Source organism: Pseudomonas sp. PS01300 (assembly GCF_029960155.1).
Classification (GTDB): domain Bacteria; phylum Pseudomonadota; class Gammaproteobacteria; order Pseudomonadales; family Pseudomonadaceae; genus Aquipseudomonas; species Aquipseudomonas palmensis.
Map to the genome: position 1 here is coordinate 1 of NZ_JASCPN010000032.1, position 56,157 is coordinate 56,157.

51 protein-coding genes, 1 tRNA gene and 1 pseudogene are annotated in these 56,157 nt (G+C 63.1%); 30 read left to right on the top strand and 23 right to left on the bottom strand.

The window, feature by feature from the left end:
- Nucleotides 1-188: 188 nt before the first annotated feature.
- Entirely contained in the window at nt 189-1,388 is a 1,200-nt protein-coding gene (tyrS, locus tag QMX96_RS16035; protein WP_054915947.1) for a tyrosine--tRNA ligase, read from the bottom strand.
- A 210-nt stretch (nt 1,389-1,598) separates the two neighbouring features.
- On the opposite strand from tyrS, the gene QMX96_RS16040 reads away from it, so the two are divergent.
- Both QMX96_RS16040 and QMX96_RS16045 read left to right on the top strand, forming a co-directional pair.
- Nucleotides 1,599-3,011, top strand: coding sequence for a peptidoglycan DD-metalloendopeptidase family protein (locus tag QMX96_RS16040; protein ID WP_282362051.1), 1,413 nt, complete (start codon nt 1,599-1,601; stop codon nt 3,009-3,011).
- Nucleotides 3,012-3,014: 3 nt separating this feature from the next.
- Nucleotides 3,015-4,106 (top strand): anhydro-N-acetylmuramic acid kinase, encoded by a 1,092-nt coding sequence (locus tag QMX96_RS16045; RefSeq protein ID WP_282362052.1) that lies wholly within the window; start codon nt 3,015-3,017, stop codon nt 4,104-4,106.
- Between the two features lie 55 nt (nt 4,107-4,161).
- Here the strand turns inward: QMX96_RS16045 and erpA are convergent, their stop codons facing one another.
- Together erpA and argC are read right to left on the bottom strand one after the other, a co-directional pair.
- Nucleotides 4,162-4,512, bottom strand: a complete 351-nt coding sequence (gene erpA / locus QMX96_RS16050; RefSeq protein WP_043859834.1) for an iron-sulfur cluster insertion protein ErpA — start codon at nt 4,510-4,512, stop codon at nt 4,162-4,164.
- A gap of 156 nt (nt 4,513-4,668) precedes the next feature.
- On the bottom strand, nt 4,669-5,703 hold the full coding sequence (gene argC / locus QMX96_RS16055) for an N-acetyl-gamma-glutamyl-phosphate reductase (protein ID WP_043859833.1): 1,035 nt from the start codon (nt 5,701-5,703) through the stop codon (nt 4,669-4,671).
- A 139-nt stretch (nt 5,704-5,842) separates the two neighbouring features.
- Here argC and hemJ point away from each other — a divergent pair, with 139 nt between their 5' ends.
- The 8 genes from hemJ to QMX96_RS16095 all read left to right on the top strand — a co-directional run bounded on the left by hemJ (nt 5,843) and on the right by QMX96_RS16095 (nt 11,196).
- Nucleotides 5,843-6,268: a protoporphyrinogen oxidase HemJ gene (gene hemJ, locus QMX96_RS16060; RefSeq protein ID WP_043859832.1), complete on the top strand. Its 426-nt coding sequence runs from the start codon at nt 5,843-5,845 to the stop codon at nt 6,266-6,268.
- 22 nt (nt 6,269-6,290) lie between these two features.
- Complete coding sequence (locus QMX96_RS16065; protein ID WP_054915948.1) at nt 6,291-7,247, top strand: nitronate monooxygenase family protein; 957 nt, start codon at nt 6,291-6,293, stop codon at nt 7,245-7,247.
- Nucleotides 7,248-7,274: 27 nt separating this feature from the next.
- A complete protein-coding gene (locus QMX96_RS16070; RefSeq protein ID WP_058541845.1) occupies nt 7,275-7,736 on the top strand; it encodes a DUF805 domain-containing protein in 462 nt (153 codons plus the stop codon).
- Between the two features lie 72 nt (nt 7,737-7,808).
- Nucleotides 7,809-8,582, top strand: a complete 774-nt coding sequence (locus QMX96_RS16075) for an SDR family oxidoreductase (protein WP_043859830.1) — start codon at nt 7,809-7,811, stop codon at nt 8,580-8,582.
- A gap of 73 nt (nt 8,583-8,655) precedes the next feature.
- The gene (locus tag QMX96_RS16080; RefSeq protein ID WP_116052334.1) at nt 8,656-8,994 is read left to right on the top strand and encodes a histidine triad nucleotide-binding protein; all 339 of its coding nucleotides are present in this window, start codon (nt 8,656-8,658) and stop codon (nt 8,992-8,994) included.
- A gap of 65 nt (nt 8,995-9,059) precedes the next feature.
- Nucleotides 9,060-9,707, top strand: coding sequence for a 2-polyprenyl-3-methyl-6-methoxy-1,4-benzoquinone monooxygenase (coq7, locus tag QMX96_RS16085; RefSeq protein WP_054915949.1), 648 nt, complete (start codon nt 9,060-9,062; stop codon nt 9,705-9,707).
- Entirely contained in the window at nt 9,704-10,744 is a 1,041-nt protein-coding gene (locus QMX96_RS16090) for a DUF2157 domain-containing protein (RefSeq protein WP_058541843.1), read from the top strand. Before coq7 ends, QMX96_RS16090 begins: the two co-directional genes overlap by 4 nt.
- Nucleotides 10,741-11,196: a hypothetical protein gene (locus QMX96_RS16095; protein WP_088514308.1), complete on the top strand. Its 456-nt coding sequence runs from the start codon at nt 10,741-10,743 to the stop codon at nt 11,194-11,196. Before QMX96_RS16090 ends, QMX96_RS16095 begins: the two co-directional genes overlap by 4 nt.
- Before the next feature lie 34 nt (nt 11,197-11,230).
- Here the strand turns inward: QMX96_RS16095 and QMX96_RS16100 are convergent, their stop codons facing one another.
- Nucleotides 11,231-11,653 (bottom strand): OsmC family protein, encoded by a 423-nt coding sequence (locus tag QMX96_RS16100; RefSeq protein ID WP_043859826.1) that lies wholly within the window; start codon nt 11,651-11,653, stop codon nt 11,231-11,233.
- 190 nt (nt 11,654-11,843) lie between these two features.
- Here QMX96_RS16100 and crp point away from each other — a divergent pair, with 190 nt between their 5' ends.
- Nucleotides 11,844-12,488, top strand: a complete 645-nt coding sequence (gene crp / locus QMX96_RS16105) for a cAMP-activated global transcriptional regulator CRP (protein WP_043859825.1) — start codon at nt 11,844-11,846, stop codon at nt 12,486-12,488.
- On the opposite strand, the gene QMX96_RS16110 is transcribed toward crp, so the two are convergent.
- The 13 genes from QMX96_RS16110 to QMX96_RS16170 form a co-directional block, all read right to left on the bottom strand.
- Nucleotides 12,485-13,189, bottom strand: a complete 705-nt coding sequence (locus QMX96_RS16110; protein ID WP_058541841.1) for a lipoate--protein ligase family protein — start codon at nt 13,187-13,189, stop codon at nt 12,485-12,487. The two genes, crp and QMX96_RS16110, sit on opposite strands and share 4 nt — an antisense overlap.
- A 52-nt stretch (nt 13,190-13,241) precedes the next feature.
- Nucleotides 13,242-14,078 (bottom strand): indole-3-glycerol phosphate synthase TrpC, encoded by an 837-nt coding sequence (trpC, locus tag QMX96_RS16115; RefSeq protein ID WP_054915953.1) that lies wholly within the window; start codon nt 14,076-14,078, stop codon nt 13,242-13,244.
- A complete protein-coding gene (gene trpD, locus QMX96_RS16120) occupies nt 14,075-15,124 on the bottom strand; it encodes an anthranilate phosphoribosyltransferase (RefSeq protein WP_043863772.1) in 1,050 nt (349 codons plus the stop codon). The genes trpC and trpD overlap by 4 nt, the downstream gene beginning before the upstream one ends.
- Before the next feature lie 12 nt (nt 15,125-15,136).
- Nucleotides 15,137-15,730 carry an aminodeoxychorismate/anthranilate synthase component II gene (locus QMX96_RS16125; RefSeq protein ID WP_043863771.1) on the bottom strand — a complete coding sequence of 198 codons (594 nt, stop codon included), beginning with the start codon at nt 15,728-15,730 and terminating at the stop codon, nt 15,137-15,139.
- 62 nt (nt 15,731-15,792) lie between these two features.
- A complete protein-coding gene (gene trpE / locus QMX96_RS16130) occupies nt 15,793-17,274 on the bottom strand; it encodes an anthranilate synthase component I (RefSeq protein ID WP_116052335.1) in 1,482 nt (493 codons plus the stop codon).
- 70 nt (nt 17,275-17,344) lie between these two features.
- On the bottom strand, nt 17,345-18,160 hold the full coding sequence (locus QMX96_RS16135; RefSeq protein WP_043863769.1) for a phosphoglycolate phosphatase: 816 nt from the start codon (nt 18,158-18,160) through the stop codon (nt 17,345-17,347).
- Nucleotides 18,157-18,831 carry a ribulose-phosphate 3-epimerase gene (rpe, locus tag QMX96_RS16140; protein ID WP_043863783.1) on the bottom strand — a complete coding sequence of 225 codons (675 nt, stop codon included), beginning with the start codon at nt 18,829-18,831 and terminating at the stop codon, nt 18,157-18,159. The genes QMX96_RS16135 and rpe overlap by 4 nt, the downstream gene beginning before the upstream one ends.
- A gap of 160 nt (nt 18,832-18,991) precedes the next feature.
- On the bottom strand, nt 18,992-19,819 hold the full coding sequence (locus tag QMX96_RS16145) for an ABC transporter permease (protein ID WP_043863768.1): 828 nt from the start codon (nt 19,817-19,819) through the stop codon (nt 18,992-18,994).
- An 11-nt stretch (nt 19,820-19,830) separates the two neighbouring features.
- A complete protein-coding gene (locus QMX96_RS16150) occupies nt 19,831-21,078 on the bottom strand; it encodes an ABC transporter permease (RefSeq protein WP_043863767.1) in 1,248 nt (415 codons plus the stop codon).
- A gap of 65 nt (nt 21,079-21,143) precedes the next feature.
- On the bottom strand, nt 21,144-22,175 hold the full coding sequence (locus QMX96_RS16155; RefSeq protein ID WP_054915954.1) for an ABC transporter substrate-binding protein: 1,032 nt from the start codon (nt 22,173-22,175) through the stop codon (nt 21,144-21,146).
- A 40-nt stretch (nt 22,176-22,215) separates the two neighbouring features.
- The gene (locus tag QMX96_RS16160) at nt 22,216-23,340 is read right to left on the bottom strand and encodes an ABC transporter ATP-binding protein (RefSeq protein WP_043863765.1); all 1,125 of its coding nucleotides are present in this window, start codon (nt 23,338-23,340) and stop codon (nt 22,216-22,218) included.
- Between the two features lie 270 nt (nt 23,341-23,610).
- The gene (locus tag QMX96_RS16165; RefSeq protein ID WP_282362054.1) at nt 23,611-24,240 is read right to left on the bottom strand and encodes a response regulator transcription factor; all 630 of its coding nucleotides are present in this window, start codon (nt 24,238-24,240) and stop codon (nt 23,611-23,613) included.
- A gap of 2 nt (nt 24,241-24,242) precedes the next feature.
- A complete protein-coding gene (locus QMX96_RS16170; protein WP_043863763.1) occupies nt 24,243-26,645 on the bottom strand; it encodes a sensor histidine kinase in 2,403 nt (800 codons plus the stop codon).
- Nucleotides 26,646-26,739: 94 nt separating this feature from the next.
- Between QMX96_RS16170 and QMX96_RS16175 the strand changes: the two genes are divergently transcribed.
- Nucleotides 26,740-27,744, top strand: coding sequence for an alpha/beta hydrolase family protein (locus QMX96_RS16175; RefSeq protein WP_236177195.1), 1,005 nt, complete (start codon nt 26,740-26,742; stop codon nt 27,742-27,744).
- Here QMX96_RS16175 and QMX96_RS16180 read toward each other — a convergent pair.
- From QMX96_RS16180 to QMX96_RS16190, 3 genes are read right to left on the bottom strand one after another with little or no spacing between them, the layout of a single operon-like run.
- Nucleotides 27,741-28,505 carry a TerB family tellurite resistance protein gene (locus QMX96_RS16180; RefSeq protein WP_043863761.1) on the bottom strand — a complete coding sequence of 255 codons (765 nt, stop codon included), beginning with the start codon at nt 28,503-28,505 and terminating at the stop codon, nt 27,741-27,743. The genes QMX96_RS16175 and QMX96_RS16180 overlap by 4 nt on opposite strands.
- 1 nt (nt 28,506) lies before the next feature.
- A complete protein-coding gene (murU, locus tag QMX96_RS16185) occupies nt 28,507-29,178 on the bottom strand; it encodes an N-acetylmuramate alpha-1-phosphate uridylyltransferase MurU (protein WP_043863760.1) in 672 nt (223 codons plus the stop codon).
- Nucleotides 29,175-30,200 (bottom strand): phosphotransferase, encoded by a 1,026-nt coding sequence (locus QMX96_RS16190; RefSeq protein WP_054915958.1) that lies wholly within the window; start codon nt 30,198-30,200, stop codon nt 29,175-29,177. Before QMX96_RS16190 ends, murU begins: the two co-directional genes overlap by 4 nt.
- 130 nt (nt 30,201-30,330) lie before the next feature.
- Here QMX96_RS16190 and QMX96_RS16195 point away from each other — a divergent pair, with 130 nt between their 5' ends.
- From QMX96_RS16195 to QMX96_RS16245, 11 genes are all read left to right on the top strand, one after another.
- Nucleotides 30,331-33,111 (top strand): LPS-assembly protein LptD, encoded by a 2,781-nt coding sequence (locus QMX96_RS16195; protein WP_282362055.1) that lies wholly within the window; start codon nt 30,331-30,333, stop codon nt 33,109-33,111.
- Nucleotides 33,092-34,408 carry a peptidylprolyl isomerase gene (locus tag QMX96_RS16200; RefSeq protein WP_043863757.1) on the top strand — a complete coding sequence of 439 codons (1,317 nt, stop codon included), beginning with the start codon at nt 33,092-33,094 and terminating at the stop codon, nt 34,406-34,408. Before QMX96_RS16195 ends, QMX96_RS16200 begins: the two co-directional genes overlap by 20 nt.
- Nucleotides 34,405-35,394 carry a 4-hydroxythreonine-4-phosphate dehydrogenase PdxA gene (pdxA, locus tag QMX96_RS16205; RefSeq protein ID WP_116052337.1) on the top strand — a complete coding sequence of 330 codons (990 nt, stop codon included), beginning with the start codon at nt 34,405-34,407 and terminating at the stop codon, nt 35,392-35,394. Before QMX96_RS16200 ends, pdxA begins: the two co-directional genes overlap by 4 nt.
- A complete protein-coding gene (gene rsmA, locus QMX96_RS16210; RefSeq protein WP_282362056.1) occupies nt 35,391-36,191 on the top strand; it encodes a 16S rRNA (adenine(1518)-N(6)/adenine(1519)-N(6))-dimethyltransferase RsmA in 801 nt (266 codons plus the stop codon). Before pdxA ends, rsmA begins: the two co-directional genes overlap by 4 nt.
- Before the next feature lie 105 nt (nt 36,192-36,296).
- A complete protein-coding gene (gene apaG / locus QMX96_RS16215) occupies nt 36,297-36,677 on the top strand; it encodes a Co2+/Mg2+ efflux protein ApaG (RefSeq protein WP_043863754.1) in 381 nt (126 codons plus the stop codon).
- Nucleotides 36,677-37,552 (top strand): symmetrical bis(5'-nucleosyl)-tetraphosphatase, encoded by an 876-nt coding sequence (locus QMX96_RS16220; RefSeq protein ID WP_282362057.1) that lies wholly within the window; start codon nt 36,677-36,679, stop codon nt 37,550-37,552. The genes apaG and QMX96_RS16220 overlap by 1 nt, the downstream gene beginning before the upstream one ends.
- 11 nt (nt 37,553-37,563) lie before the next feature.
- Nucleotides 37,564-37,893, top strand: a complete 330-nt coding sequence (gene glpE / locus QMX96_RS16225) for a thiosulfate sulfurtransferase GlpE (RefSeq protein ID WP_282362058.1) — start codon at nt 37,564-37,566, stop codon at nt 37,891-37,893.
- 281 nt (nt 37,894-38,174) lie between these two features.
- A complete protein-coding gene (locus QMX96_RS16230) occupies nt 38,175-40,097 on the top strand; it encodes a PrkA family serine protein kinase (protein WP_043863751.1) in 1,923 nt (640 codons plus the stop codon).
- A gap of 123 nt (nt 40,098-40,220) precedes the next feature.
- On the top strand, nt 40,221-41,492 hold the full coding sequence (locus QMX96_RS16235; protein WP_043863750.1) for a YeaH/YhbH family protein: 1,272 nt from the start codon (nt 40,221-40,223) through the stop codon (nt 41,490-41,492).
- The gene (locus QMX96_RS16240; RefSeq protein WP_043863749.1) at nt 41,489-43,051 is read left to right on the top strand and encodes a SpoVR family protein; all 1,563 of its coding nucleotides are present in this window, start codon (nt 41,489-41,491) and stop codon (nt 43,049-43,051) included. Before QMX96_RS16235 ends, QMX96_RS16240 begins: the two co-directional genes overlap by 4 nt.
- A gap of 64 nt (nt 43,052-43,115) precedes the next feature.
- Nucleotides 43,116-44,345 (top strand): multifunctional CCA addition/repair protein, encoded by a 1,230-nt coding sequence (locus QMX96_RS16245; RefSeq protein ID WP_282362059.1) that lies wholly within the window; start codon nt 43,116-43,118, stop codon nt 44,343-44,345.
- 48 nt (nt 44,346-44,393) lie between these two features.
- Here the strand turns inward: QMX96_RS16245 and folK are convergent, their stop codons facing one another.
- Nucleotides 44,394-44,903, bottom strand: a complete 510-nt coding sequence (folK, locus tag QMX96_RS16250) for a 2-amino-4-hydroxy-6-hydroxymethyldihydropteridine diphosphokinase (RefSeq protein ID WP_282362060.1) — start codon at nt 44,901-44,903, stop codon at nt 44,394-44,396.
- Nucleotides 44,894-45,247 carry a dihydroneopterin aldolase gene (gene folB / locus QMX96_RS16255; RefSeq protein WP_043863746.1) on the bottom strand — a complete coding sequence of 118 codons (354 nt, stop codon included), beginning with the start codon at nt 45,245-45,247 and terminating at the stop codon, nt 44,894-44,896. The genes folK and folB overlap by 10 nt, the downstream gene beginning before the upstream one ends.
- A 74-nt stretch (nt 45,248-45,321) precedes the next feature.
- On the opposite strand from folB, the gene plsY reads away from it, so the two are divergent.
- Nucleotides 45,322-45,891 carry a glycerol-3-phosphate 1-O-acyltransferase PlsY gene (gene plsY / locus QMX96_RS16260; protein ID WP_043863745.1) on the top strand — a complete coding sequence of 190 codons (570 nt, stop codon included), beginning with the start codon at nt 45,322-45,324 and terminating at the stop codon, nt 45,889-45,891.
- 26 nt (nt 45,892-45,917) lie between these two features.
- Here plsY and tsaD read toward each other — a convergent pair whose 3' ends face one another.
- The gene (gene tsaD, locus QMX96_RS16265) at nt 45,918-46,943 is read right to left on the bottom strand and encodes a tRNA (adenosine(37)-N6)-threonylcarbamoyltransferase complex transferase subunit TsaD (RefSeq protein WP_054915962.1); all 1,026 of its coding nucleotides are present in this window, start codon (nt 46,941-46,943) and stop codon (nt 45,918-45,920) included.
- Between the two features lie 202 nt (nt 46,944-47,145).
- On the opposite strand from tsaD, the gene rpsU reads away from it, so the two are divergent.
- The 6 genes and pseudogenes from rpsU to QMX96_RS16295 all read left to right on the top strand — a co-directional run.
- The gene (gene rpsU / locus QMX96_RS16270) at nt 47,146-47,361 is read left to right on the top strand and encodes a 30S ribosomal protein S21 (RefSeq protein ID WP_002551877.1); all 216 of its coding nucleotides are present in this window, start codon (nt 47,146-47,148) and stop codon (nt 47,359-47,361) included.
- A 321-nt stretch (nt 47,362-47,682) separates the two neighbouring features.
- The gene (gene dnaG / locus QMX96_RS16275; protein ID WP_043863743.1) at nt 47,683-49,662 is read left to right on the top strand and encodes a DNA primase; all 1,980 of its coding nucleotides are present in this window, start codon (nt 47,683-47,685) and stop codon (nt 49,660-49,662) included.
- Between the two features lie 67 nt (nt 49,663-49,729).
- Nucleotides 49,730-51,583 (top strand): RNA polymerase sigma factor RpoD, encoded by a 1,854-nt coding sequence (gene rpoD, locus QMX96_RS16280; protein ID WP_043863742.1) that lies wholly within the window; start codon nt 49,730-49,732, stop codon nt 51,581-51,583.
- A gap of 127 nt (nt 51,584-51,710) precedes the next feature.
- Nucleotides 51,711-55,451, top strand: a complete 3,741-nt coding sequence (locus tag QMX96_RS16285) for a bifunctional diguanylate cyclase/phosphodiesterase (protein ID WP_043863741.1) — start codon at nt 51,711-51,713, stop codon at nt 55,449-55,451.
- Nucleotides 55,452-55,464: 13 nt separating this feature from the next.
- Nucleotides 55,465-55,541 (top strand) — tRNA-Ile (locus tag QMX96_RS16290).
- Nucleotides 55,542-55,667: 126 nt separating this feature from the next.
- Nucleotides 55,668-56,021, top strand: a pseudogene (locus tag QMX96_RS16295) (site-specific integrase); the annotation flags it as partial.
- Nucleotides 56,022-56,157: the final 136 nt, after the last annotated feature.

Here is a 56,157-nt window from a genome sequence, read left to right on the forward strand (position 1 = left end):
ACCTCCAGCCTGACCTGAAACGTCCAACTCGTTGATATTCAAGGAGTTTTTCGTTCCGACTGCGCCGGAAGTGGGGCGAATTATAGAGAGATTAAATCGTGCGTCAAGGGCTAATTTGAAACTTTCGCAAAACAAAGCAAACCCAGCCCTTCTCTAATATAGGAAGGGCGGCTTACGCCGCCCTCTCTTTATTCAGCCTTCAGACTGATACGTGCAAACGCCTTCTTGCCCGCCTGACACACATGGGTGGAGCCCAGCTCGAAGACGAAGCCACGATCAACGACCTCACCATCGACCTTCACGCTTCCTGCCGCCAGCAGATCACGGGCTGCCGCCGAGTTCTTGACCAGGCCCGCCTTGTTCAGCACAGCAGAAATCGGCATGGCCTCGGCAGCCAGCACGTCGATCTGCGGCAGGTCCTCCGGCAGCTCGCCATCCTTCATGCGATTACCCGCTGCGCGGTGGGCATTGGCCGCAGCCTCCTCACCATGGAAGCGTGCCACGATCTCTTCAGCCAGCTTGATCTTGATATCCCGCGGGTTGGCACCAGCAGCCACTTCAGCACGGAACCCATCGATCTCTTCCATGGAGCGAAAGCTCAGCAGCTCGAAGTAACGCCACATCAACGTATCAGGGATCGACACCAGCTTGCTGTACATCACCCCTGGTGCTTCCTGGATACCTACATAGTTACCCAGCGACTTGGACATCTTCTTCACGCCATCCAGCCCTTCGAGCAATGGCATGGTGACGATGTTCTGCGCCTCCTGGCCGTAGCCACGCTGCAGCTCGCGCCCCATCAGGAGGTTGAACTTCTGGTCGGTACCGCCCAGCTCGACATCGGCCTTCAGCGCCACCGAGTCATAGCCCTGCACAAGCGGATAGAGGAACTCGTGAATCGCGATCGGCTGGTTGCTGGTATAGCGCTTGTCGAAGTCGTCGCGCTCGAGCATGCGCGCCACGGTGTACTGTGAAGCCAGGCGAATGAAGTCGGCCGGGGTCAGCGCGTCCATCCAGGTAGAGTTGAACGCGACCTCGGTCTTGGCCGGATCAAGAATCTTGAACACCTGCTGCTTGTAGGTCTCGGCGTTCTCCAGCACCTGCTCGCGGGTCAGCGGCGGACGTGTGGCGCTCTTGCCGCTCGGGTCACCGATCATGCCGGTGAAGTCGCCGATCAGGAAGATCACCTGATGCCCCAGCTCCTGGAACTGGCGCAGCTTGTTAATAAGGACGGTGTGCCCCAGGTGCAGATCCGGCGCAGTCGGGTCGAAACCCGCCTTGATCCGCAGCGGTTGCCCGCGCTTGAGCTTCTCGACCAGTTCGGCCTCGACCAGTACCTCTTCCGCACCACGCTTGATCAGCGCTAGCTGCTCTTCAACCGACTTCATAACAGACCCGCAAGGCTCAGATTCAAAGGGCCCCAACCATACAAGATCAGCCATCAAATACAAGTTTTTGCCCCGGATGTGACCGCACACCCGACTGATGACGTCTGCGCGCTTGCGCTGAAGGGGATTTGGTTATATTTTATACAGTTATTTCATCTTCATCATGTCATTCATCTTTTCCAATCCATCTTTTTCAAAGTCAATCTACCTATGACCAACGAACCGACTAAAGCGCCTCCGCTTTATCCGAAGAGCCACCTGTTGGCCGCCAGCGGTATCGCCGCCCTGCTCAGCCTGGCCTTGCTGGTGTTCCCCTCCAGCGAGGTCGAAGCCAAGAAAACCACCCTTAACCTCGAGCTGGAATCCCCTGCCGAGCAGCTGAAGCAACAGGAAACCACCCAGGCCGACGTCCGCGAAGAAACCACCGCCTCGCCGTTCGCCCAGATTGACACTGCCCCCGCGCCCACCGAAGAAACCGCCAAGACCGAACCCACCCCAACTGCCGAACCCGCCAAGGATCCAAGCCACCGCGAAGTCACCGTGGCCCGTGGCGACACCCTGTCGACACTGTTCGCCAAGGTCGGCCTGCCGGCCAATGTGGTGCACGAGGTGCTTGCCAGCAACAAGCAGGCCAAGCAATTCAGCCAGCTCAAGCATGGCCAGGTACTGGAAATCGAACTGGACAAGGACGGCCAGCTGGCCAGCCTGCACAGCAAGGTCAGCGATCTCGAGACCATCCGCCTGACCAAGGGCGACAAGGGCTATGCCTTCAACCGTGAAATCACCAAGCCAGTGGTTCGCTCGGCCTACGTGCACGGCATCATCAAGAGTTCGCTGTCGGCTTCCGCGCAGCGTGCCGGCCTGAACCATTCGCTGACCATGGACATGGCCCGCATCTTCGGCTACGACATCGACTTCGCCCAGGACATCCGCCAGGGTGACGAATTCGACGTGATCTACGAACAGAAAGTGGTCAATGGCAAGGTGGTCGGCAACGGCAACATCCTGTCGGCACGCTTCACCAACCGCGGCAAGAGCTTCACTGCGGTGCGCTATACCAACAAGCAGGGCAATACCAGCTACTACACCGCCGACGGCAATAGCATGCGCAAGGCGTTCATTCGTACCCCGGTGGACTTCGCCCGTATCAGCTCGCGCTTCTCGGCAGGTCGCAAGCACCCTATCCTGAACAAGATCCGCGCCCACAAGGGCGTCGACTATGCAGCGCCGCGCGGCACGCCGATCAAGGCCGCCGGTGACGGCAAGGTACTGCTGGCCGGTCGTCGCGGAGGCTACGGCAACACCGTGATCATCAAGCACGGCAATACCTACCAGACCCTGTACGGGCACATGCAGGGCTTCGCCAAGGGCATCAAGACCGGCGGCACGGTCAAGCAGGGCCAGGTGATCGGCTACATCGGCACCACGGGGCTGTCCACCGGGCCGCACCTGCACTACGAGTTCCAGGTCAATGGCGTGCACGTCGACCCGCTCGGACAGAAGCTGCCAATGGCCGATCCGATCGCCAAGGCTGAACGCCAGCGCTTCCTGCAGCAAAGCCAGCCGCTGATGGCGCGCATGGAACAAGAGAAGGCCACCATGCTGGCCTCGGCCAAGCGCTAAGCCATGGCCCTGTATCTGGGAGTGATGTCCGGCACCAGCCTCGATGGCCTGGACATCGCCTTGATCAGACAGGAGCAGCGTCTCACGCTGCTCGCCACCCATTACATTCCGATGCCCCAGGCGCTGCGCGACGACTTGCTCGCGCTGTGCGCCAGCGGCCCCGACGAAATTGCCCGCGCCGCCCTGGCCGAGGCTGCCTGGGTGAAACTGGCCGCCGAGGGCATTCAGCAATTGCTGGCCGAACAGCACCTGCAGCCTGCAGATATCCGCGCTATTGGCAGCCACGGACAGACCATTCGCCACGAGCCTGCCCAGGGCTTCACCGTGCAGATCGGAAACCCGGCGCTGCTGGCAGAGCTGACCGGGATTACAGTGGTCAGCGATTTTCGCCGCCGCGACGTGGCTGCCGGCGGCCAGGGGGCCCCCTTGGTGCCGGCCTTTCACGAAGCGCTGTTCGACAATCAGGGCGAGCGCCTGGCAGTACTCAACGTCGGCGGCTTCAGCAACCTGAGCCTGATCGAGACCGGCAAGCCGGTCAGCGGCTTCGACTGTGGCCCGGGCAACGTACTGCTGGATGCCTGGATCAACGAGAAACAAGGTCACGGCTATGATGCCGACGGCGCCTGGGCGGCCACAGGCCACGTCATCCCCGGGCTGCTCGCCAGCCTGCTCAGCGATCCGTTCTTTGCCGGCACCGGTCCCAAGAGTACCGGCCGCGAGGTGTTCAACCTGACATGGCTGCGCAAGCACCTGGCCGGCCAGCCCCCCGGCAGCGATGCCGACGTGCAGGCCACCCTGCTCGAACTTACCGCCCATAGCATCGTCAGCTCGCTGCAGGCGGCGCAGACAGCCACCCAGGCGCTGCTGGTCTGTGGCGGCGGCGCCCACAACAGCACACTGATGAAGCGTCTGGCCTGCCTGCTGCCCAACGCCCGGGTCAGCAGCACTGCCATCAACGGCGTCGATCCAGACTGGGTGGAAGCCATGGCGTTCGCCTGGCTGGCACACTGCTGCCTGGAGGGCATCGCCGCCAACCGCCCCAGTGTCACTGGCGCCAAGGGCCTGCGCGTCTTGGGCGCGATCTACCCCGCCTGAACGCACACAGCAAAACGCCGCGCAGAGGCGCGGCGTCAGCAGTACTGCCTGTAACTCAGATCGAGAACGAAGAGCCGCAACCGCAGGTGGTGGTGGCGTTCGGGTTCTTGATGACGAAACGCGAACCTTCCAGACCTTCCTGGTAGTCCACTTCCGCGCCCGCCAGGTACTGGAAGCTCATCGGGTCGACCACCAGGGCAACACCCTCGCGCTCGACGATGGTGTCGTCTTCAGCCACATCTTCGTCGAAGGTGAAGCCGTACTGGAAGCCCGAGCAACCGCCACCGGTCACGAACACGCGCAATTTGAGGCGATCATTGCCCTCTTCATCGACCAGGGTCTTCACCTTGTGCGCGGCACCCTGCGTGAATTGCAAAATCGTGGGGGTGAAGGATTCGACGCTCATGCTGACTTTCTCCCGGCGCTGTTGCCGCCTTAATGCGTGATGACGCGCATTATCCGCTTCTCCGAGAAAATCGGTCAACAATAGAAGCAGCGGCAGGCCGCAAGCGACAAGCGGCAAATGCCGCCCTATGCCCGCTTGCAGCCCGCCAGTTGCGCCTTAAGGCAGCAGCCCGGCGTGGGACAGGCCCATACGCTCGTCCAGACCGAACAGAATGTTCAGGTTCTGTACCGCCTGGCCCGAGGCCCCCTTCACGAGGTTGTCGATTACCGACAACACCACTACCAGATCACCTCCTTGCGGGCGATGCACGGCAATGCGGCATACGTTGGCCCCGCGCACGCTGCGGGTTTCCGGGTGGCTGCCGGCTGGCATCACGTCGACGAACGGCTCATTGGCGTAGCGTTTTTCGAACAGCGCCTGCAGGTCGACCGAGGTGTCGGCGACGGTGGCATACAAGGTCGAATGAATACCGCGGATCATCGGCGTCAGGTGAGGCACGAACGTCAGGCCGACATCACCACCGGCTGCCCGGCGCAGGCCCTGACGGATCTCGGGCAGATGGCGGTGGCCTTTCACCGCGTAGGCCTTCATGCTTTCACCGGCTTCACAGAACAGCGAGCCAACGCTGGCACCGCGGCCCGCACCACTGACCCCAGACTTGCAGTCGGCAATCAGGCGCGAGGCATCAGCAATGCCCGCTTCCAGCAACGGCAGGAACCCCAGCTGGGTCGCGGTGGGGTAGCAACCCGGCACGGCGATCAGGCGGGCGCTGCGGATCTGCTCGCGGTTCACCTCCGGCAGGCCATACACCGCATCCTTGAGCAGCTCTGGCGCGCCGTGGGGCTGGCCGTACCACTGCGCCCACTCATCGGCGTCCTGCAGTCGGAAGTCGGCCGACAGGTCGATGACCTTGGTGCCGGCTGCCAGCAACTCGCCGGCCAGTGCATGGGCCACGCCGTGCGGGGTGGCGAAGAACACCACGTCACAGGCCGCCAGGGTCTTGGTGTCCGGCACGCTGAAAGCCAGGTTGTCGTAGTGGCCACGCAGGTTCGGGTACATCTCGGCCACCGGCAGGCCCGCTTCGGAACGCGAGGTGATGACTGCCACTTCAGCCTGTGGATGCTGTGCCAACAGACGCAGCAGCTCGACACCGGTGTAACCCGTGCCGCCGACGATACCGACCTTGACCATATACCTGCCCCTTTCAACGAACCGACTGGAAAACCACGGATAATATGGGCCCACAGCCTTGGTAACAACCGTTCGGGTGACGCCTGCACACACAAGCCACTACTATCTGACGACCGTGAACCTGAAGGACTACCTAAAAATGCTGTTTCTCTGGATCAAAGCCCTGCACATCGTCAGTGTCGTCTGCTGGTTTGCCGGCCTGTTCTACCTCCCTCGCCTGTTCGTCTATCACGCCCAGAGCCAGGACACCATCAGCCAGGAACGCTTCGTCACCATGGAGCGCAAGCTGTACCGCGGCATCATGGGCCCGGCAATGATCGCGACTTTCGTGTTCGGCATCTGGCTGCTCAGCCTCAACCCCGACTTCCTCAAGCAGGGCTGGATGCACGCCAAGCTGACCCTGATCATTCTGCTGACCGGCTACCATCACATGTGCGGCGCCAACGTGAAGCGCTTCGCGCGCGGCGAAAACACCCGCAGCCATGTGTACTTCCGCTGGTTCAATGAAGTGCCTGTGGTCATCCTGTTGCTCATCGTCATCCTGGTCGTGGTCAAACCGTTCTGATCCTCCACTCCGAGAGCCCGCCATGTCATTGCCCGCCCTGCTTGAACAACGCCTGCGCCTGCCCGTGGTGGTAGCGCCGATGTTCCTGATTTCCAATCCACAGCTGGTCCTGGCCTGCTGCAGCAATGGCGTGGTGGGCAGCTTCCCGGCGCTCAACCAGCGTGACAGTGCCGGCTTCAGGGCCTGGCTGGAGCAGATAGAGGCGGGCCTGGCCGGGCTCGACAACCCCGCGCCCTATGCGGTGAACCTCATCGTGCACCCCAGCAACCCGCGCCTGCAGGCCGATCTTGCGATCTGCATCGAGCACCGCGTGCCCATCGTCATCACCAGCCTGGGTGCGGCAAAGGAAGTGGTCGATGCCGTCCACGGCTATGGCGGCCTGGTGTTCCATGACGTCACCACCCGGCGCCATGCCGAGAAAGCCGCCGAGGCCGGCGTGGACGGCCTGATCGCCGTGGCAGCGGGCGCCGGTGGTCACGCCGGTACGTGGAGCCCTTTTGCCCTGATTGCCGAAATTCGCCAGTTCTTCGACAAGACGCTGCTGCTGGCAGGCTGCCTGAACCGCGGCCACGAAGTTCTGGCCGCGCAACTGCTGGGCGCAGATCTCGCGTACATGGGCACCCACTTCATTGGCAGTACCGAAAGCCAGGCGCCTGACGCCTACAAACAAATGCTGCTGGATGCCAAGGCAGCCGATATCATCCACACCGCCGCAGTGTCCGGGGTGCCGGCCAGCTTCATGCGTCAGAGCCTGGAAAACGCCGGGTTCGACCTCAACGCTCTGGGCAAGTCGGGCGAAAGCCGGCTCAAGCCACTGGATGACGAGGCCAAGGCCTGGAAGACCGTATGGTCCGCCGGCCAGGGCGTCGGCGCCATCGACAGCCTGGGCACGGTTGATCAACTGATCGCTCGACTCGACCACGAATACCGCCAGGCCCAGGCCGCGGCGATCCAGCTGGGCCAGCACAGGCCTGGCTGAACCACTCTCAACGGCAAAGGAAGCCCGATGCGCGACACCTACATCAACCCCCTTCAACTGAACAACGAAAAACTCAGGGTCATGAGCGTGCGCGGCCGCATTGGCAGGGTGCGGCTACTGGCCTGGAGCCTGGTGCTGATTGGCGCAGTGTTCGGGACGGTGCTGCTGGTCGCACTGATGTCCTCGCTCTCCAAAGACCTGGCCGCCGCCATCGTGCCGATGTTGCTGGCCGCCAAGATCTTCAGCCTGGTGTTCATCGCCCGGCGCCTGAACGACCTGGGCTTCAATGGCTGGTACAGCCTGTTGACCCTGATCCCCTACTACATCGGCAACCTGGTTTTCCTGGCCCTGCTGTTGATTCCCGGCAACCCCGCCAGCAATCGTTACGGGCCGCCACCGCCCCCCAACACCAAGGCGGTTATCGTGGTGGCCTCGCTGTGGATACCGTTCATGGCGTGGGGTATCTACATGACTGCCCTCAACGGCTGACCGCAGCCTTTACCCGCTCCAGTCTGTAAACTAGGCGCCAGCCGCACCGCCCCCTGCCGATTGGAGAACTGCATGACCCGTTACGCCATGATCACCGGCGCCTCCAGTGGCCTGGGCCTGGCATTGGCCGAGGCCCTCGCGCGCCGGGGGCGCAACCTGATACTGGTGGCCCGGCAGCGCGATCTGCTGGAAAGCATCGCCCTGGAACTGACCCAGCGCTTCGGCGTGGAAGTGCTACTGCGCGCCTGCGACCTGGGCGAGCCATTGCGCCTGTCCGGCTTTCTGCTGGAGCTCGAGGAAGGCGACAGACAGATCGACCTGCTGGTCAACTGCGCCGGCATCCGCACCTACGGGCACTTCCTGGCCCAGGAATGGGGCGACGAGCAGGACATCATCGAGGTCAACATCCTCGCCCTCACCCGCCTGTGCCATGCGCTGGGCAACGCGATGGCGGTGCAGGGTGGCGGGCAGATCCTCAATGTCGCGTCGCTGGCCGCCTTCGCTCCCGGCCCCTGGATGACCACCTATGCGGCGAGCAAGGCTTATGTGCTGCATTTTTCCGAAGGCCTGCGCGAGGAACTCAAGCAGACTGGTATCAAGGTTTCGGTGTTATGCCCCGGCCCGGTTCGATCGCCGCTGCGGCGCATCCCCCGGCTGGACAACGGCAACCGCTGCATGAGCCCCGAGGAAGTGGCCCTGTACACCGTGCGCGCACTGGAAAAGAACCGCGCACTGATCATCCCCGGTCGGCGCAACCGCTGGCTGGCCGCCAGCCCGCGTTGGCTGTCGCGCTGGCTTGCGCGCAAGCTGGCCGGCGCAATCAACCGGGCCTACTGCCCACGCTGAAGCGAATCGGCACTGGGCGAGCAAGCGGCGCCTGAGTACACTCAAGTCCGAACCCCACCATGGAGCAAGCGTTGTGGAAACTCTGTTCACCAAGATCATCAACCGGGAGATTCCGGCCAGGATCATCTACGAGGACGACCAGGTTCTGGCCTTCCACGATATCGCCCCCCAGGCGCCGGTGCACTTTCTGGTCATCCCGAAAAAGCCGATCCGCACCCTCAACGACCTCACCGAAGAAGACAAGGGTCTGGCCGGTCATATCCTGTTCACCGCCCAGCGACTGGCCCGGGAACTGGGTTGCGAGGAAGGTTTCCGCGTGGTGATGAACTGCAACGAGCAGGGTGGACAGACCGTCTACCACATCCACATGCACGTGCTCGGCCAGCGCCAGATGACCTGGCCGCCGGGCTGATCCAACGCAAGCCCTGTCATCTGGATTGGGTTAAACTGTCGGGCACATTCTTGCGGAGGTGCCCGATGGCTACCGAACGTCACTATTCGCCGCTCGACCGCTTGTTGCTGCAGGCCGATACCGCCATGCGCACCTTGCTCCCCTTCAGCGGCCAACCGTCCCGCCCGTCGCCTGCGATCATCCAGCCAGACGCCGACCTGAGCGACGACCAGACCCGCCACGTCGCCGGCCTGATGCGCATCAACCACACCGGTGAAGTCTGTGCCCAGGCGCTGTACCAGGGCCAGGCCCTGACTGCCAAGCTGCCGCAGGTACGCAAGGCGATGGAACATGCCGCCGAGGAAGAAATCGACCACCTGGCCTGGTGCGAGCAACGCATCCGCCAACTGGGCAGCCACCCGAGCGTTCTCAACCCGCTGTTCTATGGCATGTCGTTCGGCATCGGCGCTGTCGCCGGCCTGATCAGCGACAAGGTCAGCCTCGGTTTCGTCGCGGCCACCGAGCACCAGGTGTGCAAGCACCTGGACGAGCACCTGGAACAGATCCCGGCCGAGGACGAAAAGTCCCGCGCAATCCTCGAACAGATGCGCGTTGATGAAGAGCAGCACGCCGAGTCGGCACTGGATGCCGGCGGCTTTCGCTTCCCCGCACCGGTCAAGTTCGGCATGAGCCTGATGGCCAAGGTCATGACCAAGAGCACCTATCGAATCTGATGGAACACTTCGATGCCAGGGACCTGGCCCGCGCCGTCGATGCCGGCGTACTGAACCCGGGCCAGGACAAGGCCCTGCTTGAATTCCTCAAGCGCCAGCCCGCACAACGGCCCAGTTTCCAGCTGGCCCATGTCGCGTTCTACTTCGGCGCCCTGCTGATCATGGGGGCCATGGGCTGGCTGCTGAGCGAGGCCTGGATGCGCATCGGCGACAGCGCACTGTTGCTGATCGCGTTGGCCTACATGGCCGTGTTGACCGGCGGTGGCCTGGCACTTCAGCGCCGCGGCCAGCGTATTCCTGCCGGTCTGCTGGCAGCGGTGGCGGTCAGCATCGTACCGCTGGCGGTGTTCGCCCTCGAGCGCCTTACCGGCTTCTGGCCCCTGGACGATACCCAGACTCACTACCACAGCTACTACACCTACGTGCAGGGCGGCTGGCTGCTGATGGAAGCGGCCACCGTGATCGCCGGCCTGCTGATGCTGCGCCTGATCCCCTTCCCGTTCATCGTGATGCCCATCGCCGTGGCGCTGTGGTTCATGTCGATGGACCTGACCGAGTGGATCTACGGCGAGCCGTTCAACTGGGCGCAACGCCAGAAGGTTTCGCTTTGGTTCGGCCTCGGCCTGTTGCTGGTGTTCCTCGGCATCGATGGCCGAACCCGCGAGGACTATGCGTTCTGGGGTTATCTGGCCGGGCTGCTGGCCTTCTGGGGCGGGCTGACCTCGATGGACAGTGACAGCGAGGTCGGCAAGGCGCTGTACTGCCTGATCAACCTGGGGCTGATGGCGGTCGCCGTGCTGCTGCGCCGGCCATTGTTCATGGTGTTCGGGGCCATGGGCGTTTCGGCCTACCTTGGCTACCTGTCGTATGACGTATTCGCCGACTCGCTGCTGTTCCCGGTAGTGCTGAGCATGATCGGCCTGGGGGTCATCGGCCTTGGCCTGCTCTACCAGAAGCATCGCGAACGCCTGAGTACAAACCTTCGCGCACTGCTGCCGAACGGCCTGCTCGACCTGTTGCCGGGGCTTCGTCGATGAGGGTGCGCCTGCTGCTGATTCGAGCGCTGCAAAGCATGGGGTTGGTGCTGGTGGGCTACCTGTTCATCTTGGCGATGACCGCAAGCCTGCGCGAAACGCCCTTCAGCATGTCGTTGCCCTATCTCGGCGATTCCGACAACAGCGCGCTGGATCTGGCGCTGTTCTGTGTACCCGGAATGCTGCTGTTCGTGTTGCTGGGCAGTATCATCCGCCGGCGCCGCGTATTAGGCGGCGTGTTTGCTGCCATTGCGGCCGTCAGTGCCTGGCTGCTGTGCGAGTTGTTCTCCACCGCGTTCGGCAATACCTGGAGCACAAGCGAAGTACTCGGGCTGCTGGTGCTGAACCTGCACTGGTGGTTGCTGGCGCTGGTACCGGGGCTGATGCTGCTGTTTGCGCTGGAGCGCTTCGCCAGCAAGGCTGGCTCCTACAAGGGAAGCGGCATCCGCCTGTAGCAGCCCGCGTTACCGGCGAATGGCCACGCGACGATCAACCCAGCTCGACAATCTCGTAGGCGTGGGTGATCTCGACCCCGGCGCGCCCCAGCATGATCGATGCCGAGCAGTACTTCTCGGCCGACAACTCCACCGCGCGCTTGACCTGGGCCTCCTTCAGGCCGCGGCCCTTGACCACAAAGCGCAGATGAATCTTTGTGAACACCTTGGGGTCCTCGTCGGCCCGCTCGGCCTCGAGAAACGCCTCGCAGCTCTCTACCGCCTGGCGCGATTTCTTCAGAATGCTCACCACGTCGAAATTGCTGCAGCCACCCAGGCCCAGCAGGAGCATCTCCATCGGCCGCACGCCCAGGTTGCGCCCACCACTCTCGGGTGGACCATCCATGACCACTACATGGCCACTGCCCGATTCGCCAAGAAACATGGCTTCGCCTGCCCACTGGATACGCGCCTTCATCACCCGGATTCCCTTGCTTTGAAAAAAGGCTGTCAGCTTAGACCTTGCGCGCACGTGCGAAAAGGCTAAGCGTTCGAGTAAATATGCCGATACACCTACAGGCGTCTGATAAGCTGGCGCCAAACTGCTGGCACCCGCGCCCAGCGGTCGACAAGAATGCCCACGCGTCGCGTCTTTCCAGGATTCAGCCATGGTTGCAACAACCCTTCCAGCCAAGATCAAGAACATCGACAAGTTGCTCGCCCACTGCCAGCGTCGCCGCTTTGCAGCCAAGAACAACATCATCTGCGCTGGTGATCGGGCCGATACCCTGTCGTTCATCGTCAAGGGCTCGGTGACCATCCTGATCGAGGACGAGGAAGGCCGCGAGATGATCATCGCCTACCTCAACAGTGGCGATTTTTTCGGTGAGCTGGGCCTGTTCGAACCCATCGGCAAGGAACACCAGCGCAGCGCCTGGGTACGCGCCAAGACCGAATGCGAAGTGGCTGAAATCAGCTACGAGAAATTCCGTGAACTGGCCCGCCAGGACCAGGACATCCTTTACGCCCTGGGCAGCCAGATGGCCCAGCGCCTGCGCAACACCACGCAGAAGGTGGGCGACCTGGCGTTTTTCGACGTGACCGGTCGGGTGGCCCGCTGCCTGCTGGAGCTGTGCAAGCAGCCCGATGCCATGACCCACCCCGACGGCATGCAGATCAAGATCACCCGCCAGGAAATCGGCCGCATCGTCGGCTGCTCGCGAGAGATGGTCGGCCGCGTGCTCAAGGACCTCGAAGAACGTAACCTGGTGCATGTCAAAGGCAAGACCATGGTGGTCTTCGGCACCCGTTAATCGCGCTCGATCGCCGCGATCACCTGCGAGTAGGCCTGCTCCAGGCGCGCCAGCAGCGGTGCCTGGGGCACCACTTCATGCAGGGCGATATGACTGTCGGCGCGGCAGCGCTGCTCAAGCTCGCAGCATTCATTGAAGCGATTGACTGCCGCCACCATCGACTCCCGCTCGTTGTCCAGCAGCAAGGCGCCATGCACCAGCACCACCGGGCGCTTGCCGCCCAGGCCCTGACGCCAGCGCTGCGCCGTGCCGACCAGCTTGCGACCATTGAGGTTGACGTTGTAGCGCCCATCGCAGAACGCCCCCTCGATCTCCCCCACCGACGCCAGCCCGCCCCATTCGCGCAACACCTCGCATAGCGGCAGGCACAGGCGCTCGTAGGCCTTCTCGATACGACCGTGATCACCCTCGCTGCGCGGCGCCACATACACCAACGCGATATTGATTGTCGCAGCCGACTGCGGCACTGGCTCACCGCCGGTCTCGCGCAGCAGCACCGGCCAGCCGGCAACGGCCAATTCGGTGCAGGCGGCCTCGAAACCTTCCAGCCGGCTCATGCGCCGCGGCATCACCAGCGCGCGGTCCGTCGGCTGCCAGAACAGCAGGCCATGTTGCTTTTCGCCCTTGCACACAGCCGCCAGCAGGTCCTGCTCGGCCTGCAAGCCCGCCTCCACCGTCACCGCAACAGCTTGTTCAGTCATCACACCCACCTTGTCGATACAAAAAAGCCGGCAACGCCGGCTTCAGTGTGGATCAGTCCAGGCCTTGCGCCGGGTTGTGCACCACGCGCTCGGGGAAGAACAGGCGCTGCAGTTCCAACCCCGGGTGCTCGGCACGCATGAACGCTTCGCCCACCAGGAACGAGTAGACCTCGTTGATCTCCATCAGCTCGACGTCTGCCCGATTGAAAATGCCACTTTCGGTGATTGCCAGGCGATCACGCGGGATGCGCGGCAGCAGGTCGAGGGTGGTTTCCAGGCTCACCTCGAAGGTGTGCAGGTTGCGGTTGTTCACGCCCACCAGCGGTGTATCCAGGGTTTTCAGCGCACGCTCCAGCTCGTCGCCGTCGTGCACTTCGACCAATACATCCAGCCCTACGCTCTTCGCCGTGGCCGCCAGCTCGGCCATCTTCACGTCATCCAGCGCCGAGACGATCAGCAGCACGCAATCGGCACCCAGCGCACGGGCCTCGACGATCTGATAAGGATCGATCATGAAGTCCTTGCGGATCACCGGCAACGTGCACGCGGCGCGCGCCTGCTGCAGGTATGCATCGGCGCCCTGGAAGTAATCGATATCGGTAAGCACCGACAGGCAGGTGGCCCCGCCCTTTTCATAACTGACGGCAATGTCGGCCGGCACGAAGTCTTCGCGAATCACGCCCTTGCTCGGCGATGCCTTCTTGATCTCGGCGATCACTGCCGGCTGCTTGCGCTTTGCCTGCTCGATCAGCGCATTGGCGAACCCGCGCGGCGCATCGGCGACGGCCGCCAGGCGCTCGAGTTCAGCCAGGCTGACGCGGGCACTGCGCTCGGCCACTTCCTGAACCTTGCGCGCCAGGATGTTTTCCAGAACCGTCGGTACGCTCACTCTTCATTCTCCTGCTTGAATACCGCGGTAAAGGCGCCCAGCTCTTCGAGCTTTTCTCGCGCCAGCCCGGTGTGCAGTGCATCATGGGCCAGCTCGACGCCTTGCTTGAGGCTCATGGCATGGTCGGCGGCATACAGCGCAGCGCCGGCATTGAGCACGATCATTTCTGCCGCCTTCTGACCGTTTTCGGTCTTGCGGCGCCCCAGGGCATCGCGAATCAACTCCAGCGACGCGGCCGGGCTGTCTACCGCCAGGCCGTGCAGGCTCTGGCTCTTCATGCCCAGGTCTTCGGGCTCTACCCAGTACTCGGTGATTTCGCCGTTCTTCAGTTCCGCAACGAAGGTCGGCGCGGCCAGGCTGAATTCGTCCAGGCCGTCCTTGGAGTGCACCACCAGCACATGCTTGCTGCCCAGGCGTTGCAGCACCTCGGCCAGCGGCCGGCACAATGCCTGGGTGAACACGCCGACCACCTGGTGCCTGACCCCGGCCGGATTCGTAAGCGGGCCGAGCATGTTGAACAGCGTGCGCAGCCCCAGGTCACGACGCGGGGCGGCGGCATATTTCATCGCCTTGTGGTGGGTCTGGGCGAACATGAAGCCGATACCGACGCTGTCGATGCAACGCGCGACCTGCACCGGCGTCAGGTTCAGGTAGATACCGGCGGCCTCGAGCAGGTCGGCGCTGCCGCTCTTGCCCGATACCGCACGGTTGCCGTGCTTGGCCACGGTGCAGCCGGCAGCGGCCACGACAAATGCCGAGGCGGTGGAAACGTTGAAGATATTGGCGCCGTCGCCACCGGTACCGACCACATCGACCACCTGGTCCAGGGTCTGCAGTTGTACCTGGTCGGCCAGCTCGCGCATTACCGATACCGCACCGACGATCTCGTCGATGCTTTCGCTCTTCATGCGCATGCCCATCATGAAGGCGCCGATCTGCGCCTCGCTGCACTGGCCGGTCATGATCTCGCGCATCACATCGCGCATTTCCTCGGTGCTCAGGTCCAGGTGACCGACGATGCGGCCCAGCGCGCTCTTGATATCCATGGTGTCAAATCCTTAGCGGCGGCCGCCGGTCTGCTTGAGGAAGTTGGCGAACAGCTCGTGGCCCTGCTCGGTGAGGATCGACTCGGGGTGGAACTGCACCCCTTCGATGTTCAGTGTCTTGTGACGCAGGCCCATGATCTCGTCGACCGAGCCGTCGTCCAGGGTGGTCCAGGCAGTCACTTCCAGGCACTCGGGCAGCGTTTCGCGCTTGACCACCAGGGAATGGTAGCGGGTCACCGTCAACGGGTTGTTCAAGCCTGCGAACACACCCTGGTCGATGTGCGACACGGGGCTGGTCTTGCCGTGCATCACCTGGCGCGCCCGTACCACATCACCGCCAAAGGCCTGGCCGATGGACTGGTGGCCCAGGCACACGCCCAGGATCGGCAGCTTGCCGGCAAAGTGCAGGATGGCTTGGAGCGATACACCGGCCTCGGTCGGGGTGCACGGGCCAGGAGACACCACAATGCGCTCGGGTTGCAGTGCCTCGATCTGGGCGATGGTCAGTTCGTCATTGCGAATGACCTTGACCTCTGCACCCAGCTCGCCGAAGTACTGCACGACGTTGTAGGTGAAGGAGTCGTAGTTGTCGATCATCAGTAACATCTGGGTCAACCTCTTGAGTCTGGCGACTCTGAATTCTGTGTTGCGCCGCAGCGGCGCCCTTCTCAGCTGAGCGGTGTCTGTTCAGCCAAGGCTACCGCGCGGAACATCGCCCGACGCTTGTTGATGGTTTCTTCCCACTCCAGCGCCGGCACCGAGTCGGCGACGATGCCGCCACCAGCCTGCACATGCAGCTCACCGTCCTTGATCACGGCGGTGCGGATGGCAATGGCGGTGTCCATGTTGCCGTTCCAGGCCAGGTAGCCGACGGCGCCGCCGTACACGCCACGCTTGACCGGCTCCAGCTCGTCGATGATTTCCATGGCGCGGATCTTCGGCGCCCCCGACAGGGTACCGGCGGGCAGAATGGCGCGCAGCGCGTCCATCGCGCTCAGGCCCTGCTTGAGCTGGCCGGTGACGTTGGACACGATGTGCATCACGTTGGAGTAACGCTCGATCACCATCTTCTCGGTGACCTTGACCGAGCCGGTCTCGGAAACGCGACCGGTGTCGTTGCGGCCCAGGTCGATCAGCATCAGGTGCTCGGCGATCTCCTTGGCGTCCGACAGCAGGTCCTGCTCCAGCGCTCGGTCGGCCTCCTCGTTGGCACCACGCGGCCGGGTGCCGGCGATCGGGCGCACGGTGACCAGGTTGTCTTCGACCCGCACCAGCACTTCCGGCGAGCTGCCCACCACATGGAAGTCGCCGAAGTTGAAGAAGTACATGTACGGCGTGGGGTTGAAGCAGCGCAACGCGCGGTACAGGTCGATGGGCGCGGCCTTGAAGTCGATGGACATGCGCTGCGAGGGCACCACCTGCATGCAGTCGCCGGCCAGGATGTACTCCTTGACGGTATCGACGGCGCGTTCGTAGTCGGCCTGGGTGAAGCTTGAACGAAACTCCGGCTCAGCAGCCAGAGGGCCGCCCAGGGCCAGGCCGCGACGCGGGGCGATCGGCTGGCGCAGTTGTTCGAGCAGTTCTTCAAGACGCGCCAGGCCATTTTCGTAGGCGTTGTCCTGAGCGGGGTCGGCCAGCACGATGGCGTGCATCTTGCCGGCCAGGTTGTCGAACACCACCACGGCGTCCGACACCATCAGCAGGATGTCCGGCACGCCCAGCGGATCGGGATTAGGGCACTTGCCCAGGCGCTTCTCTACATAGCGCACGCAGTCGTAGCCGAAATACCCCACCAGGCCACCGTTGAAGCGCGGCAGGCCGTCGATGGTCGGTACGTTGTAGCGTTCCTTGAACGTCTCGACGAAGGCCAGCGGGTCTTCGACTTCATGCTGTTCGATCTCGACACCGTCATGGGTGATGCGCACCTGATGGTCATGCACGCGCAACACGGTGCGACATGGCAGGCCGATGATCGAATAACGCCCCCACTTCTCGCCGCCCTGCACCGATTCGAGCAGGTAGGAGTTGGGCTGGTCGGCCAGTTTCAGGTAGATCGACAGCGGCGTGTCGAAGTCGGCCAGGGTTTCGCAGGCCAGGGGAATGCGGTTGTAGCCGGCAGTGGCCAGGCGCAGGAATTCTTCGCGGGTCATGATAGCCTCGTGGCAATGGGGCAATAAGTCGTACAGGCAAACGCGCCGGATCAGGCCGGCCAGAAAAAAGTCAGGCGCGCCAACGCCAACGGGCCAGGGCCTTGATGACTTTCATCCAGAGTTTGCCGGGTGCCACCACGATGGAATCTCTATCAGGGGGGGATTGATCGTCCGACATTAGCTCAGTGGCCGAATCTAAGCAACCAGGCAGCAGCGCGCGCAGGTCATCGATCACCAGCGCGGGCGACTCCTCGCTGATCGGGCGGCCATGGTTGTAGCCGTAGCTGAGCGCCACGCATTGCACCCCTGCCGCCCGGGACGCCAGCACATCACTGCGCGAGTCGCCCACGAACAGCGCCTGGGCCGGCGCCACGTTGGCCATCTGCATCACGAACAGCAATGCGGCGGGGTCGGGTTTCTTCTGCGGCAGGGTGTCGCCGCCGATGATCCAGCGAAAGTATCGCCCGATCTTCATCTGGTCCAGCAAGGGAGCGACGAAGCGCTCCGGCTTGTTGGTGATCAGGGCCATTTCCACGCCCTGCTTGTGCAGCCACTTGAGGGTGTCACGCACGCCGGGGTAGACCACCGTCAATTCATGGTTGTCGGCATAGGCCTGCATGAACAGCTCGAGCCCGCGCGCGGCCTCATCGTCGTCCACCCCGGCATGCTCGATGCTGCCGGCCAGGGCGCGGCGCACCAGCACCTGCACGCCATTACCGACCCATTCGCGCACGGCGGCGACACCGGCGGGCTGGCGCCCCATTTCGAGCAGCATGTGATCCACGGCGGCCGCCAGGTCCGGCACCGAATCGATCAGGGTGCCATCCAGGTCGAACATCACCAGCTTGGGCAGGCCCCCGGGGAACAGCTGCTCGAAGCCGCTCATGGGCGGGCCAGGGCCAGTTCGGCGTGCATCCTGGCGATCACCTCTTTGTAGTCCGGGGCATTGAAGATCGCCGAGCCGGCCACGAAGGTGTCGGCGCCAGCAGCGGCGATTTCCCGGATATTGTTGACGTTGACCCCACCGTCGATCTCCAGGCGGATATCACGTCCGCTGGCATCGATCAGTGCGCGGGCTTCGCGCAGCTTGTCGAGGGTGGCCGGAATGAACTTCTGGCCGCCAAAGCCCGGGTTGACGCTCATGAGCAGGATCATGTCGACCTTGTCCATCACGTACTTGAGCGCATCCAGCGAGGCAGCCGGGTTGAACACAAGGCCCGCCTTGCAGCCGCCGTCACGGATCAGCTGCAGCGAGCGATCGACGTGCAGGGTGGCGTCGGGGTGGAAGGTGATGTAGGTGGCGCCGGCTTCGATGAAGTCGCCGATGATGCGGTCCACCGGGGTGACCATCAGGTGTGCGTCGATCGGCGCGGTCACGCCGTACTTGCGCAGGGCGCTGCACACCATCGGACCGATGGTCAGGTTGGGAACGTAGTGGTTGTCCATCACGTCGAAGTGGACGATGTCGGCGCCGGCTTCGAGCACCTTGTCGACTTCTTCGCCCAGGCGGGCAAAGTCGGCTGAGAGGATGGAGGGGGCAATAGCGTAGGGCTGCATGGCGCACCTGTTGGGCAGAATCACGGTGGCGCGCATTGTACCTCAGGCAAACCGTCAGGGGCTGACTGGCATCAAGCCTGGATCAGGATCGGTGGTGCCCACTTCGCCGACAAGGCCGGCTCCTACAGGAGCCAGCCCTGCCGGCGAAGGGTCGTCTGTTTCAGCCCGGCTGTTGGGTACGCAGCTTCTCGCCACGCCCGCGCAGCCATTCCAGGGTCAGCAACAGTACCACCGAGAACGCGATCAGCAAGGTCGCCGCTGCAGCAATGGTCGGGCTCAGGTTCTCGCGGATACCGCTGAACATCTGGCGTGGCAGCGTGGCCTGCTCCGGCCCGGCGAGGAACAGCGTCACCACCACCTCGTCGAACGATGTCGCGAAGGCGAACAGGGCCCCCGAGATCACACCCGGGGCGATCAGCGGCAGGGTCACCCGGCGGAACGTGGTGACCGGCGAGGCGCCCAGGCTGGCCGCAGCCCGTACCAGGTTGTGGTTGAAGCCCTGCAGGGTGGCCGACACCGTGATGATCACGAACGGTACACCCAGCACCGCATGCACCAGAATCAGCGAGGTGAAGCTGTTGCCCAGGCCCAGCGGGGCGAAGAACAGGTAGCTGGCCACACCGATGATCACCACCGGTACTACCATCGGCGAGATCACCAGCGCCATCACCAGCGATTTGCCGGGGAAGTCGCCACGGGTCAAGCCGATCGAGGCCAGGGTGCCGAACACCATCGCCAGCAGCGTCGCGGCCGGGGCCACGATGATGCTGTTCTTGAGGGCGCGCATCCACTCGGCCGAACCGAAGAAGTCTTGGTACCACTGCAGCGAGAAGCCTTGCAGCGGATACACCAGGAAGCTCCCCGAGTTGAACGACAACGGGATGATCACCAGTACCGGCAACACCAGGAACAGCAGCACCAGCCCGCAAAGGATGCGCAAACTGTAGTACCAGACCCGTTCGACGGGCGACATGTAAGGGCTCAGCATGACAACGCTCCTCAGCTCAGACGCAGGCGGCTTGCGCCAACCAGCCAGCTATAGATCAGGTACAACAGCACGGTGGCCAGCAACAGCAACCCGCCCAGCGCGGTGGCCATGCCCCAGTTGATGCTGGTGTTGGTGTAGAAGGCGACAAAGTAGCTGACCATCTGGTCGTTCGGGCTGCCCAGCAGTGCCGGGGTGATGTAGTAGCCGATCGCCAGGATGAACACCAGCAGGCAACCTGCGCCGACGCCGGCATAGGTCTGCGGCAGGTACACCCGCCAGAAGCTGGCGAACGGATGGCAACCCAGGGAGATCGCCGCACGCATGTAGGTCGGGGAAATGCCCTTCATCACGCTGTAGATCGGCAAAATCATGAACGGCAGCAGAATGTGGACCATCGAGATGTACACGCCGGTACGGTTGAACACCAGTTCCATCGGCTTGTCGATCAGCCCCAGCGCCATCAGGCCGCTGTTGATCAGCCCCCCGGACTGGAGCAGCACGATCCACGCCGCCACCCGCACCAGGATCGAGGTCCAGAACGGCAGCAACACCAGGATCATCAGCAGGTTGCTCTGCCGGGTCGGCAGGTTGGCCAGCAGGTAGGCCAGCGGGTACGCCAACGCCAGGCAGATGACGGTGATCACCAGGCCCATCCACAGGGTGCGGGCAAAGATGTCGAGGTAGATGGCCTGGTCCGGTGTGGTCGGCGCCAGCTCGCCCAGGTCATCGATACGGTGGTCCACCGAGGCCAGCAGGTAGAACGGCGTCACGCTGCTGGTGTTGCGGCGGATCGCCTGCCAGTAGGCCGGGTCGCCCCAACGCTCGTCCAGCTCCTGCAACGCATCCTTGTAGGATTGCGGCTCGGTCTTGAACGGCAGGGCCCTGGCAGTCTTGGCCAGCAGGCTGCGGTAGCCGGCCAGCTCCATGTTCAGACGCTTGGAAACATCGCCCAGGGTCTGGTTCTTGCGCGATTCGGCGAGGTCTTCGCTGAGGGCCTTGTACACGTCCTCGCCAGGCAGGCTCTTGCCGTCCCATTCAGCCACCGCGGCGACGGTGCGCGGCAAGCCGCCAACCACCTCGGGGTTGCCGACGCTCTTGTACAGCAGCGCGGCGATCGGCACGATGAAAACCAGCAGCAGAAACACTGCCAGCGGTGCGATCAATGCTTTTGCCTTCCAGCGGTTGACGCGTTCAGCACGCGCCAGGCGCTTCTTGAGGTTGGAACCTGCGCCTTCGTTCAGGGGCACTGCGATGGCCATAGCGAACTCCGAAAATCTTGGAAACAAGAGGCGTCAGCACGATGCCGACGCCCCATTGGCACGGCTTACTTGGCCGCCCAGGCGTTGAAGCGTTGTTCCAGCTGCTCGCTGTTGTCAGCCCAGAACACCACGTCGATCTGCACCTGATTGGCGATGTTCTCCGGCGTGGTCGGCATGTCCTTCTTGACCTCGTCCGTCAGCAACGCCACGGCCTTGCTGTTGGCCGGACCGTAGGCGATGTTCGAGGAGAACACCTTCTGCTGCTCGGGCTGGATCGAGAAGGCGATGAACTTCTTGGCGTCCTCGAGGTTTTTCGCGCCCTTCGGAATGGCCCAGGCATCGAAGTCGTAGATACCGCCGTTCCATACCACCTTCAGGTTGCTTTCCTTCTGCACCGCAGCGATGCGACCGTTGTAGGCCGAGCTCATCACCACGTCGCCCGAGGCCAGGTACTGCGGCGGCTGTGCACCTGCTTCCCACCACTGGATGTTTGGCTTGAGGGCGTCGAGCTTCTTGAAGGCGCGGTCCTGGCCTTCCTTGGTGCCCAGCACCTTGTAGACGTCTTTAGGTGCCACACCGTCGGCCATCAGCGCGAATTCCAGGGTGTACTTGGCACCCTTGCGCAGGCCGCGCTTGCCCGGGAATTTCTGGGTATCCCAGAAATCCGCCCAGCTGGTGGGCGCAGTCTTGAGTTTGTCGGCGTTGTAGGCCATGACGGTCGACCACACGAAGAAGCCCACGCCACACGGCTGGATGGCGCCGGCCACATAGTCGGACTCATCGCCGAACAGGGCCGGGTCGAGCTGCTCGAACATGCCTTCGTCACAACCGCGGGCCAGTTCCGGCGACTCCACCTCCACCAGGTTCCAGCTCACGCTCTTGGTGTCGACCATGGCCTTGACCTTGGCCATTTCACCGTTGTAGTCGGCGGGGATGATCTTGCCGTTGCCGGCCTTTTCCCACGGCTCGTAGAACGCCTTGACCTGGGCGGCCTTGTTGGCCCCCCCGAATGCGACCACGGTCAGGTCGGCGGCGATGGCCTGGCTTGCTGCAAACAGGCCCAGGGTCAGAGCGGTCAGCTTCAAGTGTTTGTTCATTATTGTTCTCTCCGCGTTGCTGGGATGGGTGAGGCGATCCTCACTGGGCTTCCAGAATAGGATCGAGTGCGCGACCGTGCTCGACCTCCCAGCCCAGTGGCACCACATCGCCCACGGCCAGGGCCGGGTCGAGCTCGGCGATGGGTTGCTTCACGAAGAAGTCCGCCTTGCCGCACACTTCCAGACGCACCCGCACGTGGTCGCCCAGGTAGATGAATTCGGCCACCCGCCCAGAGAAGCGGTTGACGCAGCTTTCGCTGTGACCGTTCAGGCGCACGCGCTCCGGACGGATCGACAGGGTGACCGGCTCGCCCGGCTGGCCGACGTTGACGGCCAGTGCCTCGACCTTCTCGCCACGGGGCAGCGCCACCAGGCAGCGATCGCCGGTCTGGCTGAGCAGGCGCCCGTTGATACGGTTGTTCTCGCCGATGAAGTTGGCCACGAAGGTATTCTTCGGCTCTTCATACAGGGTGCGCGGGTCGGCGATCTGCTGGATCTCGCCCTGGTGGAACACGGCCACGCGGTCGGACATGGTCAGCGCTTCGCCCTGGTCGTGGGTCACGTAGACCACGGTCACGCCCAGACGCTGGTGCAGGTGCTTGATTTCCATCTGCATGTGTTCGCGCAGCTGCTTGTCGAGGGCGCCGAGGGGTTCGTCCATCAGTACCAGTTGCGGTTCGAACACCAGGGCGCGAGCCAGCGCAACACGCTGCTGCTGGCCGCCGGAAAGCTGGCCGGGGTAGCGCTGGGCGAAGGTTTCGAGCTGCACCATGTTCAGCACGCGCTTGACCCGCTCGCTGATGTCGGTCTTGCTCAGGTTGCGCACGCTCAGCGGGAAGGCCAGGTTCTCGGCCACGGTCATGTGCGGGAACAACGCATAGTTCTGGAACACCATGCCGATGTCGCGCTTGTGCGGCGGCACGTTGTTGATCGAACGCCCGTCCAGCAGGATCTCGCCGGCGGTAGGGGTTTCGAACCCTGCCAGCATCATCAGGCTGGTGGTCTTGCCCGAGCCCGAGGGGCCGAGCAGGGTCAGGAACTCGCCTTTGCGAATATCCAGATTCAGGTCTTTGACGATCAGCGACTCGCCGTCGTAGCTCTTCTGCACACCACGGAAGCTGACCAGCACTTCGCCGGTTGCAGCGTTCGAATTCACCTCACTCATACCTGCACCTTCTTGTTGGATGACTGCTGTGACCCAAGACTAGAGAAGGCAGAAGGTGGCGCAAATCGGGGGTGCTGAGAGAATGCCATCAGCCGGATGGAAACTTGCGGGTAGGGATTGCCCTACAAGGGTGGCGTTTTCAGACACGTTGATAGCCGTGCTGCCCCCTTCGTTGGCAAGCCAGCCCCCACAAGGTTTGTCGGTACACGCCGAACCTGTGGCGGCTGGCTTGCCAGCGAAGGGATCAACCCGATGTCGTTTTTGGAACACTCACACCAGCTTGTGCTCCATCGCATACTTCACCAGCTCGGCCAGCGAAGTCACATTCAGCTTCTGCATCAGGCGCGCCTTGTGGGTGCTGATGGTCTTGTTGCTCAGCGCCAGCTGCTGGGCAATGTCGTTGACGTTCGCCCCCTGGGCCAACCGTTCGAACACCGAGAACTCGCGCTCCGACAGCATCGAGTGCAGGGGGCGCGAATCCGTCAGCCCCACCTCGAACACCATGCGGTCGGCCAGGTCCGGATCGATGTAGCGCCCGCCCCCCGCCACCCGGCGAATCGCGGTCAGCAGCAGCGGCGGATCACTGTCCTTGGTCGCGTACCCCGCCGCGCCGATCTTCAGCGCCCGCGCCGCCATCTGCGCCTCGTCATGCATCGACAGCACCAGGATCGCCGGCGGCGCGCTCAACGCGCGAATTCGCGGTATCGCCTCCAGCCCGTTCACCCCCGGCATCGAGATATCCAGCAACACCACCTCGCATTCGGTGTGGCGCAAGGCTTCGAGCAACTGCTCGCCATTGCCGGCCTCGCCCACCACCTGCATGTCCTTGGCCAGGCCGATCAACTGCTTGATGCCCTCGCGCACGATGGTGTGGTCTTCGGCAACCAATACTCGAATCACTGTCAGCTCCTGTCGTTGTTCAGGGGGATGCGTACGCTCAACGTGGTGCCCTCGCCCGGTTCGCTGTCCAGGCGCATGCTGCCGCCCAGCATCAGCACGCGCTCGCGCATGCCCACCAGGCCGAACGAGGTCGGGCGCTGGTCACTCTGCACGAAACCCACGCCGTCGTCGCTGATGGTCAGGCACAGCATCGCACCGTCCAGGCCCAGGTTGATCTGCACAGTATGCGCGTGGGCGTGGCGCATGACGTTGGTCAGGGCCTCCTGCAGAATGCGGAACAGGCTGGTGGCCTTGGCGTCGCTGAGCGGCGGCAGGTTGTCCGGTACCTCGACCAGGCACGGGATCTGCGTGCGGGCCTCGAAACGCCGGGCCTGCCACTCGATGGCCGAGGCAATGCCGGCATCCAGAATCGGCGGGCGCAAGGCCGTGGCGACGTCGCGCACCAGCTGGAACAGCTGCGCGATCAGGCGCTTCATGCTGCCCAGGCGCTCGTTCAGGCCCGGGTCCAGCCCGGCATAGGCCAGCTCGCACATCGAGGTTTCCAGCTTGAGCACGGTCAGCATCTGTCCGAGCTCATCATGCACCTCGCGGGCGATCCGCGCTTTCTCTTCCTCGCGCACGCTCTCCAGGTGCGCCGACAGTTCGCGCAGCTGCTCCTGGGAGCGCGCCAGTTCCAGCTCGGCGCGCTTGCTCTGGCTGATGTCCCATACCACCCCGTCCCACACCACGCGGCCGTCGCGCAGATTGCGGGTACTGGCCTTGATGTCGGCCCAGCGCTGCTCACCCTGGCGCGTGACGATGCGGCCCTGCCACGACCAGTCCTGGTCGGTGGCCAGCGCCTGGTCCTGCACGCGGTGATAGTCGGCGCGGTCTTCGCTGTGCACCAGGTTGCGCAAGCCCATGTCCGGGTGCTGCAGTTCGATGGGCGAGTAGCCGACCAGGGCCTCGCTGCCTTCGCTGATATAGGGGAACTCCAGGTCGCCGATCGCCGGGTTGCGTTCCAGCCGGAACACCAGCCCCGGCACGTTGCCGGCAATGCCCTTGAGCCGCGCCTCGCTCTCGCGCAGCGCCGCCAGGGCACGGCGGCGCTCGGTGACGTCATTGATGAACACCACCAGGTATTCGGCATCGCGAAAGCGCAAGAAGCTCAACGACACATCCACCGGTACCAGGCTGCCATCGGCGCGCAGGCACTGGGTCTCGAAGCGCTGCGCCGCCTCGTCGCTGGCCCGTGCACGCTTCCAAAGGTCCAGCCAGCGGTCCATGTGCAGGTTGGGCTCGATATCGATCAGCGGGCGATCGTTCAGCGCCCCCGAGGTATAGCCGAGCATGCTTTCGACCGCGCGGTTGGCGTAGCGCACATGGCTGTCCCAATGCACCCACAGGATGCCCACGGTGCTCTGGTCGAGGGAGAACTGGCTCAGGCGCAGCGCCTCTTCGCGGGCCAGGCGCTTGGCGATGTTTTCCCGCGCAGCCAGCAGATTGAGTTCCAACTGCTGTTGCTGGCGCCGCTGCCAGATCACGATGAAGACGCAACTGAAGAACAGCGCCGCGAACAGCAACGCCAGGTTCTGCCAGAACCCCGGTGACTCGCTCAGGCGCGGGTAGCGGGGTTGCAGCCAGCGGTTGTGCAACTGCTCCAGGTCCTTGGCCGGGATGGCCTGCAGGCCGACCTCGATGATGTCGGCCAGTATCGGCCAGTCACGCCGTGAGCCCACCCGCAGCAACTGCGGCAAACCGATGTCGCCCACCACCACCAGATCGCTGAATTCGTTCTCGCGCGACAACCGGCTCAACTGCGCTTCATCCAGCACCGCGTAGCGCACCTGCTCGCTGAGCAACAGCTGCAAGGCCTGGCGCTCGGCCGGCACGCCTTGAAGATTCAGGTTGGAATAGGTCGCGCGCAGATAGTCGGCCAGTGAACTGGGCATGCGCACTGCCACCCGCTCGTTTTCGGCGAGCCGCTCCAGGTCCACTGCCATCGAGCCGTTGCGCGGGCCCACGATCAACTGCGGTACGCGCATGTAGGGGTCGCTGAACAACCAGCGACGCAGGCTGGCCGGGGTCTGGGTCAGCCCTGGCGCCAGGTCGATCTCGCCGCCGGCCAGGGCATGCTCGAGCGCGGCCTGGTCGGGGAAGTTGCGCCACGTCAGGTCCAGGTCCAATGCCCTGCCCAGCCAGTTCATCAGCTCGACGTTGACACCTGACAGCTGCTGCAGGCGCCGGTCGAACTGCGCGAACGGAGCCTGCAACACCAGGCCCACCCGCAAGCTGCGGTGCTGGTCGAGCCATTGCTGTTGCGCCGGGGCCAGGCGTACCGCAGCCGGTACGGATGCCTGCTCCGCGTTCGCCATAAAGGGCCAGCACAAGCAGCCGATAAACAACAGGCAGCGCAAACGCATCATCTTGAATCTCGTCAATGAAGGGACCGCCATCGAACATGGCCGTCGTCGACAAATACCATTAGGCTGTCGGTATCACTCTGGCCTGGATCGATCAATGTTCGTACTCAAACGCACGGCGCTTTCGGCGCTATGCCTGTCCTTGATACTACCTTGTACCGCACAAGTTCTGGCGCAGGAAACGCCGGCCGCCGACGCCGATGCCGCGCCGGCCACGCGCCAGGCGCTGCCCGAGCGCAGCCAGGAAGACGCCCAGGCCCTGGAGCGGCAAGTGCCCAAGGACGAGCAGCAAACCCTGCAGGCCGGCAGTGACAGCTTCCTGGCCCTGTGGAAACCTGCCAACACCCCGGCACCCGAAGGCGTTGTGATCATCGTCCCGGGTGCCGGCGAGAGCGCCGACTGGCCACGCACCGTCGGCCCCCTGCGGCGCAAGTTCCCCGATGCAAAATGGGCCAGTCTGAGCCTGAGCCTGCCGGATCTGCTGGCCGAGAGCCCGGTGGCCCGCAAGGAAACCCCGGCACCGGCACCGCAACCGGACAAGGACGTGAAGGGCGCACCGGCCAAGGCCACGCCGGCCGATGCCAATGCCAACATTGCCCAGGCCACCGCAGCAGAAACCGAAAACAGCGAAAGCGCCGAAGCGCCCGCCAGTACCGATCCGGCGGCCAGTGAAAAGGCCGACGCCGAGCGCATCTTCGCCCGCCTGGATGCCGCCGTCGCCTACGCACAGCAGCAGAACGCACGCAGCGTGGTGCTGCTGGGCAGCGGCAGCGGTGCCTACTGGTCAGCCCGTTACATCAGCGAACGGCAACCGCCGCAGGTGCAAAAGCTGGTGATGGTCGCTGCGCAGAACCCGGCCCGCGTCGAACACAGCCTCGACAGCCTGGCCGCCACGCTCAAGCTGCCGACCGCCGACTTCTACTATGCCAACCAGGCCGGCGCCAGGCAGGCGGCCGTGAACCGCCTGCAGGCCAGCAAGCGACTCAAGGACAGCAGCTACCACCAGGTCGCCCTGACGGCCATGCCCGGCAACCAGGCTGCCGAGCAGGAGCAACTGTTCCGCCGCATTCGCGGCTGGCTGAGCCCGCAAGCGGTCGACTAGAAGCCGCGCCGCTTGCGTACCACCGCGTAGGCCTGATGCAGGTCCCGGGTACGCTCGGTGGCGTCGCGCACCTGCGCCGGGCTCGCGCCGCTACCCACCAGTTTGTCCGGATGATGCCGGCTGAGCAGGCGCCGGTAGGCCTGCTTGACCTGTACAGGCTCGGTCTCGGGTAACACCCCCAGCAAGCGCAGGGCCTCGGGATAGCTGATGCCCTGATTGCCCAGGGCCGCCCGGTGCGGCTCGTAGTCGCTGGCCAATGCCTGCACCCGGGTCGTCGACCAGCCCAGCTGCTGCCCCCACTGCATCAGCAGTTCGCGCTCGTGACGCCCTACCCGGCCATCGGCCCAGACCATGCGCCAGCAGGCACGCAGCAAGCCTTCGGCAGCATGGGGTTGCTGCTTGAGGCGACGCAGGTGCGGATGCAGGCGCTCGCTGCCGCTCTTGCCCCGGTTGAATGCGGCAATCGCGCGCAGACGTGCCGGTTCGCTCATCTCCAGGCGCTGCATTTCCTGACGCGCCTGCTGGATATGTCCGTCGACCACCCGCCCTTCACTCTTGGCCAGGCGCCCAAGCAGCACGAACAGCACTTCGTCGTCGCGCAGCACCGCGCGCCCGCCCAGACGCTCGCGCAGGTGCGCCCAACTGTGCAGTTGCAGACGGCGGTCCATCGCCTGACCGAGCAATGCCCCCAGCAACGCCCCTGGAATGCTGGCGATGGCAAAACCCGCTCCGGCACCAATCACTGTGCTCGGCCACAACATGTCAGCGGCGCTCGGCGAGCAGGCGCTCGACTTCGGCAAGGCGTTCGAGGGTACCCACATCCACCCACTGGCCAGTGAAATGCTCCCCACTGACCAGGCCCTTGGCCATCGCCTGGCGAAACAGCGGTGCCAGCTTGAAGGCGCCGGCCTGGCAACCGTCGAACAGTTCCGGGTGCAGCACGGCGATCCCGCTGTAGGTCAAGGTCGGCGAAACCGCGTCGGCATCCTTGACCTGCCCGGCCTGCAGGCGGAAGTCACCTTTGCCGTGATGGCCCGGGTTGTCCACCAGCACCAGGTGCGCCAGCCCGGACAGCGACGCAGGCAGGCGGCTGAAGTCGTACTCGGTCCAGATGTCGCCGTTGATCAGCGCAAAAGGCGCGTCGCCAAGCAGCGGCAGCGCCTTGTAGATCCCGCCACCGGTTTCCAGTGGTTCGCCTTCGGCGGAATAGCGGATGCTCAGGCCCAGTTGCGCGCCATCGCCCAGGTGCTCTTCGATCTGCTGCCCCAGCCAGGCATGATTGATCACCACCTCGGTGAAGCCCGCCCTCGCCAGGGCGCGCAGGTGATACTCGATCAACGGCACGCCGGCCACCGGCACCAGTGGCTTGGGTGTATGCAAGGTCAGCGGGCGCATGCGCTCGCCCTTGCCTGCGGCCAGAATCATCGCCTTCATGCGCGCGCCCCGCCTGCGGCCTGCAGGCTGTCGATCAGTTCGTCCAGCTCGGCCAGCTCAGGGCGGCGGGCGATCACTTCATCTATATAAGCAAAGAACCGCGGCACATCGGCCAGGTAGCGCGGCTTGCCGTCACGGTGGCAGATGCGCGCGAAGATGCCGATCACCTTGAGGTGGCGCTGCACGCCCATCAGGTCGCTGGCACGCTGGAAGTCCTCGAAATCGGCCTGCACCGGTACGCCCAGAGCCTGCGCCCGCTGCCAGTAGTCCTTGAGCCAGCCCTCTACCCGTGCCTGCGGCCAACTGAGGAAGGCGTCCTTGAACAGACAGGTGATGTCGTAGGTCACCGGGCCGTACACCGCATCCTGGAAATCCAGCACGCCCGGGTTGGGCACACTCTGCATCAGGTTGCGCGGCATGTAGTCACGGTGCACCAGCACCTTGGGCTGGGCCAGGGCGCTGTCGATCAGCAGGGTGCTGATGCGTTGCCAGGCCGCCTGCTGCTCATTATTCATCTGCAGGCCCAGTTCACGGCCCACGTACCACTCTGGGAACAGCTCCAGCTCGCGGCGCAGCAGGGCCAGGTCATAACTGGGCAACGGCGCCTGCATCGGCAGTTGCTGGAAGGCCAGCAGCGCCTGGATGGCATCGTCGAACAGGCCATCGGCGTTGTCGCTGGTGATCACATCGAGGTAGGTGTGGTTGCCCAGATCACTCAGCAGCAGGAAGCCGCGCTCGAGATCCTGAGCGTGAATTTGCGGCACATTGACCTCGGCGCTGGCCAATAAATGAGCAATTTCCACAAAAGGCCGGCAGTTTTCCTGCGGCGGCGGGGCATCCATCACAATAAAACTGCGTCCTTCGGCGGCCCAGCGGAAGTAGCGGCGAAAGCTCGCGTCGCTGCTGGCAGCGGTCAGGCAGCCCGCTGGAACCGGACCCCAGCCCTGTTTATGGAAAAGATTTGCCAGCTGTTCGGCCAGCCATACATTCAGGTGTTGCAGGCGTACATCATGTTCGGGCATTACATGGGTCTCCGACGGCCCTAGCCGTCAAGCGGGTCATGCTTTATTATCCAGCATCTTTTTCAGACCATCGAGAGGCGTGCGGCCCCACACGCGGGCAGATGGCACGCAGGAAGCCCGGACTAATAAGATGGCATTGAAATCCCCCGCGTTTCGTAAAAAATTCCCGTTGCTCGTCACCGGCGGTCTGCTGGCGATGCAACCCCTGGCCACGTCGTACGTGGTGGCTGCCGAGCAGTTCGACTGCCAAGTTTCCGCTGCCGGAGGTTGGGACTGCAAGCCCAAGACCAGCACCGCGAACCTGCCACCACGCCCTGTGCATGACGGTGCGGCGGTCAGCTCGGCCGGCGAAACGCCTGCCCAGAGCGCCGACGGCAGTGCCGAAGCGGTGGGCAAGGGCCCAGCACTCGTCACCGAAACCAAGGGGCGCGGCCTGAAGGCACGCAGCGCCGACTACAGCCATCTGGACTGGGTACCACGCGATCAGCTGACCCCTGCCCAGCTCGCCGAAGCCGGCCCGTATTGCTCCGGGGCCTACATCGAGCCAACCCGTCCGGGCATGGATGACACCACGCCCAAGGACGAGTCGCCGACCTTCATCGGTGCCAAGGTATCGCGCTACCAGCAGGAGCAGCAGATCGCCACCCTCGCCGGTGACGTGGTGATGCGCCAGGGCAGCATGCAGGTCGAGGCCGACGAGGCCAATCTGTATCAGGCCGAGAACCGTGGCGAACTGAGCGGCAACGTCAAGATCCGCGACAACGGTTCGCTGGTGGTTGGCGATCACGCCGACATCCAGCTCGACACCGGTGAAGCCAAGGTCGACAACGCCGAGTACGTGATGCACAAGTCGCGTATCCGCGGTAACGCGCTGTACGCCAAGCGTGCCGAAAACGCGATCATTCGCCTCAAGGACGGTACCTACACCACCTGCGAGCCGAACAGCAACGCCTGGCAGCTCAAGGGCAACAACATCACGCTGAACCCGGCCACCGGCTTCGGTACCGCGACCAACGTCACCCTGCGGGTCAAGGATGTACCGGTGCTCTACACCCCGTACATCTACTTCCCGATCGATGACCGTCGCCAGTCCGGCTTCCTGCCGCCATCGTTCAGTACCAGCAGCGACACCGGCTTCATGCTGGTCACGCCGTACTACTTCAACCTGGCACCGAACTACGACGCCACCTTGTATCCACGCTACATGGCCAAGCGCGGCCTGTTGATGGAAGGCGAGTTCCGCTACCTGACCAAGTCCAGCGAAGGGCAGTTCGGTGGTGCGTGGCTGAATGACGAGGAGGACGAGCGCAAGCGCCAGTCCGACTACAAGGAAAAACGCTGGCTGATCAACTGGCAGCACAAGGGTGGCCTGGACGAGCGCCTGATGACCGAGGTCGATTACACCGACATCAGCGATCCGTACTATTTCCAGGATCTGGAATCGGATCAGATCGGCGTACAGAGCACTGACTATGTCAACCAACGCGGTACGCTCACTTACCGCGGCGGTGACTATACCGCCCGACTCAATCTGCAAGCCTACAAGCTGGCGACCATCAGCAAGATCACCCCATATGATCGATTGCCGCAGATTACCTTCAATGGCAAGTTACCCTACAAGCCAGGCGGCCTCGTCTTTGGCTACAACACTGAGTTCGTGCGATTTGACCGCGACCTGCGTCACGGTAACTTTGTTGATGAAAACGGCAACCCCGAGTTGCGGTATGACGAACGTGTAGTAGGCCTGGCCCGCGCCAATGGCGATCGCGTCACATTGGCGCCGTCGGTTAGCCTGCCTATGAGCACAAGCTATGGTTTTCTCAAGCCATCGGTGAAATTCATTCACACCAGCTACGATCTAGACCTCGATCAACGCGGGAAGAATACGCTAGCTGCTGATGAGCAGTTCAGCAGTTCGCAGAACCGCAATGTACCGATTTTAAGCGTCGACAGCGGCCTGTACTTTGATCGCGACACTCAGTGGTTCGGCACTAACTACCGCCAGACGCTAGAACCGCGCCTGTATTACCTGAATGTCCCATACAAGGACCAGACCGACATCCCCGTGTTCGATACAGGTGAATCGACCTTCAGCTACTCATCCCTGTTCCGCGAAAACCGCTTCAGCGGTTCCGACCGGATCGGTGACGAGAACAAGCTGTCGCTCGGCATTACCAATCGCTGGATTGAGGAAAACGGTTTCGAGCGCCAACGTTTCAGTATCGGCCAGGCCTTCTACTTCAAGGATCGCAAGGTTCAATTGCCACGTATTGACTGGCGCACCCGTGAAGATGCCAAGGCTGACGTATCACCCTATGCGCTGGAGCATGAGTACCGCTTCAACCGCGACTGGCGCTTGAACTCTAACTTCAACTGGGATCCGGATAGCCGTAGCACACGCTCAGGCAGCACTATGTTCCACTACCAGCCTGCCGATAACGTCAACAAGATCGTCAACCTGGGCTACCGCTATCGTAACGATACTGTCCGTTACAACCAAAGCACCGGCCAATGGCAAGTCGGCGGCGGAGATTACGGCACACCTGGCACTCCGAACTACGTGAAGGACTACTACAAGATCCAGCAACATGACTTCTCCGTCATGTGGCCGATCGTTCCGCAGTGGACTGCAATCGCCCGCTGGCAGCACGACTACAACCGCAACCGCACCCTGGAAGCCATGGGCGGTTTCGAGTACGACAACTGCTGCTGGAAGCTGCGTCTGATCAACCGCTACTGGATCGATTACGACGAATACAGCCAGGACGCACCCTCCAACGAAAAAGGCGACCATGGGATCTTCCTGCAGATCGTGCTGAAAGGCCTCGGTGGTGTAGTGGGTAAAAAGGTCGAAACTTTCCTCGACGAAGGCATTCAAGGTTACCGTGCACGTGAAGACCAAGCTTATTGACTGTCTGCGCCCGCTGATGCTGGGCGCTGTATTACTGAGCAGCACCGCGCACGCCGCGGTGCAGACCCTGGACAAGGTGGTGGCCATCGTCGACAACGACGTGGTCATGCAAAGCCAGCTGGACCAGCGCGTGCGCGAGGTCGAACAGACCATCGCCAAGCGCGGCGGCGCCACACCTCCGCCCGGCGTGCTCGACCAGCAGGTGCTGGAGCGCCTGATCGTGGAAAACCTGCAACTGCAGATTGGCGATCGTTCCGGCATCCGCATCACCGACGAAGAACTCAACCAGGCCATGGACACCATTGCCCAGCGCAACGGCATGAACATGAGCCAGTTCCGTGCGGCCCTGGCCCATGACGGCCTGTCGTTCGATGACGCCCGCGAGCAGGTCCGTCGCGAGATGATCATCAGCCGCGTGCGCCAGCGCCGGGTAGCCGAACGCATCCAGGTTTCGGAACAGGAAGTGAAGAACTTCCTCGCCTCGGACCTGGGCAAGATGCAGTTGTCCGAAGAGTTCCGCCTGGCCAACATCCTGATCCCGACCCCGGAAAGCGCCAACTCGGCGGCTATCCAGGCGGCTGGCCAGCAAGCGGCCGCGATCTACCAGCAGCTCAAGCAAGGCGCCGACTTCGCCCAGCTGGCGACTGCCCGTTCGGCCAGCGAGAACGCACTGGAAGGTGGCGAGATGGGCTGGCGCAAGGCCGCCCAGCTGCCACCTCCTTTCGATCGCCTGCTCAGCACCATGGCTGTGGGTGACGTCACCGAGCCTGTACGCACACCGGGTGGCTTCATCATCCTGAAGCTGCAGGAAAAGCGCGGCGGCCAGACACAGCTGCGCGACGAAGTGCATGTTCGCCACATCCTGATCAAGCCAAGCGAAGTGCGCAGCGAAGCCGCCACCCAGCAACTGGCGGAAAAGCTCTATGAACGCATCAGCGCCGGCGAAGATTTCGCCGAGCTGGCGAAGAGCTTCTCCGAAGATCCGGGTTCAGCGCTCAATGGCGGCGACCTCAACTGGGTCGATCCGAACGCACTGGTACCCGAGTTCCGCGAAGTCATGGCCAGCACCCCTCAGGGTCAGCTGTCCAAGCCGTTCCAGACCCAATACGGCTGGCACGTACTGGAAGTCCTGGGCCGTCGCTCCACCGACAGCACCGAACAGGCACGCGAGCAGCAAGCCATGAACGTGCTGCGCAACCGCAAGTACGACGAAGAGCTGCAAAGCTGGCTGCGTCAGATCCGCGACGAAGCCTATGTTGAAATCAAGCTTCCTGGCGCCGACCAGGCAGCCCAGTGAAACACCAGCGCTTCGCCCTGACACCCGGCGAGCCGGCCGGCATAGGACCTGACCTGTGCCTGCTGCTCGCCGAGCACGCCCAGCCCCACCCCCTGATCGCCATTACCAGTCGTGACCTGCTCGTCGAGCGGGCCGCGCAACTGGGCGTGGCCGTCACGCTGCTGCCTGTCAGCCCCGACGCCTTCCCGGATGCGCCTGCCCCTGCGGGCAGCCTGTACGTGTGGGACACGCCGCTGGCAAGCCGGGTAGTCGCCGGGCAGCTGGACAAACGCAACGCCGCCTTCGTACTGCAAACCCTGACCCGTGCGGGCCAGGGCTGCCTTGACGGGCACTTTGCCGGGATGATCACCGCGCCCGTGCACAAGGGCGTGATCAACGAAAGCGGCATTGCGTTTTCCGGGCATACCGAATTCCTCGCCGAGCTGACCCACACCACGCAAGTGGTGATGATGCTTGCCACCCGCGGGCTGCGCGTGGCCCTGGTGACCACGCACCTGCCGCTGCGCGCAGTGGCCGACGCCATCACCGCCGAACGCCTGGAGCGGGTCACGCGGATCCTGCATGCCGACCTGCAGAGCAAGTTCGGCATCGCCCAGCCACGCATCCTGGTGTGCGGGCTCAACCCGCATGCGGGTGAAGGCGGCCACCTGGGCAGCGAAGAAATAGACATCATCGAACCGACATTGGCGCGCCTGCGCAGCGAAGGCATGGACCTGCGCGGCCCGTTGCCTGCCGACACCCTGTTTACCCCCAAATATCTGGAGCACTGCGACGCAGTGCTGGCGATGTACCACGACCAGGGCCTGCCGGTGCTCAAGTACAAGGGCTTCGGCGCCGCCTTGAACGTCACCCTGGGCCTGCCGATCATTCGCACATCGGTGGACCACGGCACTGCCCTGGACCTTGCCGGCACCGGCAGGATCGACACCGGCAGCCTGCAGGTAGCACTGGAAACCGCCTACCAGATGGCCGAGACCCATTTATGACCGAGCAATACCAACACAAGGCGCGCAAGCGCTTCGGCCAGAACTTTCTGCACGACGCCGGCGTCATCGACCGCATCCTGCGCTCGATCAGCGCCAAGGCAGGCGAGCGCCTGCTGGAAATCGGTCCGGGCCAGGGCGCCCTGACCCAGGGCCTGCTCAACAGCGGCGGCCAGCTGGATGTGGTGGAACTGGACAAGGACCTGGTACCGATCCTCAACCAGCAGTTCGCCGGCCGTGACAACTTCCGCCTGCACCAGGGCGATGCGCTCAAGTTCGACTTCACCAGCCTGGGCGCCGCGCCGCACAGCCTGCGGGTGGTCGGCAACCTGCCGTACAACATCTCCACCCCACTGATCTTTCACCTGCTGGCCAACGCCGAGCTGATCCGCGACATGCACTTCATGCTGCAGAAGGAAGTGGTCGAGCGCCTGGCCGCCGGCCCGGGCGGTGGCGACTGGGGCCGCCTGTCGATCATGGTGCAGTACCACTGCCGCGTGGAACACCTGTTCAACGTCGGCCCGGGGGCGTTCAACCCACCGCCCAAGGTCGATTCGGCCATCGTGCGCCTGGTACCCCACACCACCCTGCCGCACCCGGCAAAGGATCATCGCCTGCTCGAGCACATCGTGCGCGAAGCGTTCAACCAGCGCCGCAAGACACTGCGCAACACCTTGAAGGCCCTGCTCAGCAGCGACGAGATCGCCGCCGCCGGTGTCGATGGCAGCCTGCGCCCCGAGCAACTGGACCTGGCCGCCTTCGTGCGCCTGGCCGACAAGCTGGCCGAACAGCCGCAGTAACACCTGATAACGGCCGGTCATGCCCGCATGACTGGCCGGCAACCCCGCCGATAGCCTAGACTGATGCCATTGCCGTATTCGCGTCTGTTGCCAAGGCCCTCTTGAATGTCCGATCCCCGCTATCAGGTCGACGTCGACGTCGTTACCCGCTTCCTCAAAGAACATTCCGATCCCGAAAACGACCGCTTTGCCTTTGCCTACACCATTACCGTGCACAACAACGGTTCGGTGGCGGCCAAGCTGATGTCGCGTCACTGGCTCATCACCAATGGCGATGGCCAGGTGGAAGAGGTCAAGGGCGCCGGGGTGATCGGTCAGCAGCCGCTGATCGAGCCTGGCCAGAGCCACACCTACAGCAGTGGTGCCGTGCTCAGCACCCAGGTGGGCACCATGGAAGGCAGCTATCAGATGTTCGCCGAGGATGGCATCCGTTTCGAGGCCCCGATCAAGGCGTTCCGCCTGGCCGTACCCGGGTCGCTGCACTGATGGCGGTGTATGCCGTCGGCGATCTCCAGGGCTGCCTGCAACCGCTCAAATGCCTGCTCGAGCGGGTGAACTTCAACCCGTCGGTCGACCGCCTGTGGCTGGTCGGCGACCTGGTCAACCGCGGCCCCGAGTCGCTGGAAACCCTGCGCTATCTGTACGCCATGCGCGACTCGCTGGTGTGCGTGCTGGGCAACCACGACCTGCACCTGCTGGCCGCCTGGCACACCATCGAGCGCCTGAAGAAAAGCGACACCCTGCGCGAGATTCTCGATGCCCCGGATGCCGACGAACTGCTCGACTGGCTGCGCCGGCAAAAGCTGCTGCATTACGACGAGCAGCGCGGCGTGGCGATGGTGCACGCCGGCATTCCACCGCAGTGGACCCTGGGCAAGGCGCTGGAGCTGGCTGGCGAGGTCGAAGAAGTGCTACGCGATGACAATCGGCTCAAGCTCTATCTGGACGGCATGTACGGCAACGAGCCGAACAAGTGGAGCAAGAACCTGGGCGGGGTCGAACGCCTGCGGGTCATCACCAATTATTTCACCCGCATGCGCTTCTGCACCGCCGAGGGCAAACTGGACCTCAAGGGCAAGGAAGGCGCCGACACCGCCCCACCCGGCTACAAACCGTGGTTCGCCCACAAGGGCCGTCGCTCGCGTCACGTGAAGATCATCTTTGGACACTGGGCAGCCCTCGAGGGCCGCTGCACCGAGCCAGGCGTGTACGCACTGGATACCGGCTGCGTGTGGGGCGGTGCGATGACCCTGTTCAATGTCGATACCGGCCAGTACCACCGCTGCGAGTGCACCGAAGAAGGCACCGTTCGCCCGCTGGCCAGCCCCGTGCAACCGGCTAGAATAGCCGATCAATCCTGAAGGACCCGCCCATGAGCGAATTCAAACGTATCCCTCCAGAGCAGGCTCAGGCGCTGCTTGCGCAAGGCGCCGTGGTGGTCGATATCCGCGACCAGCCCACCTTTGCCAACGGCCATATCACCGGCGCCCGCCACCTGGACAACCAGTCGGTCGCCGACTTCATCCGCGGCGCCGACCTCGACGCCCCCACCGTGGTGGTCTGCTACCACGGCAACTCCAGCCAGAGCGCGGCCGCGTATCTGGTCAGCCAGGGTTTTTCCGACGTCTACAGCCTCGACGGCGGCTTCGAGCTGTGGCGCGCCACCTTCCCGGCAGAAACCGCCCAGGGCTCTGCCGAATAATTTTTTTGTTGGCCTGCAGCCCGCGCCCTGCGCGGGCTCGCGCCAGACCAGACGAACGGTCGTGGCGAACTAATCGCCCAACCGCCCTTGACCTCGCCGATTACCAACTATCCTTAAGCCCAGGCCATCCAAAAAGGGGAGAGCCGGTACACCGGCGTGCGGGTCATCGGTAAGGTTCCAAGGGTGTTCTGGGGGGTATACAGCAGGCGGCAGTGCCGTCTGCATGCCAGCATCAACTGATCGATCCGACGTCGGCTCCACGTATCGAGCGAGGTGACGTCATGAGTATTTTTAGCCACTTCCAACAACGTTTCGAGTCCACCCGTCAGGAAGAGCTCTCGCTGCAGGAGTATCTTGAGCTCTGCAAGCAGGACCGTAGTGCCTATGCGTCGGCGGCCGAACGCCTGTTGATGGCTATTGGTGAGCCGGAACTGGTCGACACGTCGAACAACTCGCGGCTGTCGCGGATCTTCTCCAACAAGGTGATCCGGCGCTACCCCGCCTTCGAAGACTTCCATGGCATGGAAGAATGCATCGACCAGATCGTTTCCTACTTCCGCCATGCCGCACAGGGCCTGGAGGAAAAGAAACAGATCCTCTACCTGCTCGGCCCGGTGGGTGGCGGCAAGTCGTCCCTGGCTGAAAAACTCAAGCAACTGATGGAAAAGGTGCCCTTCTACGCCATCAAGGGCTCGCCGGTGTTCGAGTCCCCGCTGGGGCTGTTCAACGCCACCGAGGACGGCGCCATCCTCGAAGAGGACTTCGGCATCCCGCGCCGCTACCTGAACACCATCATGTCGCCCTGGGCGACCAAGCGCCTGGCCGAGTTCGGCGGTGACATCAGCCAGTTCAAGGTGGTCAAGCTCTACCCCTCGATCCTCAACCAGATCGCCGTGGCCAAGACCGAGCCGGGCGACGAGAACAACCAGGACATCTCGGCGCTGGTGGGCAAGGTCGATATCCGCAAGCTCGAGGAATTCCCGCAGAACGACGCCGACGCCTACAGCTATTCGGGCGCACTGTGCCGGGCCAACCAGGGCCTGATGGAATTCGTCGAGATGTTCAAGGCGCCAATCAAGGTCCTGCACCCGCTGCTCACCGCCACCCAGGAGGGCAACTACAACAGCACCGAGGGCCTCGGCGCCATCCCCTACTCCGGGATTCTGCTGGCCCACTCCAACGAATCGGAATGGCACAGCTTTCGCAACAACAAGAACAACGAGGCGTTCATCGACCGGATCTACATCGTCAAGGTGCCGTACTGCCTGCGCGTGAGCGACGAGATCAAGATCTACGACAAGCTGCTGTTCAACAGCTCCCTGGCCAAGGCCCACTGCGCACCCGACACCCTGAAGATGCTGGCCCAGTTCACGGTGCTGTCGCGCCTCAAGGAGCCGGAGAACTCGAACATCTACTCCAAGATGCGCGTGTATGACGGCGAGAACCTCAAGGACACCGATCCGAAGGCCAAGTCGATCCAGGAGTACCGCGACTCGGCCGGTGTCGACGAAGGCATGAACGGCCTGTCGACCCGCTTCGCCTTCAAGATCCTGTCCAAGGTGTTCAACTTCGACCCCCATGAAATCGCGGCCAACCCGGTGCACCTGCTGTACGTGCTGGAGCAGCAGATCGAACAGGAACAGTTCCCGGCCGAGGTGCGCGAGCGCTACCTGCGCTACCTCAAGGAATACCTGGCACCGCGCTACATCGAGTTCATCGGCAAGGAAATCCAGACCGCCTACCTGGAGTCCTACAGCGAATACGGGCAGAACATCTTCGACCGTTATGTGCTGTACGCCGACTTCTGGATTCAGGACCAGGAGTACCGCGACCCCGAAACCGGCGAGATCCTCAACCGCATCGCCCTCAACGAGGAGCTGGAGAAGATCGAGAAACCGGCTGGCATCAGCAATCCGAAGGATTTCCGCAACGAGATCGTCAACTTCGTGCTGCGCGCCCGGGCCAACAACAACGGCAAGAACCCGACCTGGCTGAGCTACGAAAAACTGCGGGTGGTGATCGAGAAGAAAATGTTCTCCAACACCGAAGACCTGCTGCCGGTCATCAGCTTCAACGCCAAGGCGAGCAAGGAGGACCAGCAGAAGCACAACGACTTCGTTACGAGAATGGTCGAACGCGGCTACACGGACAAACAGGTCCGGCTGCTCTCGGAATGGTACCTGCGGGTCAGGAAATCGCAATAAGCGGCAAGCGTCAGGCTGTCAACTGCAAGCCCGGAGTATGCGCCGGGCCTGCAGCGACAGCGCTGCCCATCTTGAAGCTAGAAGCTTGAAGCTTGCAGCTACTGCCTACTCCCGGAGGGGCCTATGAGCTATGTGATCGACCGACGCCTGAACGGCAAGAACAAGAGCACGGTCAACCGCCAGCGCTTTCTGCGGCGTTACCGTGACCACATCAAGAAGGCCGTCGAAGAGGCCGTGAGCCGTCGCTCCATCACCGACATGGAGCATGGCGAGCAGATCAGCATTCCTGGCCGGGATATCGACGAACCGGTACTGCACCATGGACGCGGCGGCAAGCAGACCGTCGTACACCCGGGCAACAAGGAGTTCACCGCCGGCGAGCATATCGCGCGTCCGCAGGGCGGCGGTGGAGGCGGCGGCAAGGGCAAGGCCGGCAATTCCGGCGAAGGCATGGACGAGTTCGTCTTCCAGATCACCCAGGAAGAATTCCTCGAGTTCATGTTCGAAGACCTCGAGCTGCCCAATCTGGTCAAGCGTCACCTGACCGGCACCGACACCTTCAAGACCGTGCGCGCGGGCATCAGCAACGAAGGCAACCCGTCGCGCATCAATATCATCCGCACCCTGCGCTCAGCCCATGCGCGGCGCATTGCGCTGTCGGGCAGCAGCCGCGCCAAACTGCGCGCCGCCCAGGAAGAACTGGCACGCCTGAAGCGCGAAGAGCCGGACAACTTCGGCGATATCCAGGAAATCGAAGGGGAAATAGAACGTCTGAGTGCACGTATACACCGCGTACCCTTTCTCGACACCTTCGACCTCAAGTACAACCTGCTGGTCAAGCAGCCCAACCCCAGTTCCAAGGCCGTGATGTTCTGTCTGATGGACGTGTCCGGCTCCATGACCCAGGCCACGAAGGACATCGCCAAGCGCTTCTTCATCCTGCTGTACCTGTTCCTGAAGCGAAACTACGACAAGATCGAGGTGGTGTTCATCCGCCATCACACCAGCGCGCGCGAAGTGGATGAGGAAGAGTTCTTCTATTCCCGCGAGACGGGCGGCACCATCGTCTCCAGCGCCCTGAAACTGATGCAGGAAATCATGGCCGAGCGCTATCAGGCCAGCGAATGGAACATCTACGCGGCCCAGGCTTCGGACGGTGACAACTGGAACGACGACTCGCCCATCTGCCGCGAGATCCTCACCAAGCAGATCATGCCGTTCGTGCAGTACTACACTTATGTCGAGATCACCCCTCGCGAGCACCAGGCCTTGTGGTTCGAATACGAACGCATCGGCGAAGCCTTCGCCGATACCTTCGCCCAGCAGCAGCTGGTGTCGGCCGGCGATATCTACCCGGTTTTCCGTGAACTCTTCCAGCGCAGGTTAGCCACATGACCGCCAGAGAGCAGAAGCGCCAACCCCTTTCCACCGGGTCCGAGTGGACGTTCGAGCTGATCCAGGCATACGACCGCGAAATCAGTCGCCTGGCCGAGCGCTACGCCCTGGACACCTACCCCAACCAGATCGAGGTGATTACCGCCGAGCAGATGATGGACGCCTATGCGTCGGTCGGCATGCCGCTGGGCTATCACCACTGGTCCTACGGCAAGCATTTCCTGAGCACAGAAAAATCGTACAGTCGCGGCCAGATGGGCCTGGCCTACGAAATCGTGATCAATTCCGACCCCTGCATCGCCTACCTGATGGAGGAGAACACCATCTGCATGCAGGCGCTGGTGGTGGCGCACGCGTGCTACGGGCACAACAGCTTCTTCAAGGGCAATTACCTGTTCCGCACCTGGACCGACGCCAGCTCGATCATCGACTACCTGGTGTTCGCCAAGCAGTACATCACCCAGTGCGAGGAGCGCCACGGCATCGACGCGGTGGAAGACCTGCTGGACTCCTGCCATGCCCTGATGAACTACGGCGTCGACCGCTACAAGCGGCCCTACCCGATCTCCGCCGAAGAAGAGCGTCGCCGCCAGAAGGACCGCGAAGAACACCTGCAAAAGCAGATCAACGACCTGTGGCGCACCATTCCCAAGGGCACCGACAAGTACAACGAGAAAGACAACGCGCGCTTCCCGGCCGAACCGCAGGAAAACATCCTATACTTCATCGAGAAGCACGCCCCGCTGCTCGAACCCTGGCAACGCGAGATCGTGCGCATCGTGCGCAAGATCGCACAGTACTTCTACCCGCAACGCCAGACCCAGGTGATGAACGAAGGCTGGGCGACCTTCTGGCACTACACCCTGATGAACGACCTTTACGACGAGGGCCTCGTGACCGAGGGCTTCATGATGGAGTTTCTGCAGTCGCACACCAGCGTTGTGTTCCAGCCAGGCTTCGACAGCCCCTATTACAGCGGCATCAACCCCTATGCCCTGGGTTTTGCCATGTACCGCGACATCCGGCGCATGTGCGAGCACCCCACTGAGGAAGACCGCCGGTGGTTCCCCGAGATTGCCGGCAGCGACTGGCTGTCGACCATCAAGTTCGCCATGAGCAGCTTCAAGGACGAGAGCTTCATCCTGCAGTACCTGTCGCCCACGGTGATTCGCGACCTCAAGCTGTTCAGCATCCTGGACGACGACCAGAAGGACGACCTGCTGGTACCGGCCATCCACGACGAAGCAGGCTACCGCACCATCCGCGAGATCCTGGCCGCGCAATACAACCTGGGCAACCGCGAACCCAACGTGCAGATCTGGAGCATAGACCGGCGTGGCGACCGCTCGCTGACGCTGCGTCACCAGCAACATGACCGCAAACCGCTGGGCGACTCCACCGACGAGGTGCTCAAGCACCTGCACCGCCTGTGGGGCTTCGACATCCATCTGGAGACCCTGCAAGGCGACCAGGTGATGAAGACCCACCACGTCCCCCCAAAGGGCGAACACGGCGAAGGTGACTACGGACGGCTGGACCTGGCTGTCGTCCACCTGTAGCCGCCCGCGCCAACCTCCGTTGTGGCCAGACAGGGTATCCTGTGGCCTCAACGGAGGTTTTTTCATGCAGATCTATAAAGTCGGTGGTGCCGTGCGCGACCGCCTGCTGGGCAGGCCGGTCACCGATATCGACTGGGTGGTGGTGGGTGCGACGGTCGAGCAGATGCAGGCCCTGGGCTACCGTCCGGTGGGGGCCGACTTCCCCGTCTTCCTTCACCCTCACAGCGGTGAAGAATATGCACTGGCGCGTACGGAGCGCAAAAGCGGGCGCGGCTATGGCGGCTTCACCTTCCATGCCAGCCCCGAGGTCACACTGGAAGAAGACCTGGTGCGGCGCGACCTGACCATCAATGCAATGGCCGAGGACGAACAGGGCCGGATCACCGACCCGTACAAGGGCCAGCAGGATCTCCAAGACCGGATTTTACGCCACGTTTCCCCCGCGTTCGCCGAAGATCCCCTGCGTGTGCTGCGCGTAGCGCGTTTCGCTGCGCGCTATGCCGGGCTGGGTTTCCAGGTAGCCCCCGAAACCCTCGCACTGATGCGCGAGCTGAGCGAGCCGGGTGAACTGCAGGCCCTTACCGCCGAGCGCAGCTGGAAGGAAATCGCCCGCGCCCTGATGGAAGAACAACCCCAGGTGTTCATTCAGGTGCTGCGTGATTGCGGTGCACTGAAGCAGTTGATGCCCGAACTCGACGTGCTGTTCGGCGTTCCGCAACCTGCGGCGCATCATCCTGAAATCGACACCGGCGTGCATACCCTGTCGGTGCTGGAGCAGGCGGCCCGTCACAACCAGCCGCTGACGGTACGCTGGGCCTGCCTGCTGCATGACCTGGGCAAAGGCCTGACCCCCGAAGAGGAGTGGCCGCGGCATATCGCCCATGAGCACCGCGGGCTGAAGGCGATCAAGGCGGTCAACCAGCGCTTCAAGGTACCGCGCGACTGCCAGGAACTGGCCTTGCTGGTGGGCGAGTACCATACCCATGGCCACCGGGCCCTGGAGCTGAAGGCATCGACCTTGCTGGAGTTGCTGCAGCGCTTCGACGTGTACCGGCGCCCGCAACGCTTTGAAGAGTTCATCGCCGCGTGCGAGATGGACGCGCGCGGGCGACTGGGGTTGGAGGAGCGTGATTATCCGCAGGCCGCCTACCTGCGTGGCGCAGCAGACGCCGCGCGGGCAGTGGCGGTGCAGCCACTGGTAGAGAAGGGCTTCACCGGCCAGGGCCTGGGCGAGGCGATCAAGCGCGAGCGGCTGAATGCGCTCAAGGCCTACAAGGAAAGCGCCAAACCCTGAATCGTTAGGCCGGCAAGGGCGGCGATTCCTGATTGCCGCCCCTGACCGTCAGTCCAGCGGCAGCGCCTTGCCATTCCAGGTGAATGGCACCGGTTCGAGTACCTGGTCGATCTGCGCCTGCCGCCACAACTGGGCCATGCTCTTGCCTGCTCCAGGGTGCACCAGTTCCGGCGCGATCAACGACAATGGCCACAAGACGAACGCATTCTTGAGAATTTCGGCCCTTGGCAACACTAGGCCGTCGAAACTGCCGTGCAGGTCACCATACATCAGCACGTCGATATCCAGCGGCAGCCCCTTGCGATCCGGAGCATAACGGCCGTTGTCGGCCTCGATGAACTTCAGGCGACGGTCCAGTTCAAGCAATGGCAGGTCGGTCAGGCCGGTGACCACCAGATTGAAAAACGGCCCGCTCTTGATGCCCACCGCCTGGCTTTCGAACACCGTCGAGCAGCGCATGTCCCTGAGCATCGCAGCCAGCGCATCGAGCCCGGCGCCGAGGTGCCGCTCGCGCTCGATGTTGCTGCCAAGGCCTAGGTATACCGGGGTCAGAGACATCCGCGCTCGATCTCCACGCCCACCCCGCTTGCCGCCGCGATGGCGCCAGGCTTGGTCAGCTTCAGTTGCAGCCAGGGAATCTGGAACTCGTCCATCAGCACCTTGGCCAGGCGTTCGGCGAACGTCTCGACCAGCTCATAGCTGGCCTGTTCGGCAAATGCCTGGATACGTGCCGTGACGCTGGCATAGTCCAGGGCCAGGCTCAGGTCGTCGCCGGCCGCCGCCGGGCGATTGTCCCAGGCGAACCGCAGGTCCAGGCGCAGGCACTGGCGAATACCGCGTTCCCAGTCATAGGCGCCGATCACGGTGTCGACTTCCAGCCCTTCGATGAACACTCTGTCCAAGCACTTCTCTCCACAGCACGACAAGGGCGCCTTGCGCCGCTAGAATCAGGGCGTCCTCGCCCGGAATAGTTAGCATGTTTTGGTTACTGGCGTCGCTCGCCTACCTGCTCGGCTCGCTGTCCTTCGCCATCGTTCTCAGCCGCCTGAGCGGCAGCCCCGACCCGCGTGCCTGCGGCTCAGGCAATGCCGGCGCCACCAACATGCTGCGTCTGGCAGGCCGCAAGCTGGCGATCCTGACCCTGCTTGGCGACCTGTGCAAGGGCCTGTTGCCCGTGCTGATCGCCAGCCTGGTCGGCCTCAACGAGCAGCAGCAGGCCTGGATAGGCCTGTGCGCGGTGGTCGGCCACCTGTTTCCGCTGTACTTCCGCTTTCGCGGCGGCAAGGGCGTGGCCACTGCCGCCGGCGTATTGCTGGGGCTCTACCCCCCGGCCGCCCTGCTGGCCATCAGCGCATGGCTGCTGACCTTCTACCTGACCCGCACCAGCTCGCTGGCCGCCTTGATCGCAACGCCCCTGGCCCTGCCCCTGCTGGCCTGGCGCGAGCCCGAGGCGCTTCTGCCGATGAGCGTGCTGACCGTGCTCATCGTATGGCGCCATCGCGGCAATCTACGCGACCTTTTTGCCGGGCGCGAACGGCATTTCTGAGGCGTTCACATGAGCGGCGCTCATGCTCACAGCCCCTGCAACTGCTCCATCGGCCAGCGTGCCTGCACGCTGATCGCCAGGGTTTCCCGCTGCCCGGCCGCCAGACGCTGGCACCCGGCATAGGCGATCATCGCGCCGTTGTCGGTGCAGAACTCGGGGCGCGCGTAGTACACATTGCCCTTGAGCCCGGCCAGCATCTCCTCCAGCGAGGCACGCAGGGCCTTGTTGGCACTCACCCCACCTGCGATCACCAGGCGCTTGAGCCCGGCCTGCTTGAGGGCGCGCTTGCACTTGATGGTCAAAGTCTCCACCACCGCCTGCTGGAACGCCAGAGCGATGTCGCAACGGGTCTGCTCGGTGTCGTCCCCGGTACGCTGGCACTGCTGCCAGGTGTTCAGGGCAAAGGTCTTCAGGCCGCTGAAGCTGAAATCCAGGCCCGGACGATCGGTCATCGGCCGCGGGAACACGAACCGACCCGGCACGCCCTGCAGCGCCAGGCGCGCGATCTCCGGGCCACCGGGATAGTTCAGGCCCATCATCTTGGCCGTCTTGTCAAACGCTTCGCCGGCCGCATCGTCGAGGGACTCGCCAAGCAGTTCGTACTGGCCGATGCCATCCACACGTACCAACTGCGTATGGCCGCCCGACACCAGCAAGGCGACGAACGGAAACTCCGGCGGTTGTGCCTCGAGCATCGGTGCCAGCAGGTGGCCCTCCATGTGATGCACGCCCAGGGCCGGGATGCCCCAGGCAAAGGCCAGCGCCTGGGCGCACGAAGCCCCCACCAGCAGCGCCCCGACCAGGCCAGGGCCTGCCGTGTAGGCGATGGCGTCGATCTCGGTGGCCACGCAGTCGGCCTCGGCCAGCACCTGGCGGATCAACGGCAGCATGCGCTTGACGTGATCACGCGAGGCCAGCTCCGGCACAACCCCGCCATACGCGCGGTGCAGGTCGATCTGACTGAACAGTGCATCGGCCAGCAGGCCGCGTTCGCTGTCGTATAATGCGACACCAGTTTCGTCGCAGGATGTTTCCAATCCCAGTACTAGCATGGGTTTGCGCCTTGTTGGGGCTGAATTCGAAGGCGCGCATGATAGTCCTCGCTCCCGGTGCCGACCAGCGGTTTTCGATCAGAGGCTTTGCATTCAGGCCAGCTAAGGGTTAACATCCGCAACCCTTAAAAACCGACGTTCTCCAGTGCACATATTTGCCACGAGTTCGTTGACCCCCGGTAATGAATGAAGGTAGCTCTGGATGCCAGCCGTCAAAGTTAAAGAGAACGAACCCTTCGACGTAGCTCTGCGTCGTTTCAAGCGCTCCTGCGAAAAAGCCGGTGTACTGGCTGAAGTTCGTAGCCGCGAATTTTACGAGAAGCCAACTTCCGAGCGTAAGCGCAAGGCAGCAGCCGCTGTCAAACGCCACGCCAAGAAAGTTCAGCGCGAACAGCGCCGCGCCGTTCGTCTGTACTGATACAGACGTTCGTCGCCAGCTTCTGCCATGCCCGGTGCAAGCCGGGCTGTCGGCAGTTGATGCTGTTTCCTCTGGCCTGGACCTTCGGGTCGAGCGCCTGAGATGCCCAAACTGCTATGCAGCAAGGGCAAGCCTGCCTTACACGTCAGACCTGGCCTTACCGCCAGCAGTGCACGTCACCCCTGACGAGCCTTCACCGGCTGCAGACGAGCACACCCCCTTTCCTTTTTTGTGTCACGTCATTCGAGCTTGCATCGAATGCGTCGCTGTTCCCGCAGCATTAGCGATTACACTTGATTGTCGCCTGATGACGAGAGTGCCATGGCCGGGCTGATTCCCCAGAGTTTTATTGACGACCTCCTCAACCGCACCGACATCGTCGACGTGGTGAGTTCGCGTGTAAACCTGAAAAAGTCCGGCAAGAATCACACGGCCTGCTGCCCGTTCCACAAGGAGAAGACCCCCTCCTTCAGCGTCAGCCCCGACAAGCAGTTCTACTACTGCTTCGGTTGCGGCGCCGGCGGCAACGCCCTGGGCTTCATCATGGACCACGACAACCTGGACTTCCCCCAGGCTGTCGAAGAGCTGGCCAAGGCCGCCGGCATGGAAGTGCCGCGCGAAGAGAGCAGCCGCGGGCAAAAGCCGCGCCAGCCCACCGATTCGCCGCTGTACCCGCTGCTCGAGGCCGCTGCCGAGTTCTATCGCCAGGCCCTGAAGAACCACCCGACACGCCGCTCGGCCGTCGAATACCTCAAGGGCCGCGGCCTGTCCGGCGAAATCGCCCGCGACTTCGGCCTGGGCTTCGCGCCGCCGGGCTGGGACAACCTGTTCAAGCACCTGAGCAGCGACGCCCTGCAGCAAAAGGCCATGGTCGACGCCGGCCTGCTGATCGAGAATGCCGAGACCGGCAAGCGCTATGACCGCTTCCGCGACCGCGTGATGTTCCCCATCCGCGACAGCCGTGGCCGGGTCATCGCCTTCGGTGGGCGGGTGCTGGGCGACGACAAGCCCAAGTACCTGAACTCCCCCGAAACCCCTGTGTTCCACAAGGGCCAGGAGCTCTACGGGCTGTACGAGGCACGCAAGTTCAACCGCAACCTCGACGAGATCATCGTGGTCGAGGGCTACATGGACGTCATCGCCCTGGCCCAGCAAGGTTTGCGCAATGCCGTGGCCACCCTTGGCACCGCCACCAGTGAAGACCACCTCAAGCGCCTGTTCCGCGTGGTGCCCAGCGTGCTGTTCTGCTTCGACGGCGACCAGGCCGGCCGCAATGCCGCCTGGCGCGCCCTGGAAGCCACGCTGTCGAGCCTGCAGGACGGGCGCAAGGCGCGCTTTCTGTTCCTGCCAGAAGGCGAAGACCCGGACACCCTGGTGCGTGCCGAGGGCACCGACGCCTTCCGTGCGCGCATCAACCAGCATGCTCAGCCGCTGGCCGATTACTTCTTCCAGCAACTGACCGAAGAAGCCGACCCGCGGTCGCTCGAAGGCAAGGCGCACATGGTGACCCTGGCCGCGCCGTTGATCGACAAAGTGCCCGGCGCCAACCTCAAGGCCCTGATGCGCAACCGCCTGCGCGAAATAACCGGCCTGGACCTGCACCAGGTCGAACAACTGGCCCACAGCGCCCCCAGCGAGGCGCCACCGGCGTACGACCCGGGCATCGACTACGATGCGATTCCCGACTACAGCCCGGATTACAGCGACTTCCACCAGCCCGAGCATTTCCAGCCGCAGCAGCAACAATGGACACCAAGCCAGGGCGGGCAGAAGAAGAAGTGGGAAGGCAAGCCCTGGGACAAGAAGGGCAAGCCGTGGGACAAGAACGGCAAACGCGACTTCCAGCCACCGCCGCGGGTGCCGACGTCGGTGGAACCGCCGACCTTGAGCGCCCTGCGCACCCTCATGCACCACCCACAACTGGCCAAGAAGGTCGAGGATGCCAGCCATTTCGCCGCTGAAGAGCATGTGTATGCCCAGTTGCTGGTGGCGTTGCTCGAAGCCTTGCAAAAGAATCCTGAGCTACGCTCCTTACAGCTGATCGCGCGTTGGCACGGCACCGAACAGGGCCGATTGTTGCGCGCATTGGCAGAAAAGGAATGGCTGATCGATGCCGACAACCTTGAACAACAGTTTTTCGACACCATAACTAGCTTGTCCGCTCGCCAACGCGAGCGCAGCCTGGAACATCTGCTCAGGAAAGCACGTCAAAGTGAGTTGAGCGCAGACGAGAAAAATCAGCTGCGTGACCTGTTAAGCCGGAATGTTCCCGCACAAACCCCGACCTCAACTGGCGCGTGAGGTCCTAGCTCGGGTATAATCCTCGGCTTGTTTTTTGCCCGCCAAGACCTTCAGTGGATAGGGTGTTATGTCCGGAAAAGCGCAACAGCAGTCTCGCATCAAAGAGTTGATCACCCGCGGTCGTGAGCAGGGCTACCTGACTTACGCGGAGGTCAACGACCACCTGCCAGAGGATATTTCAGATCCGGAGCAGGTGGAAGACATCATCCGCATGATCAACGACATGGGGATCAACGTATTCGAGAGTGCTCCGGATGCGGATGCCCTTTTGTTGGCCGAGGCCGATACCGACGAAGCCGCCGCCGAAGAAGCTGCCGCAGCGTTGGCGGCCGTGGAGACCGATATCGGTCGCACGACAGACCCGGTGCGCATGTACATGCGTGAAATGGGTACCGTCGAGCTTCTGACCCGCGAAGGCGAAATCGAAATCGCCAAGCGTATCGAAGAAGGTATCCGTGAAGTGATGGGCGCCATTGCGCACTTCCCGGGCACCGTCGACTACATCCTCGGCGAATACGACCGCGTCACCACCGAAGGTGGCCGTCTGTCCGACGTGCTCAGTGGCTACATCGACCCGGATGACGGCATCGCGCCGCCGGCCGAAGTACCGCCGCCTGTCGATCCAAAAGCCCCGGCCAAGGCCGATGCGGACGACGACGAGGAAGAAGAGAAGGAAGGCGCCAGCGATGAAGAGGACGAGGTCGAAAGCGGCCCCGATCCGGTCGTCGCCCAGCAGCGTTTCGGCGCTGTCGCCGACCAGCTGGAAGCAACCGCCAAGGTCCTGAAGAAGCACGGTCGCCACAGCAAGCAAGGCATTGCCGAGCTGCTGCAACTGGCCGAGCTGTTCATGCCGATCAAGCTGGTACCCAAGCAGTTCGAAGTACTGGTGGAGCGCGTGCGCAGCGCCCTGGAGCGCCTGCGCGCCCAGGAACGCGCCATCATGCAACTGTGTGTGCGTGATGCCCGCATGCCACGTGCCGACTTCCTGCGTCTGTTCCCGAGCAACGAAGTGGACACCACCTGGAGCGGCGATCTGTCCAAGCGCAGCGCCAAGTGGGCCGAAGCACTGGGCCGCCTGGACGCCGATATCGTGCGTTGCCAGCAAAAGCTGATCGACCTGCAGGAAGAGACCGGCCTGACGATCGCCGAGATCAAGGACATCAACCGTCGCATGTCGATCGGTGAGGCCAAGGCCCGCCGCGCGAAGAAAGAGATGGTCGAAGCCAACTTGCGTCTGGTGATCTCCATCGCCAAGAAGTACACCAACCGTGGCCTGCAATTCCTCGACCTGATCCAGGAAGGCAACATCGGCTTGATGAAAGCGGTGGACAAGTTCGAATACCGTCGTGGCTACAAGTTCTCGACCTATGCCACCTGGTGGATCCGTCAGGCGATCACTCGCTCGATCGCCGACCAGGCCCGCACCATCCGTATTCCGGTGCACATGATCGAGACGATCAACAAGCTCAACCGCATTTCCCGGCAGATGCTGCAGGAAATGGGTCGTGAACCGACCCCGGAAGAGCTGGGTGAGCGCATGGAGATGCCTGAGGACAAGATCCGCAAGGTACTGAAGATCGCCAAAGAGCCGATCTCCATGGAAACCCCGATCGGTGACGACGAAGATTCGCACCTGGGTGACTTCATCGAGGACTCGACCATGCAGTCGCCAATCGATGTGGCCACGGTCGAAAGCCTGAAGGAAGCGACCCGGGACGTGCTCTCCGGCCTGACCGCACGTGAAGCCAAGGTGCTGCGCATGCGTTTCGGTATCGACATGAACACCGACCACACCCTCGAAGAGGTAGGCAAGCAGTTTGACGTGACCCGCGAGCGGATCCGTCAGATCGAGGCCAAGGCGTTGCGCAAGCTGCGCCACCCGACGCGAAGCGAGCATCTGCGCTCCTTCCTCGACGAGTAATGACGAACCCCGGCAAATGCCGGGGTTTTTCTTTTTCAGGCCCTGACGTTTTAACCCCTGCGTTCTTCGCCCTTCGGTCAAACCCCCGTCTACACTCGAATCTATCCACTTGAGTGACGAGGCCGCTATGCCCAGACTGCCGGCCCTCGTGCTGCCCCTCCTGCTGATGTGGAGTGCAGCGGCCGGCGCCTTGACCCTGAACGACGAAGAGAAAGCCTGGCTCAGTGCGCATCCGCAGCTGCGCCTGGGCGTCGACGCATCCTGGCCACCCTTCGAATACCGTGACCAGGACGGCAAGTACCAGGGATTGGCCGCCGACTACATTGCGTTGATCCAGGAGCGCCTGGGTGTTGTGTTCACGCCGATCGAGCCGAGCAGTTGGTCGGCCGTGCTCGAACAGGCCCGGCAGGGCCAGCTGGACCTGCTGCCCGGCATCATGTCCACCCCCGAACGCCAGGGCTACCTGGCCTTCACCCGCCCTTACCTCGACTTCCCCATCGTGATCCTGGCCCACGAAGGCGGGCCCAGGCCCCGTGACCTCAAGGAGCTGTACGGCCTGAAAGTCGCCGTGGTGGAGAACTACGCCCCACACGAACTGCTGCGTACCCACCACCCCGACCTCAACCTGGTGGCGCTGCCCAATGTCAGCTCGGCGCTTCAGGCCCTGGCCACCGACGAAGTCGATGCCGTGGTCGGCGACCTCGCCTCCAGCGTCTGGAGCCTGCGCCAGCTAAAGCTCGAAGGGCTCTACGTCAGCGGCGAAACCCCTTACCGCTACCAGCTGGCCATGGCGGCCCCGCGCCAACAGAAGATGCTGATCGGCATCCTCGACAAGGTGATTGCCGACATGAGCCCGGCCGAGCTCAGTCATATCCAGGAGCGCTGGGTCGGCAAAGTGCTGGAAAACAGCAACCGCTGGCGCGACCTGCTGCTCTACGGCCTGCCCGGCATCCTGCTGCTGGTGGCGATACTGGCGGCGGTGATGCGCGTCAACCGCCGGCTAAGCTCGGAAATTTCCCGGCGCATAGCCCTGGAACAGGAGCTGCGCAGCAGCGAGTACCACTACCGCGGCCTGGTCGAGAGCCTCTCGGCGATTGCCTGGGAAGCCGATGCCAACAACTTCACCTACAGCTATGTCTCGCCCCACGCCGAAGACCTGCTCGGCTACCCGATCAGCCAATGGCTCAAGCCCGGCTTCTGGCGCGACATCCTGCACCCGGACGACGCCCTCTGGGCACAGGCCTACTGCGACAGCGAAACCGCCGCCGGCCGGGACCACAGCCTGGACTACCGGGTGATCCGCGCCGATGGCAGGGTGCTGTGGGTACGCGACATCGTCAGCCTGATCGAGCATGGGCACACCCCGGTGATGCGCGGGCTGATGATCGACATCAGCGAAACCAAGAACACCGAGCAGGCCCTGCGTCTGTCGGAGCAGAAGTTCGCCTCGGTGTTCCAGCAATGCCCCGACATCCTGCTGATCGCCCGGGTCAGCGATGGCTGCCTGCTGGAGGTCAACGAAGCCTTCGAGGACCAGATCGGCCTGAGCCAGGACCAGGTGATCGGCCGCACCGCCGCCGAGCTCAACCTGTGGGGCATCGAAGACCAGGGGCCAGCCCCGCTGCAGCGCCTGCAGGGCGGCAATATCCGCAACCTCGAAATGCCTTTTCGGCGCAGCAACGGCCAGCTGTTCACCGGGCTCACCTCGGCGGAGATATTCGACCTGGACAGCACCCCGGCGCTGGTGGTGGCGGTGCGCGACATCAGCCAGCTCAAACAGACCCAGGAGCAACTGCAGACCTCCGAAGAAAAGTTCGCCAAGGCCTTCCACGCCTCGCCTGACGGCCTGCTGCTGTCGCGCCAGAGCGACGGGCTGCTGATCGAGGTCAACGACGGGTTCTGCCGCATCACCGGCTTCGATAGCCAGGTACTGGACCACAGCACCCTGGAGTTGGGCATCTGGGTAGACCTCAACGAGCGCCGGCAACTGCTCGAGCTGCTGAACCGAAACGGCTTCGTACGCGACTTCAGCTGCCACATCCGCCGCGCCGACGGGCAGATCCGCCTGTGCGAAGTCTCGGCGCGGCCGCTGCCGATTGCCGGCGTGGACTGCATGCTGACCATCGCCCGCGACATCACCGAGCGTCACCTGATGCAGGAAAAACTGCAACTGGCGGCCACTGTGTTCGAAAACACGGCCGAAGGCGTACTGATCACCGACATCGACCAGCACATCAGTGCGGTCAACCGCGCGTTCAGCGAAATCACCGGCTACAGCGAGTTCGAAGCGCTGGGCCAGACCCCGCGCCTGCTCGCCTCGGGCCAGCACGACAGCGCCTTCTACGCCGCCCTGTGGCACCAGCTGACCGCCGAGGGCCACTGGCAGGGCGAAATCCAGAACCGGCGCAAGAGCGGCGAGCTCTACCCTGCGTGGCTGACCATCAGCGCCGTGCGCAATCACGAGCGTGAGATCACCCACTTCGTCGCCGTGTTCGCCGACATCTCCAGCCTCAAGCATGCCCAGGCCGAGCTCGACTACCAGGCCCACCATGACCCCCTCACCGGCCTGCCCAACCGCACCCTGTTCGAAAGCCGGCTGCAGGCCGCCCTCAGCAGCCCACAGCCTTCGGGTCGCCAGGGCGCGGTACTGTTCCTCGACCTGGACCGCTTCAAGCACATCAACGACAGCCTCGGCCACCCGGTCGGCGACCTGCTGCTCAAGGCAATCGCGCAGCGCCTGAAAGAACAGGTGCGCGACAACGACACCGTGGCACGCCTGGGCGGGGACGAATTCATCATCCTGCTGCCCGGCCTGCACCAGCCAAGCGATGCCGAGCATATCGCCAACAAGCTACTGGCCTGCTTTGGCGCACCGTTCCAGGCCGGCGAACACGAGTTCTTCACCAGTGCCAGTATCGGCACCAGCCTGTACCCCCAGGACGGCACCGACGTGGCCTCGTTGATCCGCAACGCCGATGCGGCCATGTACCGCTCCAAGGCCAAGGGGCGCAACCGGGTCGAGAGCTACACCCGCGACCTGACCGCCCAGGCCGCCGAGCGCATCGCGCTGGAGCACGAACTGCGCCGCGCCATCGAGCGCAAGGAACTGAGCCTGAGCTACCAGCCCAAGTTCAGCCTCAAGACCCAGAGCCTGGTGGGCGCCGAGGCCCTGATTCGCTGGCGCCACCCGACCTTCGGCGACGTACCGCCGGAGCACTTCATCTCGCTGGCTGAAGAAAATGGCATGATTCTGCAGCTGGGCGACTGGGTGTTGGAGCAGGCGTGCCGGCAGATGCAAGCGTGGAAGCACAGCTACCTTGCGTTCGGGCCGCTGTCGGTCAACCTGGCGGGCGCGCAGTTGCGTCAGCCGTTGCTGGTACAGCGCATCGAGCAATTGCTGCGCACTCACCAGCTCAAGGCGGGTGACCTGCAGCTGGAGATCACCGAGAACTTCATCATGAGCCAGGCCGAGGAGGCGCTGGCCATCCTGCACCAGCTCAAGCGCATCGGTGTGCAACTGGCCATCGACGACTTCGGCACCGGCTACTCCTCGCTCAGTTACCTCAAACGCCTGCCTCTGGACATCCTCAAGATCGACCAGTCGTTTATCCGCGGCCTGCCGGATGACCCGCACGATGCGGCGATTGCGCGGGCGATCATTGCGCTGGGGCGCAGCATGCAGTTGACCATCATCGCCGAGGGCGTGGAGAACCAGGCGCAGCAGCAATTTCTGGCGGCCGAGGGTTGCGAACAGATCCAGGGCTACATCGTCAGCCTGCCGCTGGCGGCGCCTGAATTCGCCGCGACCTTTCTACGCCGGGCAGTTTCGGATCTTTCGGATAGCACAGCCTCGAAACCCTCGCTATAATCCGCGACCACTGGGGCCTATAGCTCAGTTGGTTAGAGCAGAGGACTCATAATCCTTTGGTCCACGGTTCGAGTCCGTGTGGGCCCACCATACTCAAAGCCGCGCACTGCGCGGCTTTCGTGTTTTTGGCGGATCCATCTCAGATGCAGTCCTATGGTCTAAAGGTACAAATTAGGTACAGTGCGGCTTAGCTTGCACGCCTTTGGAGTCCTTCAGATGGCTACAATCGTCAAAACCCCCGCCGGCACCTGGAAGGCGGTCATCCGCAAGACCGGATGGCCGACCAACGCCAAAACCTTCCGCACCAAACGCGACGCCGAGGATTGGTCACGACGCACCGAGGATGAGATGGTGCGTGGTGTGTACATCCAGCGAAGCGGGTCAGAGCGCATGACGCTGGAAAAAACCCTGCAGCGTTATCTGGCGGATGTCACGCCGACGAAGAAGCCCAGCACGCGCAAAGCTGAGGCAACTAAGGCAAAGCAACTCATCCAGAATCTAGGCAAATACTCGTTAGCCGCCCTTTCTGCCGAGATCATCGCTGACTATCGGGACAGCCGACTCGCTTCGACTAGCAAGTGAATCGCCCCGGGTTTCGTAGACACCTCTTTGCCTTAAACTGAGGCCAATTAGGAGGTGCCATGAGCAACCCGCGTTACCCCGAAGAATTCAAAATCCAAGCAGTCAATCAAGTGACCGAAAAGAA

Excerpts from the sequence above, each read along its gene's own strand:
- QMX96_RS16095 (WP_088514308.1), top strand. The coding sequence starts at position 10,741 with ATGAGGGTGCGCCTGCTGCTGATTCGAGCGCTGCAAAGCATGGGGTTG.
- tyrS (WP_054915947.1), bottom strand. The coding sequence starts at position 1,388 with ATGAAGTCGGTTGAAGAGCAGCTAGCGCTGATCAAGCGTGGTGCGGAA.
- QMX96_RS16230 (WP_043863751.1), top strand. The coding sequence starts at position 38,175 with ATGAGTATTTTTAGCCACTTCCAACAACGTTTCGAGTCCACCCGTCAG.
- QMX96_RS16110 (WP_058541841.1), bottom strand. The coding sequence starts at position 13,189 with ATGACTGAACAAGCTGTTGCGGTGACGGTGGAGGCGGGCTTGCAGGCC.
- plsY (WP_043863745.1), top strand. The coding sequence starts at position 45,322 with ATGTTTTGGTTACTGGCGTCGCTCGCCTACCTGCTCGGCTCGCTGTCC.
- QMX96_RS16220 (WP_282362057.1), top strand. The coding sequence starts at position 36,677 with ATGGCGGTGTATGCCGTCGGCGATCTCCAGGGCTGCCTGCAACCGCTC.
- tsaD (WP_054915962.1), bottom strand. The coding sequence starts at position 46,943 with ATGCTAGTACTGGGATTGGAAACATCCTGCGACGAAACTGGTGTCGCA.
- QMX96_RS16100 (WP_043859826.1), bottom strand. The coding sequence starts at position 11,653 with ATGAAGGCGCGTATCCAGTGGGCAGGCGAAGCCATGTTTCTTGGCGAA.
- QMX96_RS16040 (WP_282362051.1), top strand. The coding sequence starts at position 1,599 with ATGACCAACGAACCGACTAAAGCGCCTCCGCTTTATCCGAAGAGCCAC.
- trpD (WP_043863772.1), bottom strand. The coding sequence starts at position 15,124 with ATGGATATCAAGAGCGCGCTGGGCCGCATCGTCGGTCACCTGGACCTG.
- QMX96_RS16180 (WP_043863761.1), bottom strand. The coding sequence starts at position 28,505 with ATGTTGTGGCCGAGCACAGTGATTGGTGCCGGAGCGGGTTTTGCCATC.
- erpA (WP_043859834.1), bottom strand. The coding sequence starts at position 4,512 with ATGAGCGTCGAATCCTTCACCCCCACGATTTTGCAATTCACGCAGGGT.
- coq7 (WP_054915949.1), top strand. The coding sequence starts at position 9,060 with ATGGCTACCGAACGTCACTATTCGCCGCTCGACCGCTTGTTGCTGCAG.
- QMX96_RS16075 (WP_043859830.1), top strand. The coding sequence starts at position 7,809 with ATGACCCGTTACGCCATGATCACCGGCGCCTCCAGTGGCCTGGGCCTG.
- crp (WP_043859825.1), top strand. The coding sequence starts at position 11,844 with ATGGTTGCAACAACCCTTCCAGCCAAGATCAAGAACATCGACAAGTTG.
- QMX96_RS16285 (WP_043863741.1), top strand. The coding sequence starts at position 51,711 with ATGCCCAGACTGCCGGCCCTCGTGCTGCCCCTCCTGCTGATGTGGAGT.
- QMX96_RS16145 (WP_043863768.1), bottom strand. The coding sequence starts at position 19,819 with ATGCTGAGCCCTTACATGTCGCCCGTCGAACGGGTCTGGTACTACAGT.
- QMX96_RS16235 (WP_043863750.1), top strand. The coding sequence starts at position 40,221 with ATGAGCTATGTGATCGACCGACGCCTGAACGGCAAGAACAAGAGCACG.
- QMX96_RS16195 (WP_282362055.1), top strand. The coding sequence starts at position 30,331 with ATGGCATTGAAATCCCCCGCGTTTCGTAAAAAATTCCCGTTGCTCGTC.
- QMX96_RS16065 (WP_054915948.1), top strand. The coding sequence starts at position 6,291 with ATGTCATTGCCCGCCCTGCTTGAACAACGCCTGCGCCTGCCCGTGGTG.
- QMX96_RS16240 (WP_043863749.1), top strand. The coding sequence starts at position 41,489 with ATGACCGCCAGAGAGCAGAAGCGCCAACCCCTTTCCACCGGGTCCGAG.
- rpoD (WP_043863742.1), top strand. The coding sequence starts at position 49,730 with ATGTCCGGAAAAGCGCAACAGCAGTCTCGCATCAAAGAGTTGATCACC.
- argC (WP_043859833.1), bottom strand. The coding sequence starts at position 5,703 with ATGGTCAAGGTCGGTATCGTCGGCGGCACGGGTTACACCGGTGTCGAG.
- QMX96_RS16245 (WP_282362059.1), top strand. The coding sequence starts at position 43,116 with ATGCAGATCTATAAAGTCGGTGGTGCCGTGCGCGACCGCCTGCTGGGC.
- QMX96_RS16125 (WP_043863771.1), bottom strand. The coding sequence starts at position 15,730 with ATGTTACTGATGATCGACAACTACGACTCCTTCACCTACAACGTCGTG.
- apaG (WP_043863754.1), top strand. The coding sequence starts at position 36,297 with ATGTCCGATCCCCGCTATCAGGTCGACGTCGACGTCGTTACCCGCTTC.
- rpsU (WP_002551877.1), top strand. The coding sequence starts at position 47,146 with ATGCCAGCCGTCAAAGTTAAAGAGAACGAACCCTTCGACGTAGCTCTG.
- folK (WP_282362060.1), bottom strand. The coding sequence starts at position 44,903 with ATGTCTCTGACCCCGGTATACCTAGGCCTTGGCAGCAACATCGAGCGC.
- QMX96_RS16150 (WP_043863767.1), bottom strand. The coding sequence starts at position 21,078 with ATGGCCATCGCAGTGCCCCTGAACGAAGGCGCAGGTTCCAACCTCAAG.
- QMX96_RS16070 (WP_058541845.1), top strand. The coding sequence starts at position 7,275 with ATGCGCGACACCTACATCAACCCCCTTCAACTGAACAACGAAAAACTC.
- rpe (WP_043863783.1), bottom strand. The coding sequence starts at position 18,831 with ATGCAGCCCTACGCTATTGCCCCCTCCATCCTCTCAGCCGACTTTGCC.
- QMX96_RS16175 (WP_236177195.1), top strand. The coding sequence starts at position 26,740 with ATGTTCGTACTCAAACGCACGGCGCTTTCGGCGCTATGCCTGTCCTTG.
- QMX96_RS16190 (WP_054915958.1), bottom strand. The coding sequence starts at position 30,200 with ATGCCCGAACATGATGTACGCCTGCAACACCTGAATGTATGGCTGGCC.
- hemJ (WP_043859832.1), top strand. The coding sequence starts at position 5,843 with ATGCTGTTTCTCTGGATCAAAGCCCTGCACATCGTCAGTGTCGTCTGC.
- QMX96_RS16170 (WP_043863763.1), bottom strand. The coding sequence starts at position 26,645 with ATGATGCGTTTGCGCTGCCTGTTGTTTATCGGCTGCTTGTGCTGGCCC.
- trpE (WP_116052335.1), bottom strand. The coding sequence starts at position 17,274 with ATGACCCGCGAAGAATTCCTGCGCCTGGCCACTGCCGGCTACAACCGC.
- QMX96_RS16155 (WP_054915954.1), bottom strand. The coding sequence starts at position 22,175 with ATGAACAAACACTTGAAGCTGACCGCTCTGACCCTGGGCCTGTTTGCA.
- dnaG (WP_043863743.1), top strand. The coding sequence starts at position 47,683 with ATGGCCGGGCTGATTCCCCAGAGTTTTATTGACGACCTCCTCAACCGC.
- murU (WP_043863760.1), bottom strand. The coding sequence starts at position 29,178 with ATGAAGGCGATGATTCTGGCCGCAGGCAAGGGCGAGCGCATGCGCCCG.
- QMX96_RS16160 (WP_043863765.1), bottom strand. The coding sequence starts at position 23,340 with ATGAGTGAGGTGAATTCGAACGCTGCAACCGGCGAAGTGCTGGTCAGC.
- QMX96_RS16135 (WP_043863769.1), bottom strand. The coding sequence starts at position 18,160 with ATGAGCGGCTTCGAGCAGCTGTTCCCCGGGGGCCTGCCCAAGCTGGTG.
- QMX96_RS16045 (WP_282362052.1), top strand. The coding sequence starts at position 3,015 with ATGGCCCTGTATCTGGGAGTGATGTCCGGCACCAGCCTCGATGGCCTG.
- rsmA (WP_282362056.1), top strand. The coding sequence starts at position 35,391 with ATGACCGAGCAATACCAACACAAGGCGCGCAAGCGCTTCGGCCAGAAC.
- glpE (WP_282362058.1), top strand. The coding sequence starts at position 37,564 with ATGAGCGAATTCAAACGTATCCCTCCAGAGCAGGCTCAGGCGCTGCTT.